This is a genomic window from Clostridium sp. UBA1056, assembly GCA_002316385.1.
Taxonomy (GTDB): Bacteria; Bacillota; Clostridia; order Clostridiales; family Clostridiaceae; genus Clostridium_J.
The window spans coordinates 57672-115342 of record DCDL01000058.1 but is presented as its reverse complement, the minus strand read 5'-3'; the positions used below and the strand labels follow the sequence as shown (position 1 = coordinate 115342).

56 protein-coding genes, 2 pseudogenes and 1 riboswitch (1 of these 59 only partly in view) are annotated in these 57671 nt (G+C 30.7%); of the genes and pseudogenes, 37 read left to right on the top strand and 21 right to left on the bottom strand.

The window, feature by feature from the left end:
- The first annotated feature begins 7 nt into the window (after positions 1–7).
- A riboswitch (cyclic di-GMP riboswitch) is annotated at positions 8–90 on the top strand.
- A 256-nt stretch (positions 91–346) separates the two neighbouring features.
- Positions 347–4078 carry a SpaA isopeptide-forming pilin-related protein gene (locus B3W71_RS15980; RefSeq protein ID WP_346889937.1) on the top strand — a complete coding sequence of 1244 codons (3732 nt, stop codon included), beginning with the start codon at positions 347–349 and terminating at the stop codon, positions 4076–4078.
- Between the two features lie 210 nt (positions 4079–4288).
- Here the strand turns inward: B3W71_RS15980 and B3W71_RS15975 are convergent, their stop codons facing one another.
- The 3 genes from B3W71_RS15975 to B3W71_RS15965 all read right to left on the bottom strand — a co-directional run bounded on the left by B3W71_RS15975 (position 4289) and on the right by B3W71_RS15965 (position 7491).
- Positions 4289–4795, bottom strand: coding sequence for an HIT family protein (locus B3W71_RS15975; RefSeq protein ID WP_346889936.1), 507 nt, complete (start codon positions 4793–4795; stop codon positions 4289–4291).
- Between the two features lie 750 nt (positions 4796–5545).
- Positions 5546–6121 carry a superoxide dismutase gene (locus B3W71_RS15970; RefSeq protein ID WP_346889935.1) on the bottom strand — a complete coding sequence of 192 codons (576 nt, stop codon included), beginning with the start codon at positions 6119–6121 and terminating at the stop codon, positions 5546–5548.
- A gap of 767 nt (positions 6122–6888) precedes the next feature.
- The gene (locus B3W71_RS15965; RefSeq protein WP_346889934.1) at positions 6889–7491 is read right to left on the bottom strand and encodes a carboxypeptidase-like regulatory domain-containing protein; all 603 of its coding nucleotides are present in this window, start codon (positions 7489–7491) and stop codon (positions 6889–6891) included.
- A 262-nt stretch (positions 7492–7753) separates the two neighbouring features.
- On the opposite strand from B3W71_RS15965, the gene B3W71_RS15960 reads away from it, so the two are divergent.
- The 4 genes from B3W71_RS15960 to B3W71_RS15945 all read left to right on the top strand — a co-directional run bounded on the left by B3W71_RS15960 (position 7754) and on the right by B3W71_RS15945 (position 10405).
- Positions 7754–8050: a hypothetical protein gene (locus B3W71_RS15960; RefSeq protein ID WP_346889933.1), complete on the top strand. Its 297-nt coding sequence runs from the start codon at positions 7754–7756 to the stop codon at positions 8048–8050.
- Positions 8051–8107: 57 nt separating this feature from the next.
- The gene (locus B3W71_RS15955) at positions 8108–8302 is read left to right on the top strand and encodes a hypothetical protein (protein ID WP_346889932.1); all 195 of its coding nucleotides are present in this window, start codon (positions 8108–8110) and stop codon (positions 8300–8302) included.
- Between the two features lie 155 nt (positions 8303–8457).
- The gene (locus tag B3W71_RS15950) at positions 8458–9012 is read left to right on the top strand and encodes a sigma-70 family RNA polymerase sigma factor (protein ID WP_346889931.1); all 555 of its coding nucleotides are present in this window, start codon (positions 8458–8460) and stop codon (positions 9010–9012) included.
- Positions 9005–10405, top strand: coding sequence for a DUF4367 domain-containing protein (locus B3W71_RS15945; protein WP_346889930.1), 1401 nt, complete (start codon positions 9005–9007; stop codon positions 10403–10405). The genes B3W71_RS15950 and B3W71_RS15945 overlap by 8 nt, the downstream gene beginning before the upstream one ends.
- Positions 10406–10485: 80 nt before the next feature.
- Here the strand turns inward: B3W71_RS15945 and B3W71_RS15940 are convergent, their stop codons facing one another.
- Both B3W71_RS15940 and B3W71_RS15935 read right to left on the bottom strand, forming a co-directional pair.
- The gene (locus tag B3W71_RS15940) at positions 10486–11274 is read right to left on the bottom strand and encodes a DUF1835 domain-containing protein (RefSeq protein ID WP_346889929.1); all 789 of its coding nucleotides are present in this window, start codon (positions 11272–11274) and stop codon (positions 10486–10488) included.
- A gap of 225 nt (positions 11275–11499) precedes the next feature.
- On the bottom strand, positions 11500–12069 hold the full coding sequence (locus B3W71_RS15935) for a hypothetical protein (RefSeq protein WP_346889928.1): 570 nt from the start codon (positions 12067–12069) through the stop codon (positions 11500–11502).
- Between the two features lie 282 nt (positions 12070–12351).
- Between B3W71_RS15935 and B3W71_RS15930 the strand changes: the two genes are divergently transcribed.
- The 3 genes from B3W71_RS15930 to B3W71_RS15920 all read left to right on the top strand — a co-directional run bounded on the left by B3W71_RS15930 (position 12352) and on the right by B3W71_RS15920 (position 15341).
- On the top strand, positions 12352–12894 hold the full coding sequence (locus B3W71_RS15930) for a GNAT family N-acetyltransferase (RefSeq protein ID WP_346889927.1): 543 nt from the start codon (positions 12352–12354) through the stop codon (positions 12892–12894).
- Positions 12895–13078: 184 nt separating this feature from the next.
- Positions 13079–13873 carry a PIG-L family deacetylase gene (locus B3W71_RS15925; RefSeq protein WP_346889926.1) on the top strand — a complete coding sequence of 265 codons (795 nt, stop codon included), beginning with the start codon at positions 13079–13081 and terminating at the stop codon, positions 13871–13873.
- A 955-nt stretch (positions 13874–14828) separates the two neighbouring features.
- Positions 14829–15341 (top strand): DUF3189 family protein, encoded by a 513-nt coding sequence (locus B3W71_RS15920; RefSeq protein WP_346889925.1) that lies wholly within the window; start codon positions 14829–14831, stop codon positions 15339–15341.
- Positions 15342–15406: 65 nt separating this feature from the next.
- Here the strand turns inward: B3W71_RS15920 and B3W71_RS15915 are convergent, their stop codons facing one another.
- Positions 15407–15826, bottom strand: a complete 420-nt coding sequence (locus B3W71_RS15915) for a MarR family winged helix-turn-helix transcriptional regulator (RefSeq protein ID WP_346889924.1) — start codon at positions 15824–15826, stop codon at positions 15407–15409.
- An 11-nt stretch (positions 15827–15837) separates the two neighbouring features.
- Positions 15838–18078 (bottom strand): excinuclease ABC subunit UvrA, encoded by a 2241-nt coding sequence (locus tag B3W71_RS15910; protein WP_346889951.1) that lies wholly within the window; start codon positions 18076–18078, stop codon positions 15838–15840.
- Between the two features lie 310 nt (positions 18079–18388).
- On the opposite strand from B3W71_RS15910, the gene B3W71_RS15905 reads away from it, so the two are divergent.
- Genes B3W71_RS15905 through B3W71_RS15890 form a run of 4 tightly spaced genes read left to right on the top strand, consistent with a single transcriptional unit; the run spans position 18389 to position 20749 of the window.
- Entirely contained in the window at positions 18389–19045 is a 657-nt protein-coding gene (locus tag B3W71_RS15905; protein ID WP_346889923.1) for a DNA-3-methyladenine glycosylase 2 family protein, read from the top strand.
- Positions 19042–19608 carry a bifunctional transcriptional activator/DNA repair enzyme AdaA gene (locus tag B3W71_RS15900; protein WP_346889922.1) on the top strand — a complete coding sequence of 189 codons (567 nt, stop codon included), beginning with the start codon at positions 19042–19044 and terminating at the stop codon, positions 19606–19608. The genes B3W71_RS15905 and B3W71_RS15900 overlap by 4 nt, the downstream gene beginning before the upstream one ends.
- Positions 19586–20047, top strand: coding sequence for a methylated-DNA--[protein]-cysteine S-methyltransferase (locus B3W71_RS15895; protein WP_346889921.1), 462 nt, complete (start codon positions 19586–19588; stop codon positions 20045–20047). Before B3W71_RS15900 ends, B3W71_RS15895 begins: the two co-directional genes overlap by 23 nt.
- Complete coding sequence (locus tag B3W71_RS15890) at positions 20048–20749, top strand: (Fe-S)-binding protein (RefSeq protein WP_346889920.1); 702 nt, start codon at positions 20048–20050, stop codon at positions 20747–20749.
- 198 nt (positions 20750–20947) lie between these two features.
- Here the strand turns inward: B3W71_RS15890 and B3W71_RS15885 are convergent, their stop codons facing one another.
- Positions 20948–21289: a helix-turn-helix domain-containing protein gene (locus tag B3W71_RS15885; RefSeq protein ID WP_346889919.1), complete on the bottom strand. Its 342-nt coding sequence runs from the start codon at positions 21287–21289 to the stop codon at positions 20948–20950.
- 238 nt (positions 21290–21527) lie between these two features.
- On the opposite strand from B3W71_RS15885, the gene B3W71_RS15880 reads away from it, so the two are divergent.
- The 6 genes from B3W71_RS15880 (at position 21528) to B3W71_RS15855 (ending at position 27708) form a co-directional block, all read left to right on the top strand.
- Positions 21528–22163 (top strand): flavodoxin family protein, encoded by a 636-nt coding sequence (locus tag B3W71_RS15880; protein ID WP_346889918.1) that lies wholly within the window; start codon positions 21528–21530, stop codon positions 22161–22163.
- A 59-nt stretch (positions 22164–22222) separates the two neighbouring features.
- Positions 22223–23056, top strand: a complete 834-nt coding sequence (locus B3W71_RS15875; protein ID WP_346889917.1) for an aldo/keto reductase — start codon at positions 22223–22225, stop codon at positions 23054–23056.
- Between the two features lie 337 nt (positions 23057–23393).
- The gene (locus B3W71_RS15870; RefSeq protein WP_346889916.1) at positions 23394–24560 is read left to right on the top strand and encodes a MerR family transcriptional regulator; all 1167 of its coding nucleotides are present in this window, start codon (positions 23394–23396) and stop codon (positions 24558–24560) included.
- A 643-nt stretch (positions 24561–25203) separates the two neighbouring features.
- Positions 25204–25923, top strand: a complete 720-nt coding sequence (locus tag B3W71_RS15865; protein WP_346889915.1) for a M15 family metallopeptidase — start codon at positions 25204–25206, stop codon at positions 25921–25923.
- Positions 25924–25937: 14 nt separating this feature from the next.
- Positions 25938–26630: a response regulator transcription factor gene (locus tag B3W71_RS15860; protein WP_346889914.1), complete on the top strand. Its 693-nt coding sequence runs from the start codon at positions 25938–25940 to the stop codon at positions 26628–26630.
- Positions 26620–27708, top strand: a complete 1089-nt coding sequence (locus B3W71_RS15855) for a HAMP domain-containing sensor histidine kinase (protein WP_346889913.1) — start codon at positions 26620–26622, stop codon at positions 27706–27708. The genes B3W71_RS15860 and B3W71_RS15855 overlap by 11 nt, the downstream gene beginning before the upstream one ends.
- Positions 27709–27914: 206 nt before the next feature.
- On the opposite strand, the gene B3W71_RS15850 is transcribed toward B3W71_RS15855, so the two are convergent.
- Positions 27915–28766, bottom strand: a complete 852-nt coding sequence (locus B3W71_RS15850) for a DMT family transporter (RefSeq protein ID WP_346889912.1) — start codon at positions 28764–28766, stop codon at positions 27915–27917.
- Between the two features lie 239 nt (positions 28767–29005).
- On the opposite strand from B3W71_RS15850, the pseudogene B3W71_RS15845 reads away from it, so the two are divergent.
- Positions 29006–29107, top strand: a pseudogene (locus tag B3W71_RS15845) (MerR family transcriptional regulator); the annotation flags it as partial.
- 403 nt (positions 29108–29510) lie between these two features.
- Here the strand turns inward: B3W71_RS15845 and B3W71_RS15840 are convergent.
- Genes B3W71_RS15840 through B3W71_RS15820 form a run of 5 tightly spaced genes read right to left on the bottom strand, consistent with a single transcriptional unit; the run spans position 29511 to position 35324 of the window.
- Positions 29511–30737: a HAMP domain-containing sensor histidine kinase gene (locus B3W71_RS15840; protein WP_346889911.1), complete on the bottom strand. Its 1227-nt coding sequence runs from the start codon at positions 30735–30737 to the stop codon at positions 29511–29513.
- 2 nt (positions 30738–30739) lie between these two features.
- Entirely contained in the window at positions 30740–31432 is a 693-nt protein-coding gene (locus B3W71_RS15835) for a response regulator transcription factor (protein ID WP_346889910.1), read from the bottom strand.
- A gap of 20 nt (positions 31433–31452) precedes the next feature.
- Positions 31453–33912, bottom strand: coding sequence for an ABC transporter permease (locus B3W71_RS15830; RefSeq protein ID WP_346889909.1), 2460 nt, complete (start codon positions 33910–33912; stop codon positions 31453–31455).
- A 12-nt stretch (positions 33913–33924) separates the two neighbouring features.
- On the bottom strand, positions 33925–34617 hold the full coding sequence (locus B3W71_RS15825; RefSeq protein ID WP_346889908.1) for an ABC transporter ATP-binding protein: 693 nt from the start codon (positions 34615–34617) through the stop codon (positions 33925–33927).
- A gap of 11 nt (positions 34618–34628) precedes the next feature.
- Positions 34629–35324 (bottom strand): lipoprotein BA_5634 family protein, encoded by a 696-nt coding sequence (locus B3W71_RS15820; protein ID WP_346889907.1) that lies wholly within the window; start codon positions 35322–35324, stop codon positions 34629–34631.
- Between the two features lie 707 nt (positions 35325–36031).
- On the opposite strand from B3W71_RS15820, the gene B3W71_RS15815 reads away from it, so the two are divergent.
- From B3W71_RS15815 to B3W71_RS15795, 5 genes are all read left to right on the top strand, one after another.
- Positions 36032–36634, top strand: coding sequence for an HD domain-containing protein (locus B3W71_RS15815; protein WP_346889906.1), 603 nt, complete (start codon positions 36032–36034; stop codon positions 36632–36634).
- Positions 36621–36788, top strand: coding sequence for a hypothetical protein (locus B3W71_RS15810; RefSeq protein WP_346889905.1), 168 nt, complete (start codon positions 36621–36623; stop codon positions 36786–36788). The genes B3W71_RS15815 and B3W71_RS15810 overlap by 14 nt, the downstream gene beginning before the upstream one ends.
- Positions 36775–37134, top strand: coding sequence for an SdpI family protein (locus B3W71_RS15805; protein ID WP_346889904.1), 360 nt, complete (start codon positions 36775–36777; stop codon positions 37132–37134). Before B3W71_RS15810 ends, B3W71_RS15805 begins: the two co-directional genes overlap by 14 nt.
- Positions 37135–37523: 389 nt before the next feature.
- Positions 37524–37781 (top strand): CD3324 family protein, encoded by a 258-nt coding sequence (locus B3W71_RS15800; protein WP_346889903.1) that lies wholly within the window; start codon positions 37524–37526, stop codon positions 37779–37781.
- Positions 37782–38028: 247 nt separating this feature from the next.
- Positions 38029–38583 (top strand): GNAT family N-acetyltransferase, encoded by a 555-nt coding sequence (locus B3W71_RS15795; protein ID WP_346889902.1) that lies wholly within the window; start codon positions 38029–38031, stop codon positions 38581–38583.
- 51 nt (positions 38584–38634) lie between these two features.
- On the opposite strand, the pseudogene B3W71_RS15790 reads toward B3W71_RS15795, so the two are convergent.
- Positions 38635–38952, bottom strand: a pseudogene (locus B3W71_RS15790) (winged helix-turn-helix transcriptional regulator).
- A 104-nt stretch (positions 38953–39056) separates the two neighbouring features.
- On the opposite strand from B3W71_RS15790, the gene B3W71_RS15785 reads away from it, so the two are divergent.
- The 5 genes from B3W71_RS15785 (at position 39057) to B3W71_RS15765 (ending at position 44375) form a co-directional block, all read left to right on the top strand.
- Entirely contained in the window at positions 39057–39593 is a 537-nt protein-coding gene (locus tag B3W71_RS15785) for a flavin reductase family protein (RefSeq protein WP_346889901.1), read from the top strand.
- A gap of 258 nt (positions 39594–39851) precedes the next feature.
- Positions 39852–40613 (top strand): Nif3-like dinuclear metal center hexameric protein, encoded by a 762-nt coding sequence (locus B3W71_RS15780; RefSeq protein ID WP_346889900.1) that lies wholly within the window; start codon positions 39852–39854, stop codon positions 40611–40613.
- A gap of 672 nt (positions 40614–41285) precedes the next feature.
- On the top strand, positions 41286–41648 hold the full coding sequence (locus tag B3W71_RS15775; RefSeq protein WP_414632042.1) for an ATP-binding cassette domain-containing protein: 363 nt from the start codon (positions 41286–41288) through the stop codon (positions 41646–41648).
- A 248-nt stretch (positions 41649–41896) separates the two neighbouring features.
- The gene (locus B3W71_RS15770; protein ID WP_346889899.1) at positions 41897–42556 is read left to right on the top strand and encodes a hypothetical protein; all 660 of its coding nucleotides are present in this window, start codon (positions 41897–41899) and stop codon (positions 42554–42556) included.
- Between the two features lie 367 nt (positions 42557–42923).
- Positions 42924–44375, top strand: a complete 1452-nt coding sequence (locus B3W71_RS15765) for a leucyl aminopeptidase (protein ID WP_346889898.1) — start codon at positions 42924–42926, stop codon at positions 44373–44375.
- A 227-nt stretch (positions 44376–44602) separates the two neighbouring features.
- Here the strand turns inward: B3W71_RS15765 and B3W71_RS15760 are convergent, their stop codons facing one another.
- A complete protein-coding gene (locus tag B3W71_RS15760) occupies positions 44603–45250 on the bottom strand; it encodes a biliverdin-producing heme oxygenase (RefSeq protein ID WP_346889897.1) in 648 nt (215 codons plus the stop codon).
- Between the two features lie 300 nt (positions 45251–45550).
- Between B3W71_RS15760 and B3W71_RS15755 the strand changes: the two genes are divergently transcribed.
- The 7 genes from B3W71_RS15755 to B3W71_RS15725 all read left to right on the top strand — a co-directional run bounded on the left by B3W71_RS15755 (position 45551) and on the right by B3W71_RS15725 (position 50674).
- Positions 45551–46093, top strand: coding sequence for a PadR family transcriptional regulator (locus B3W71_RS15755; protein ID WP_346889896.1), 543 nt, complete (start codon positions 45551–45553; stop codon positions 46091–46093).
- 602 nt (positions 46094–46695) lie between these two features.
- Positions 46696–47472, top strand: a complete 777-nt coding sequence (locus B3W71_RS15750) for a class I SAM-dependent methyltransferase (RefSeq protein WP_346889949.1) — start codon at positions 46696–46698, stop codon at positions 47470–47472.
- A 127-nt stretch (positions 47473–47599) separates the two neighbouring features.
- Positions 47600–48019: a hypothetical protein gene (locus B3W71_RS15745; RefSeq protein WP_346889895.1), complete on the top strand. Its 420-nt coding sequence runs from the start codon at positions 47600–47602 to the stop codon at positions 48017–48019.
- Positions 48020–48402: 383 nt separating this feature from the next.
- Positions 48403–48984: an ATP-dependent Clp protease proteolytic subunit gene (locus B3W71_RS15740; protein WP_346889894.1), complete on the top strand. Its 582-nt coding sequence runs from the start codon at positions 48403–48405 to the stop codon at positions 48982–48984.
- A 326-nt stretch (positions 48985–49310) separates the two neighbouring features.
- On the top strand, positions 49311–49598 hold the full coding sequence (locus tag B3W71_RS15735; protein ID WP_346889893.1) for a nitroreductase family protein: 288 nt from the start codon (positions 49311–49313) through the stop codon (positions 49596–49598).
- A 50-nt stretch (positions 49599–49648) separates the two neighbouring features.
- On the top strand, positions 49649–49834 hold the full coding sequence (locus B3W71_RS15730; RefSeq protein ID WP_346889892.1) for a MerR family transcriptional regulator: 186 nt from the start codon (positions 49649–49651) through the stop codon (positions 49832–49834).
- Positions 49835–50023: 189 nt separating this feature from the next.
- A complete protein-coding gene (locus B3W71_RS15725; protein ID WP_346889891.1) occupies positions 50024–50674 on the top strand; it encodes a class I SAM-dependent methyltransferase in 651 nt (216 codons plus the stop codon).
- Between the two features lie 150 nt (positions 50675–50824).
- Here the strand turns inward: B3W71_RS15725 and B3W71_RS15720 are convergent, their stop codons facing one another.
- The 3 genes from B3W71_RS15720 to B3W71_RS15710 all read right to left on the bottom strand — a co-directional run bounded on the left by B3W71_RS15720 (position 50825) and on the right by B3W71_RS15710 (position 55040).
- Positions 50825–51862, bottom strand: a complete 1038-nt coding sequence (locus B3W71_RS15720) for a YeiH family protein (RefSeq protein ID WP_346889890.1) — start codon at positions 51860–51862, stop codon at positions 50825–50827.
- A gap of 564 nt (positions 51863–52426) precedes the next feature.
- Complete coding sequence (locus B3W71_RS15715; RefSeq protein WP_414632041.1) at positions 52427–53383, bottom strand: (4Fe-4S)-binding protein; 957 nt, start codon at positions 53381–53383, stop codon at positions 52427–52429.
- 31 nt (positions 53384–53414) lie between these two features.
- The gene (locus B3W71_RS15710; RefSeq protein WP_346889889.1) at positions 53415–55040 is read right to left on the bottom strand and encodes an FAD-dependent oxidoreductase; all 1626 of its coding nucleotides are present in this window, start codon (positions 55038–55040) and stop codon (positions 53415–53417) included.
- Between the two features lie 180 nt (positions 55041–55220).
- On the opposite strand from B3W71_RS15710, the gene B3W71_RS15705 reads away from it, so the two are divergent.
- Entirely contained in the window at positions 55221–56144 is a 924-nt protein-coding gene (locus B3W71_RS15705) for a LysR family transcriptional regulator (protein WP_346889888.1), read from the top strand.
- 148 nt (positions 56145–56292) lie between these two features.
- Here the strand turns inward: B3W71_RS15705 and B3W71_RS15700 are convergent, their stop codons facing one another.
- Together B3W71_RS15700 and rsgA are read right to left on the bottom strand one after the other, a co-directional pair.
- Positions 56293–57276, bottom strand: a complete 984-nt coding sequence (locus tag B3W71_RS15700; RefSeq protein ID WP_346889887.1) for a phosphotransferase enzyme family protein — start codon at positions 57274–57276, stop codon at positions 56293–56295.
- A 5-nt stretch (positions 57277–57281) separates the two neighbouring features.
- Positions 57282–57671 carry the end of a ribosome small subunit-dependent GTPase A gene (gene rsgA / locus B3W71_RS15695; protein ID WP_346889886.1) on the bottom strand. 690 nt of this gene lie beyond the right edge of the window, so only the last 390 of its 1080 coding nucleotides appear in the window; its start codon lies off the right edge, out of view — the gene reads right to left on this strand; the stop codon is at positions 57282–57284.

The following is a 57671-nucleotide window of genomic DNA, read 5'->3' as shown; positions in this document are numbered from 1 at the left end:
AATAAAGATTTTCTTTAGAGCGATGAGATACGTACTTTATTTGGGTACCTGGTGCGTATGGAGTTAGTGGTGCAACCGGCTAAATGTATTTTAAATATATTTAGTCGGTTTTTTTTATTCTATAGGAAATTATAAAATTTCAAATTTGTGGATAACTTAATCATAATCCACGAAGTGGACTTTTTTATTACATAAGCAACAGAACCCTTAGATAGTGCNNGAACCTGTTTCCTTGTCTAACTCAAAATATACTTCACATCTTTGACTTATTATTTATTTTCAGATGCCTAAGATAAATCTTTAACAAGTATTTAATTCTAAAAAATAATGAAATGAGGGATTTTTATTGAAAGATAGTAAAAAGAAAATTGTCAGTGTTGTAACTTTTGTGTTTTATTTTATTGCTAATTTTCTGAGCATATTTACTCCACAAGTAGTTTCAGCTGATAGTTTACCGTTAAACATAACCATAAAGACTTCTGAAACAGAAGTTCAATCTGGAAGATTCGTGGATTTTAATATTAAATATGAGGTGTTAAATCATAACCAAATTAAAGAAGGAGACACCTTAGTAATTGAAATTCCAGAAAGTTTAACAAATGTTACTCCAGTATATAGTAAACAGCATTTTAAAAGCATGGTAAAAACGGGTAATAAATTAACTCTTACTTTTGGTGCTAATGCATCCACTGCTTTAGCTGGTTATATAGGTTTAGGTGCCATCGCCGTAAATGATACAACTAAAACTAAGGATGCCACTGTTAAGGTGAAGTATGGAGAAGTAGAAACTCAGCGTAACATAGCTATTTTACCTTTGAGCACAGGGGTTGCTGGAAAAGAAATCAGATCTATAGTTAAATTTACTCCTAGGCAATCAGAAAATTATGTTCAAGATTCAGCAAGTAGTGGTATTATGTATCCAGGATGCAGTGAACTAGAGTTTTATCTAGAAGTTAACCCTAAATTAGGAAAGCTAAATAATGTTGTAGTTAAGGATTTTTTACCTTATGAAACGGAGCTTATAGAAAATTCTGTAAAAATAAAAATTATAAATGGCGGAAGCTATACAGATGTGCCTGAAAATACATTTCCTATAGTAACTAATAAGAATTATCTTCAAATTAATTTTGGGGATATTAAAGATCAATATAGGGTTTTTTATAAGGTTAAAGTATTAAGAAGCGACCTTAAAATCTCTAATTCTGCAAAAATTGAATATGAGGAAAATGGCGAGAAAAAAATTGAAATGCAAGATTTCTATTTAAAACCTTACAATTATTCAGGGGCAATAAATGGTTATAAAACTGTGGATAAATCAATTATAAGTAATAAAAGTGAAGATCAAACCGTAATATATACTTTAAGATTTGAGAATGATAATGTATTTTCAAAGGATTCGATTAACTTAACAGATAAATTGGATAAAAGAATTAAGTTTGTGGATGCTATTTCTACTGAGGAATTTGCAGTAACTTATGACCAGGATACTCATACTGTTTCTATAAAGAATAGTAATGGAGCAATACCTGCAGGAATGAGAAAAGAAGTAAAAATAATTACTGATTTTTCAGATGTTAAACCTGGTGAAACGGTTAATAATACTGTAGGGGCAAATACCACTGTTACGAGAAAGACGTATGATGTAAGATTTAAAAAGACAGATTCTATTACAGGACAAGGTCTTCCAGGAGCAGTATTTAAGGTTTTAGATAATAAAGGTAATGAAATATTAAACAATATAGTAACAGATGAAAAGGGTGAAGGTATCATTGAACTTTCTTCTGAAGGGAACTACAGCTTGCAAGAAGTTAAGGCCCCGGATGATTATGTATTAGATGACTCTAAGATTCCTTTTACTATAGATAAAAGCAGTGAAGGGATAGTTCTTCAGCTACCTAATGTAAACAATGACCCTGAATTTTCTCAAATAGGAGTTAAAAAAGTTGATGAGGACAATCCTTCAAAAGTTCTTCCAGGAGCAGAGTTCCAACTGATGAATAAAGGGGATAATACCACTTATAATGAAGTAACAGATGTAAATGGTATTGCTCAGTTTCAAAATCTTAAGGTAGGAACCTATATATTAAAGGAGGTTAAAGCGCCTACAGGATATGCTTTATCTCAAGAGGAACAAGAGGTTGTAGTCACTGGAGAACAGAAATTAATAGAGATAACCAAAAGCAATAAATTAATAAATGGCTCAGTTTCCATAAAGAAAGTAGACAGCCAAGATAAAAATAAAGCTTTGCAAGGAGCAAAATTTGAAATTAAAAACTTAGCTGGAGACAAAGTAGCAGAGCTTACTACTGGAGAAGATGGACTTGCTGTCTATGATAATCTACCCTACGGAGAATATAAAATAGTAGAAGTAGAAGCCCCACAAGGATACAAAATTTTAAATGAAGAAAAAGACTTTAAAATAGAGACAGATGGACAAAGTATCCTTTTAGAATTTACTAATGAATTAATTCAAGGTGAAGTTATCATAGAAAAGGTAGATAGTGAAGATGCAGGTATAAAACTAAAAGATGCTCATTTTCAAATAATGGATAAGAACAATAGCCTAGTGAAAAATATAATCACTGGAGAAGATGGCATTGGTAAAGCTAGTTTAATACCAGGAAATTATACTTTAGTAGAAACTAAAGCACCGGCAGGGTATGTTTTAGATAAGACTCCTATTGCTTTTGAAGTTACTTCTGATGTATCAGAACCTATAAAGATCCAAGCTAAAAACAAGCTGGAGAAAGGTGAAGTAACAGTTATTAAAGTGGATATGGATGACAATAATAAAAGGCTAAAGGATGCCGAGTTCCAAATTAAAAATTCAGAGGGTAAAGTAGTAGATACTCTAGTGTCCTCAGATAATGGGGCTGCAAGTTCAACTTTATTACCTGGAAAGTATACCCTACAAGAAACCAAAGCCCCCGAAGGATATATATTATCAGAAGATATAATACCTTTTGAAATTACAGCAGGAGAAAAAACTTCCATTACCCTTACTGTGAAAAATAAACTGGACACAGGAAAGGTTATGGTGAAGAAAGTTGATGATTTAGATTCATCAAAGTTATTACCAGGGGCAGAATTTAATATTAAAGATGCAGCAGGAAATGTAGTTACTACCATAAAGACTGGAGAAGAGGGTTCTGCCAGTGCAACACTAGTACCAGGCAGCTACACTTTAGTAGAAACAAAAGCACCTTTAGGATATGAGTTATCGCAAAAAGAAATTCCTTTCATTATTGAAAAGGGTCAAACTGCTACAAAGGAAATTATAGTAGAAAATTCAGTGATTAAAGGGGGAGTAGAAATCACTAAAGTGGATAAATATGATAATTCTAAAGTTCTACAAGGAGCAGAATTTAATATAAAGGATTCTAATGGAAATGTTGTAACAAAGTTAACTACCGATAAAGAAGGAAAGGCTATAACCCAGTTGATTCCAGGAGAATATACTTTAGAGGAAATCAAGGCACCGGAAAATTATGAGTTATCCAAAGAGGTTAAGAAGTTCTCTGTAGTTCTAGGTGAGACTTCTAAGTTAAACATAGTATTTGAAAACAAGATAAAAGAGGGTACACTAATAATTAATAAAGTGGATGCTCAAAATAAAAATATATTATTAGAGGGAGCCATATTTATTATTAAAGATAAAGACGGAAAACTAGTAACAGAGGTAACCACAGACAAAGATGGAGTATCAAAATTAAATTTACTACCTGGTGAGTATATCATGGTAGAGAAACAAGCTCCAATAGGATATAAATTAAGTACTGAAGAGATAAAATTCAATATAAACCCTGAAGAAACTAAGGTACTATCAGTGGATAATACTAAAATAATTATAGAAGAACCTATAAAGCCTGAAGATCCTGACCCTACAAAGCCTGACAATTCAGGTGGAGAAAAGCCTGGTGCTTCAAAAGATACATCAGTACCTACTAATGTGCAGGGAAATAAACCTAAATCCCCAATAAATGTACTTCCAAAAACAGGTGGTGCAGGCTCCCTTAGCCTTTATGTTTTAGGTACTCTAGCAGTTATTTCAGGATGCTTTATGACCAAAAGAAAATAATAACAAAAAAAGGGGCTAATTAATAAACTAACGACTTCCCATTAAATGTGTAAATTTAATAAATAACATTAGAAAAGACTTGCTTTTTAGTACAAAAATAGCAAGTCTTTTCTCATTAGGTTGAAATATTAGAAGCTATATTAATATATTCGTCTAAAATATGAAGTACTACAGTTGCATTTTACAAATAAACTTCTTGTACTTCATGACCTATAGTATAAATTCTTTCATTTTACACTTATAAAGTTCTACTGTTTCATGGTAATCCATAATAATTCCTTCTTCTCTGACAAAATTTCCATACCCCCTCGGCTCTCCTTTTAATCGAGGGAAAAGTTGAAAATGCAAGTGGTTCCTTTTACCGTCACATATTGTACACATATATACTTTTTCTGCACCAATAATTTCTTTATGAAGTTTAATTATTGCATCTGATATTTTTAATATATATGTTCCTAATTCAAGAGGCATTTCAGAAATATCTTCATAATGTTCCTTTGATACAATAATTGTATGCCCAGTTGCTCTTGGATACTTTTCAAATTGGCACCTTACCTTATCATCTTCGTAAAAAATCAAACCTTCGTCAGTGAATATATCTCCTGTATTAAAGTTATAACATCCGAAGCATATGCCTTTTTCTTGCAATTCTTTTATCTTTTCAAATCTTTGATTTAGTGCTTTTTCTTCGCTTTCTGATAATTGTTTAATGTACAATTTAACCCCACCCTTTTTACATTATTATTATATATTACTACTATAAATGAAATGTTATCTTATAGACCCATAATTTAGATATACAAACATAATATATAATAAGTAATATATTTTACAATTTTATATTAATATTATACAATTAAAGAGGAAAATATATTTTAAATTATACTAGTATCGTAAAAAATATTTCTAAAGGGGGGATTATTATTTTTATAATAGATGGATTAATGTATCTCATTCTACCTATTTTGTTTTTAAATATTATATTTATGAATAAAATGGATAATAAAAACTTAACATTATACAGTAATATTCAAAAAAATGTTATTGTGCTTTCATTTCTATACTTAGTTTGTATATTCATAATATCTATAAGTAATAATAATATCTATATTAAAGCAAAGCATGTAGGTATATCATTGATTATAATTTTAATATTACCAATGATTATATTTAACATAATAAAATTTAAGAATATTAGTGTATTTTTACCAATAATAAAATTAAAACTAATAAAAATATTTAACATTACATATTGTATTATATCAATATTAATAGTTTTATTTTATTTTTTTAATAAAGAAAATTATTTAAACAAGTATTCATTCAATATTATAATATATTTAACTTTTATATATTTTCTAATTAATTATACTAAAAAAGAAGAGTTTTAATAAACTAAAATCATAATATCATAGAGATTTAATATTATGATTTTATATTCATATCATAGATTAAGGAAATATATTTTTAAAACCTGTCATTTAAAACCTTCCAATTTATATTCTTAATAAATGTAGATATATATTTTGCTTTATCAGTTCCAAAGTCCATAAAGTATGCATGCTCATAAAGGTCCATAACTAATATTGGATGAGAAAGCCATACAGCTCCAGTGTCATGTAAATCGCTTCCTATTATATGGAGCTTGTTATCCATGGAATCAATTGTAAGGACTGCCCACCCCCTCATAGATAATCCTACATCTGTAAGATAGGATATAAAATTCTCAAAAGAAGAAAATTCATCTATTATAGCGTCAAGCACTGAACCATAAGGAGTATTATTACCCCCAGTCATATTTTCGAAATAAAGCTGATGAAGTTTTACACCATCTAGAGCATATGTCTCACCAAGTTTCAAGCTACGCATTTTTGAATATGTTGTATTACTTCCAGTAAAATTACTAGGTATATAGGGAGTATTCCAGATTTCATTTAGCTTATTTACATAACCTACATATAATTTGTAGTGTTCATCTAACTGTCTCATAGAAATTCCATTAATTGATTTCAAATCGTAAGTTTTAGGTTTTATATTATACATTAAATCACTCCTATATAATATACTCTTATATACTATGTAGAAAAAAATTTAAATGTGATTTTTATAAAAGTTAAAAGTATATATTAGTGTAAGTATAATATATTTAATACTTAAACTTATTAGATCATATTGAAATTTTAAATATTTTAGAAAATACCAATGTATAATACCTCCAAAAATACATTCACCAAAATATGTTGTATTTATATTACTTTTAATTTAATGATACAAGTCAATATTTATTCAATTCTTAATTTAACTAAAAAAAGAAATGTTTATGTTATTTTTAGTTTTCATATAAATTTTAATTCCCGTGTAATTTTTTATATTTATATAATTTAAAATCTTCATATTATTGTTAATATTAGTATTATTTTAAATTTTAATGCAGTTTATAGCGTTTTTGATATACAGTTTATAAAATACTTTATCATTCAACATAATGATAGTTATATTGAATGATAAAGTATTTAGGTTAATTATACAATTATATGAAAATAAATTGTTGCATAACTATTAACCCATTGAAATAATTTAAGATTACTATTATTACTACTTAATTGAAAATCTTTATTTTACTTGTATGTACAAATAAAGATTTAGTATTTTAGTAAATAAATCCAAAGATCCCCTATACTTTAACTTATATCTAGTAAAGTATCATATATCCAAAAATAGAAATTATTATAATATCGTTATAAAAATAAAAGCTGAGACTTAATCTCAGCTTTTTACAGTAAGAATATTATTATAACTGTAAATGGTAACTATTTACTCAATATAAAATAAGTTGATGCTTGTCCTAAGTTTCCATCCTTATCAATTATTTGTATGGAAAGATAGTTATTAAATTCTTTTAAACCTTCTTCTGGAATTGATATATGCAATAAATAACTTTTTACTTTTTGTCCATTCCCTACAAATTCTTCAACTTGATTTACTACATATACTTCAGATTTTTTATCATTAATTGTTATCTCAAATTTATCTATATCAGGTAATAAGTCTGTTAATCCTTGTAACTTATTTGCTAAACTCATTGGTCTAAAATATATCATAAGAGCAGGATATGCACCATCTATCTTAAATACCTTTAAAGCATATATCTCCAATTTATCAATAATGGCATTGATTTCTATATTCTCTTTCAAATCTATATCTTGACACCAGAATTCTAAATTATTTACAGCATAATCTTTTACAGCATATAAATATGGATATTCCTTATTTTCTACATCTAATTTATAGTTACCTTTTTTATCGGTATATGTTGTATGCAACGGCTCAAAAAATTTATCCATTACACAAATTGTTGCATTTTCAACTGGCTCACCCAATTTATTTATTATTTTTCCCCAAATTACACTCATAAATATTCTCCTTTAATTAGTTCTCTCATAATATTACAATCCTTGTAAATATAACGTTGACGATTATTATATCTCATGTTTCGTAGAATAGAGTACTATTCTGCGATAAATATATATTACTATAAATTTCTGAATATTAAAACTATTACCTGGTAAAGTGCAGAATTTTCAATGTGTAGTTTTCAAAATATTTTAAATATATATTTCTTTACTTAACCCTAAACATCGTAAGATGCAAATTGAACAGGATTATTTAACTCCTTTGATTAGTGCCATCAATCAAATAATTAAAGTTATTATTTTTGGATTAGTTATGTTTTTGGACATTGACTGGCGTATAGCATCTATTGTTTTTATTTCATCAATCATTACAGCAATTTTACCTAAGTACACATGTAAATCCACATCCTTGAAACGATTTACTTTCGTTGAAAATTTAGGAAAGTATACCGATATAATTTATGATCTTTTTACAGGATTCCGTCAAATTAATTCAAGAACTGCAAAACAGATAATAAACAATCATAATGATGAATTAAACAATGTAAGTTCTAGTTGATATAATTATGGAAAATCTAAATCAATATCTTTATCCATAAATAGGGCTGCAAGAACAATGGTTGAAATTTTTGGTTTTATTACAGTTGTTGTATTATTTGATCAAGGTAAAGTTTCAATTGGAACAGGGGTTGCAACTTTGGGCTTTATAAATAGTTTTATTGGTCCGCTTGAAGAAACACTTTATCGCTTTACTACTATGGAAACTGTAAAAGATGTAAAAAATAAAGTTTTTTTAAATTATATTAACTAATCTGCTCACAATTATTTTTAATATCTGTTATAACATTTATAGTAAAATAATGTATATTAAAACAAAATAAAATATTTAAGTATAAAAATGTCGCAAATTTAAGTTTCATTCGTTATATTGGTTGAGAGTACTCTTAAAAGATAAGGAGTGATTAAGTGAAAGCTTCATCAGATGAAAATTTTCAAAATAACATGTTAGAGCAGCTTTATGATGCTTATGAATATAAAATGTATGGCATTGCATATTCAATTTTAAATAACGAAGGTCAAGCAGAGGATGCAGTTCAAGACGCATTTCTAAAGTTAATTCCACACCTTGGAGGTATTAATAGTGTAGAAAGTGTAGATACAAAACGCTTAATAACATACACAATAAAAAATGTTGCAATTGATATATATCGTAGGAATAGAAAAGAATCTGAACTATTTGCTAAAGGTGTGGACGATCCAGCGATAAGTGAAAGTCAACAAGGAAATGCTTATGTAAAAACAGTAGAAGACAGAGAAATCGTCGTACAATTACTTTCTAGTTTACCATCAAAATACCGTGAGATAATTAGGTATCGTTGTTATTACGAACTTAGTTATAAGGAAATATCACTATTATTAGATATCAGTGAAAAAGCAGCAGCTAAAAGATATGAACGTGGAAGAAAGCTATTAAAAGAGCTGATGGAAAAAGAAATGATGGGAGATGAATTGTATGGATAATAAAATTGATATTGATAGAATGGAATATCTTATAGGTGAAGAAGATGCTATGGAAGAACTAGATAAGTTTACAGAACCACATAATTTTTCAAAAAAATATGAAAGTGAGAAGATGAAAATGATTAAAAAGGTAAATGGTATAGATCCTATTCCTATGCCTAATAGAAAAGGTAAAGGAATGACAAGGAAAAAGACTATAGTGCTTATTGCAGCTATTACAGCTACCTTAGCACTATCCATAACAGCTTATGGGATAAATAAAGGAATTATATTTACACCAAGTAGAGATGAAGAAGCAGGAACGGTTACTTATGATGTTCAATCAGAATCTGAAATTACTGAAATACCTCTAATTAATATAACTCCTGGATATCTTCCTGAAGGTTATTCACCTCTTGCAAATGCTCCAGGAAAATATTCCCCTAATGGTGAACCTGGTTCAGAAGCGGGGATATTTATGTATCAAAACGATTATATATATCAAGCTGAAAGTTATAATATAAGTGGTGTAGAGGAAACTACTATTGGAGGTGTAAAGGCATATATCACAACAAGCGAAGGAATGCTTTATAAATATAGCATCGACTTAATCTATGAGGAAGATGGTCAAATTATTACAGTTGGCGGTGCTGTATCTTTAGACGAACTGAAAAAAGTAGCAGAAAATATTAAATACGAAGTAATTCCTGATGAATTCTTGGAGCTTTATGATCCAAAGGTTGAAGATATTAATAAAGGAAAACAGGATGTATATATAGCTCCTGCGGTTCCAGCTGATCACGTGTTTAATCTTGGCGAAGAATTAAGTTATGAAAGTTTGCAAGATAAAGATCTAACCTTTACTTTAAATAAAGTTGAAATTATGGATAAGTTACCTGAAGTGAATCAAAATTATTTCTCGGATTATGGTAGATATCTTGAAGCAATAAATGAAGATGGAACACTGAAGGATTATGAAAGAAGTGTCTCTATTAAATGGGAAAATAATAAAATGAATTATGTTACTGAAACGGCTGGAAGAAAGTTTGCTTATGTAACTTTAACATTGAGAAATTCTTCTGATAAAGAGTTAAAAGATATAGGGGTTTATCCAACTATTGAATATAGAACAAAAGCATCAGATGGTGCTCTTATAGCATTTCCTAGTGATATTAGAGGTGGGAATGAAATTGCGAGCAGTAAAGAGCCAATATATTTTGATCAATCAGATTATCCAGGAGGTCATTTCTTCTTCTGTGATTTTGAACCAAATGAAACTAAAGAAGTACATTTAATGTATTTATTAGATGATGATCATCTTGATGACGCTTACTTTACTCAAAGGGGAATGAGTATTTCTGGTGATGAAAATGGTTTTATCAATATTTTTGGAGATTATGTTAAGATAAAGTAATTAAATGAAAATTTATAGGTCTATCTTGAAATTATTTATTTTAAGATAGACCTTTTTTATTCGAGTTAAATTATCATCTATTATGCTTTTTTTATTTTCAGTTCCCTCATAAGACCTAAATTCCCTCTATAAGAAATTCTTCCATTTCTTATTAGTTCTGTTACTCTCCAAAAAATAAAAGTGTCAGAAATATAACTTTCAGTCCTACCTATAACTTCTCCAATTGTTCTTGCACTATGCATAAACTTCTTATATGTATAACGTAGTATCATATTATCAAAGTAATCTACGTGAGCACTTTTAACTTTATTATCCTCGTAAATACGTAGATTGGAATTCTCTCTCTTCATCTTATCCCATAATGCCATTAAACTAGAGTACCTCTCAAAGTCCATGGATTTTCTTGTTCCTATAAATTCTACTAACTTTTCAGGCATAACCTCTCCTACAACTCGTGGTGTATATTCACTCCTTTTTCCAGTGTTATAGGTAATTTCTGATACATTAATGGTATATACGTTCTGAATTTTCTCTTCAAGCATTGATAAAATATGTAACATTCCACAGATTTCCTTTGCACTATTACCGTACCATAGATAAATATCTTCATCCTTAAGTTTTATTATATCTTTAGTAAATTTTTTATAATAACCCTTGATTATTTCAGAAATTTCATTTCCTTCTTCCATATATATTCTTCTAAACCAATCAATTCTTCTGTTCATATCAGTAATATCATCTATAGGTCCGTTTGATAAATCATCAATAAGTCCTATCACTTTTTCACCTTCTATTACGTCTTTTTTTATAGCATATTTCACACTTTCTATGGAACTATCAGAACAACATATATGTATTATTTTTTTCATCATTAACCATCCTCTATAAACGACAACCGTTTTATCATCAATATTATACTAATACCCAAAGTTTCTCATCAGGATAAATAATCATGTCCACTATTAAAATATTCAAAGTCAACAGTGTATCCTTTTTATATTAGTACATCTTTTAATTTTATATTTGTACCAATCATACCTTCTTTATTCTCAAGAACACCTACATTTAAATAAAAACTAAGAGAGAATGTATAGCTAAAATTTATATTTAAAATGTTCCTTAACAAAATTAGCCATAGGATTTTTTTCATTTTCTTCTCCTATATAATCTAAATCTTCATCATAAAAATACAAATAGGCTATACTTTTTTTCTCTTCAGATATTCCAATCATTCCAAAGAATTTAGGAAATATCGTATTAGGAGTACCATTTTCATCTACAACTCTAAAAGTATAACTCTCTACTGAAAACTCATATTCAGGTATGTAATATTTACTTTCATCATAACCAGCGTTGATTTTTTTATCTAAGAAAGTATATTGTTCATCTAATTTCTCTTTTTCACTCTCAAATGTATTATCATCATAGCTCACAATAAGGGCAACAGAGTGAGATTCAAAAATTAACATGGACTTATTTGTATATTTGTATTCGATATTCTCATATTCGGGCAAATCCTCTATCTCTGGCATAATGTCTTTCACCTTTGAATCAATTCGTGTCCCACTATTAAGATAACTTTCAACATTCGAACTCGAATTACTGCAACCAGTAATACAAAGAATAAAAGTAATTACCATAATAATTAAATATTTTTTTCTCATTTAAAATTACCTCCCTAAAAATAAAGTAACCTTACTTCGTAGTACCTTACCATCGTTCATAAAATTACGTATTAATTATACACTAATAAACGGTAAAACTAAAATAAAGTTTACTATTTGGGAATATATTTCCTCTCTTCTTTTAAAGTCCTTTATTAAAGACTTAGAATTATTGAAAATTACGGTCTTTATATATTATTTATTTTATAAAACTTTATTATTGAAAAGACATAATATATAGTTGTATAATAGTAAAAATATATTTTTGAATTAGGAGGCCAAATGGGGAATATAACAACTGAAAGATTAACATTGAGAAAGATAAAGCGAAGTGATTATGAAGAAATGAAAATCATTTTGCAAGATGAAAAACTAATGCTTGTTGGATGGGGAAAAACTTACTCGGATGAAGAAGTTCAAGTTTGGATAGATAAAATTACAGAACAATATGAGGACTTTGGATACAGTTACTATTTAGCTGTAGAAAAATCAACTAATGTAGTTATTGGAATAATGGGTATATTACCAGTAAGTATAAAGGAAACTGATTATATAGAGATTGCATATATATTAAAGCAAGAATTTTGGGGTAATGGATATGCAATAGAAGGAATTAAAGCGTGTGTAGATTACATATTTAATGTTCTTAATGCTGATAAATATATAGCTCAAGTAATTGCTGAAAATACTAGCTCAAGTAAAATTGCTGAAAGGCTAGGGATGAAAGTTATAGATGATTATATGAGATACCATAATGGAAAAGATATATTTCATCTAATATATGCATTAACTAAAGAAGAGTACATACAACAAGTTAATAAATAAGATTTATTATTAATATCCAATTTTAACTCTTAACTTGTCAATTAAGACAATCTAAATTATGAAGCAAAAAAGAAAGAAAAACAAAAGATTGATAGTGATTTTGAAAAATTTAATAATGGAGTTTACATTTTTTTAATTTTTTCCTTTATATATAGATATAAAGTCATAAAAGGAGGAAAAAAATATGTCAGTAATATTATTTATTTCAGCACATCAAGATGATGAAACACTTTCAATGGGGGCAGCTATAATCAACCACGTTGCTGCAGGTCATAAAGTTTATTCTGGGTGTGTAACAGATGGTTCAGCTTCAGGAGTTAAAGGTACAAATGGTATTCCATCAGATACTAAAAGTTTTATAAATGCTAGAAATACAGAAATGATTAATTCCATAAGAGAATTAGGAGCAAGTTTTATAGAAGGAAGTACTACAAGATTAACAGATGGAACTCTTTCAACAAGGGTTACAAGTACATTTCCTGGTGATGATGGCAATGATTTAAGAACTGTAAACCCGTTAGTTCTTACTAGAGTAAGAGATTTATTAAATCAGGCTTCAATTAATTCAGGAGTAGCAATAAAAGATATAAGAGTTAAAACTCATAGCCATCATGATGCCCACCCAGACCATAGAGCAGTTTGTCAAGCAGTTCTTTATTTATTAAATGTAACTAAAGAAATTAATGATGTAAGACTTTATGTTTCTCCTGGTCAATGGACAGACACACAAGTATATAAAGGTAAGGAATATAAAAATGTTTCTCAATTAGATGCAAATATGGAACTTAATGCAGCTAACGCACAAAGAATAAATACCGCTTCGCTTAATTATGTTAAGAAAGGAACTACTCCAACATGGGGTGGATCTGGAACTTCAACTTACGGAATAGGTTATTTTTCAGTACAAACTTTATTCAATACTGTCAATCAGAAAAAATGTAGTTATTACCATGTTCCACCAGTATGCACGTTACCATAGGAGAGATTAATTTCTCTCCTTTTTTATTATCTTGAATCTTGTTTATAAAGAAGATTCAGACGGGTTAATATACTTTTTAATCTATTTTCTATAGATAAATTATAAGTATAATTTATGTAAAAAACTACATATTATATTGACATAATATTTATTAAAAATAAATGTCTAGATAAAATCTAATATAAACTATATCTATATTAACTGATAATCTTAAAAGTTTGAATCCATTGGCCTTTGCTGGAGCTCAAAACATTTCACAATAAAGTATAACACATGATTTTATTATAAATGTTATTTTAGACAATTCAAATTTTTTATATAGCTCAGATAAGAAGAAGGAAAGGAATTTAATTTCCTACAAATAATCATCTAATTCTATATGTTTTTATATTCTTATGTAGTAATGAATTTATAGACTTCTTATAGGAGAATGCTATAAACAAAATTTACATAGAAGTTGTTTTTGTGTTTTATCCGATGACTACCTGCTATAATAATCTCATCTTCTTCAAAGTGTGAATAAAGAGCAGCTACGTCCCTGGATAACGAGTTCTTTTCTTCAAATCATTGCAGGGAAGTGATGCACATAAATCTGAGGATGTAGTGGATTTGGGTAAAGCATATAATATTGCAGTTGAGGCATGCCTTACATATGATGATATTGTTAATGCTGATGGAAGTGCACATACATTAATGAAATTATTAAGAGATTAGGTTTTGTAGTGGTAACGGATTGTTTTCTAATAATATTCTTTGTTATAAATTACTATTTAATGCTCAACTAATAACTAATATCTGTTTTGTAGATTTCAACATATTAAATTTATTTTATATATAAAGGATTGTAGAAACATTGAAGGCCTTGGATAAAACTTGTTCAAATATTGTTTAACACCAATGTTTAATGTATATACTACAACTATTAAAATAAAAAATAAGAAACTAGGTGATTTTAATGATATACATATATAATTGTTATGGAGGAACCCACTCATCTATTTTAGCAATTGCTTATCACTTAGAATTGCTAGATGAAACTCGAGAACCAACTAAGGATGAAATATTGAGTTTACCTAACTTTAATAAGTTAGTATGTGGAAATCGTGGAGAACTTTTTTATTATGGAAGTGATAAAGATGGAAATGAAGTCTATACTGTAGGTAGAGGACGTTCAAAGGTTTTAATTCCAGGATTATATAATTTAACTTCTATGCTTCATAAGCAAAAACTATTAAATGAGAAAATTATATTTTCTAATACGTCGCCAACTGTTCCATTACCAATGACCTTTGGCGGATTATTTTCTAGGTGGTTAAAAATTGATTTTATAGGAGTACCCTTGCTTGTAAAGGGAGCAAAACAATCATATAAGGACGTTATAAAACTTGTAAATCACACAAAGAAGGCAGCAAAAGAAGATAAGTCAGAGGTTATTATTTTAGATAATAAGGAGTTTAAGAAAAAATAATTAATAATGATAGAAGTTAGCTATTTGAGAGAGCAAAAAAATGCTCTCTATGCTTTCAGTTAATATTATTCCTCAACATATGAATCAGTGATCTTTGTACAAAGCTTAACAAAACAGTCCAATTCTTTTTCCGTTAACGTATTCTCAATTAAATCCATAATTTCATTTCTGAATTTTTCTGATCTTACAAGAAAATCTTTTCCCTCAGGAGTAATCAGGATGTCATAAGCTCTGCGATCTGTTTCACGCCGCTCTTGGATAATATAATTTTTCTCCAAAAGCCTTTTTGTAAGTTTCGATATCCCCGCTTGGGTAATCCCACGGATTTCTGCCAACTCCTTTGTAGTCTTAGAGCCTTGCTTATCTAAGATATCCAATACGTTATATTGAGCCGTTGTCACCCCTTCAATGTTAAAGCGATTGATATTGCTGATAATTATGCATTGAAAGGGAATATACGATTCTTCCAATTCTTTTTTAGCCATAAAAATTCTCCTTACTTTATATATTTATATAAATATTGTCCTGTTAAAGAAGACGCACAATTTACTAAATTTTTCGGTGTTCCTTCAAACATTATATTACCACCGTGTTGTCCAGCAAGAGGACCTAAATCAATAATCCAGTCCGCTTGACTAATCACATCTAAATTGTACTCTATCACAATTACTGTGCTGCCCTGGTCAACAAGGCGGTTTAAAATTTTAAGAAGTTGTGATATATCGGACATATGAAGCCCTGTTGTGGGCTCATCCAACACATAAATATTCCCCCTGTTCTCCAATTCAGAAGCAAGCTTCACTCTTTGCAGTTCGCCACCGGATAAAGTATTTAATGGTTGCCTAAGTGTAATATATGAGATTCCTACATCTGCCAGTCTCTTGAGAACAGCATATATTTCCTTTTCATAGAAGAAAGTCAAGGCTTCGTCGATGGTCATATTTAAAACTTCATTTATGCTTTTGCCGCGCAATTTGCAGTCTAATACTTCATCTGTGAAACGCTTTCCTTGGCATACTTCACACACAGTTTCCACTGTATCCATAAAGGCTAAATCTGTATAAGTTACCCCTAGACCTTTGCAGTTAGAACAGACTCCTTTTGAATTGAAGCTAAAAAAAGAGGGCTTCAAGTGACTTGCTTTTGAAAACAACTCTCTTATATTATCAAATATTCCTGTAAAAGTAGCAATATTTGATCTCTTTGAAGCTTGAATAGATTTTTGGTCAATAAAAATTGTGTCTGGATAAGATTTTGGAAGAACCTGATTGATTAACGTGCTTTTTCCTGAACCTGCAACCCCGGTTACAACTGTCATAACGCCTTTTGGAATATTAACACTAATATTTTTTAGGTTATGCAAATTGGCGTTTTCTAAAAACAAATATTCGGTAGATGTTCTGCAATTCTCTTTTAGCTGTGCATGACTGTATAAATATCTACCCGTCAGTGTATTAGAATGTGCCAAACCCTCTAACCTACCCTGATATATGATTTCACCGCCGTTAATACCAGCTTTTGGTCCTATGTCTATAATATAATCAGCGATTTTGATAACATCTGGATCATGCTCCACAATTAAGACTGTATTTCCTTTGTCTCGCAATTGTTTTAAAAGCACATTAATTTTATTAACATCATGAGGGTGTAAGCCAACACTCGGTTCATCAAAGATATAAGTAAGATCTATTAAACTGCTGCCTAACTGACGAACCATTTTTATCCGCTGTGATTCACCGCCGGAAAGCGTAGAGGTTTCACGGCCTAAACTCAAATAGCCTAGACCGATAGATACTAACTGCTCTAAGCGGTCTGAAATTGCCTCAACCATAGTGGCGGCTTTAGACTCTTGTATGGTATGGATAAAATCAAGCAAGTCCGTTATTTGCATCTCAGCACAATCTGATATATTTTTATTATTTATTTTACACTGTAAAACCGCTTCTGTTAATCTGGAACCTCCGCAGATAGGGCATATTTCCTGACCGATAATTTTAGCTATTTCATTTTTGTATTTGACAGATTCCCCCTCTTCTTTTTTTAGAAAGCTTCTCTCAATGCGGGGAATAAGTCCTTCGTAAAGAGAAGTTTTTGGCCATTCTGGATCGGAAGTGATTACTTTAATATCGAATTTGTATAAAAGCAACTCCAATTCTTCCTCTGTAAAATCTTTAATTTTCTTATCATTATCAAAAAAACCTGAGTGAATATATCTTTTTAATCTCCAGCCTCCCGGTTCAAAGGTGGGAAATAAAATTGCGCCTTCATTAAGTGACTTATTTTTATTAAGTAACCGATCAATACTTATCATATCTATTTTTCCGAGCCCCTCACACTTATCACACATCCCTTGAGGATTATTAAAGGAAAAAACATCGGAATAACCCACAAAGGACTTTCCTATACGGGAAAATAATAATCTTAGCAATGAATATATATCCGTAATCGTTCCAACTGTTGACCTTGAGTTTCCACCAATACGTTTTTGATCAATGATAATTGCTACAGATAAGTTTTCAATGGCATCCACCTTTGGCTGCCCATAATGCGGCAGTCGATGACGTATGAAACTGGAATAAGTCTCATTTAATTGCCTTTGGGATTCTGCAGCTATTGTATCAAAGACCAAAGATGATTTTCCCGAACCTGAAACACCTGTAAAAACAGTTATTTTCTTCTTTGGAATTTTCACGTCTATATTTTTAAGATTTTTCTCTCTTGCTCCAATAACATATATATATTATTCTATATTTTCACCACTCATAAAATCACCTTCTAAAAAATTAGTTTAAGAAATATACATCACCAGGTTAATGTATAACCCAGTTAAGTATATTCTACTTCTTTTCTCATACAAATTCAACTCTTAGTCCTAAATAATTCTAAATGATTGCCTGAGACTGAAATAAGCTTAACATTTAATTCATTCATGAAGCTTTCATTACAAGTATTTTTAATCATATATTAAAAATACGAATTGAATATCCTGAATTGAGAAGAAAATTATCGGATGCTTATGCTATAATTGCAGCATTGGAGGTGATTTTTTGTATTTTGAATATGACAGCAAGGAGATTGAATTCTTAAAAGGCCGTGACAAGCTGCTTGGCGCGGCGATTGATGAGATTGGACATATATATAGGGAGGTTGACAGCGATCTTTTCTCCTCCGTGGTTCATCATATCATCGGGCAGCAAATCTCTACCTCTGCACAGGCGACCATATGGCAAAGGCTTAATGACATGATTAAGATTATTAACGCAGATACGATATATTCTCTTGAACTGACTGAACTCCAAAAACTTGGCATGACCTTCAAGAAAGCCGGATATATCAAAGAATTTGCAGAGAAAGTCAGATGCAAAGAATTTGACATCGATGCACTCCATCATATGTCTGATGCTGAGGTCATAAATGAACTTTCAGCTCTCAGAGGAATCGGCATATGGACTGCTGAAATGATCATGATCTTCTGTATGCAGCGGCCCGATGTTGTAAGCTTCGGGGATCTTGCCATTCACCGCGGAATGCGGATGCTGTATCATCACAGAAGCATCGATCGAAAAAAGTTTGCGAAATACGCAAGACGATACTCGCCCTATGGAACTGTGGCAAGCCTGTATCTTTGGGCGATTGCCGGAGGTGCAATTCCGGAAATGAGGGATTATTCACCAAAAAGAAAAAAGGAGGTGCCGAAGAAATGACACAAGAAGAAATGTGGAAAGCAATATCCGAAAATGATGCGTCTTATGATGGTATCTTTTTCTATGCAGTTAAATCTACTGGCATTTATTGCCGTCCCTCCTGCAAATCAAAGGTACCAAGGCGTGAAAATGTTTGCTTTTTTGATACCGCAGAACAAGCAAAAGATTCCGGCTTTCGTCCCTGCAAGCGATGCAGAAGCGACCTTTTAGACTATCAGCCAATCAAAGAAATCGCAGAAAAGGCAAAGCGACTGCTGGAGGATTCTTTTCACAAGAGATGTGAATTGAATCAGGAGCTGCAGCATCTGGGCATATCCCAGCGCCGCATGTCTGAAATCTTTAAGGACGAATATGGCGTTACGCTGTCTGAATATGTGGGTAATCTGCGCCTGTCTGAAGCAAAACAGCTACTTTCAGACACCAATGACGAGATTATTGACATCGCATATTCCGTAGGATTTGGGGGATTGTCATCGTTTTATCGCTTTTTTAAAAAAAAACAGGATTATCTCCTGTGGCATACAGAAAGGAGCATCAAAAATGAGCAAATACGCTTTCTATGATTTTGAATTTGGAATTTTGAAAATTGGATATACCGATACAGCAATCACTTTTTTGAAACAAGTGGATCAAATCGATGTCGATAACGAACATTCGGCGCTTTCCGATCTGGCTTTTGACCAAGTATGCGAGTATCTCAAAGGACATCGCCGGATCTTCGACTTCCCATACGAGCTTAGCGGTACGGAGTTTCAGAAAAAAGTGTGGAATGCACTTTGTCAGGTTCCATACGGCGAAACCCGTACATACAAGGAAATAGCGTCGGTGGTTGGTAATCCGAAAGCGAGCCGCGCAGTTGGCATGGCAAACAACAAAAATCCATTGATGGTCGTGGTTCCGTGCCATCGAATAGTGGGAACAGACGGAAATCTCATTGGTTATGCAGGTGGTCTTGATATGAAAAAAGCTCTACTGGAGCTTGAAGGAAAGGAGGAACAGTAAATGAATGGAATCCAGATTTCGAGTATTCATATTTCCGACATTGATATGAGAAAATGCTACTTTAACCCCGGATGCGCACTCAGTATTTACAAACCTGAATCCGAGCAAAAAATACTGAATATGCTGGGTAAATATTTCGGGTCAGTGCAGCTACATAACATTTGCTGCCATCATAATCCGCAACTACCTCATGGCGCTACTATCATCAATAACTGTGCAGGCTGCGACAGAAGATTCCGTTCCTTATATGAAGGTATACAGACCATTTCTCTATGGGAAGTGTTGGACAGTATCGAAAATCTGCCTTTGCCGGACCATACCGGACTGACGGTTTCTGTGCATGACTCCTGCTCATACCGAGCAAAACCCCAGGTGCATGCCGCGGTCAGAAGCATTTTACGGAAAATGAATATAGAAATCATCGAGTCCGAATACAGCGGAACAAAGTCCATCTGTTGTGGCGATAATTTCTATCCGCAGCTTCCAATTGAAAAAGTGACAGAGCTGCAAAAAAAGCGAGCTGCCCAGATGCCTTGTCAGGATGTTGTGGTCTATTGTGTTTCCTGCATTAAATCCATGACCATAGGAGGGAAAACTTCACACCATATGGTTGATCTTGTTTTGAACGAAGAAACCGAGCCTCAGGAGACAAGCATCGATGTGTACCACAACACGCTGAATCAGTACATTGATGAGCACTAATCAGAGTATAAGCATAATGAGAACCTGACAAATTCCAATTTATCTGGAAGTTTAAATTTAAAATATAAAAATTGTATACACTTATTTTTTATAAAAATTTGATATAATATAAAGTAAGAAAACTCCCATGTATAATGTGATTACATAGGAGTTTTTAAGTTTTAATGAGAATTCAATGAAGAAGAAATATTAATTATATTATTCACAACTGCCATCTAAATCAGGGTAATATTTAATAGACCAAGCTTCAAATTCTTTAATGAGTTTAGTAATTTCTTTTCCTTTATCAGTTAGATGATACTCAACTTTAGGTGGAACCTCAGCATATATTACCTTACCTATTAATCCATCGCTTTCTAATTCTTTTAAATTTTCATTTAAAATTTTTTGGCTTATGCCTTCAACAATTCTTTGAAGTTCTAAAAATCTTTTAGGGCCATTATATAAATTACATAGTAAAAGAGCCTTCCATTTACCACGTATAAAATCCATTGCAAAATCTAATAAACAAACATATTTTTGGTTATTGAAAGAAATCATTAAATTACCTACTTTCAAATTTTTTTACATAAGACATTATACTAAAATTATTAATATAAATAAAGAATATGGTCTATTTTATTAATAATTTATTTTCCCATGTAAATAAGTTATTCTAATAAATCTTACCTTTAGGTAAGACATCTAACTTAAAAGTGCGTACTTGTTAAGTAGTATAGGTGCTTATATAATGAGGGCATAAGTTGGGAAATAAAAAACAGATATAAGGAGATATAATATGAAGGTAGTTGCTTTTAATGGAAGTCCTAAAAAGAAGGGTAATACATATAAATCAATAGAGATTGTAGCAAAAGAACTAGAAAAAGAAAACATTGAGGTGGAGATTATTCACGTTGGAAATAAGGTAATTCGTGGATGCTTAGCCTGTGGGGGATGTAGTAGAAATAAGAATGAAAAATGTGTCATTGATAATGATGAGGTTAATGAATGGATTGCAAAGATGAATGAGGCTGATGGAATTATATTAGGATCTCCAGTTCATTATTCTGCTATTGCAGGAACCATGAAATCATTCTTAGACCGTGCATTTCTTGTAACATCAGTAAATGACGGTATGCTTAGACATAAAGTTGGAGCAAGTGTTGTTGCAGTTAGAAGATCAGGAGGAATTCCGGTATTTGATCAATTGAATAATTATATTACTTATTCAGAAATGTTAATGCCTACATCAAATTATTGGAATGTAGCTTATGGTAGAACAGAAAATGAGGTTCTTCAAGATAGTGAGGGAATGCAAATAATGAGAGTATTAGGTAAGAATATGACCTGGCTAATGAAACTTGTTGAATTGGGGAAAGATAATATTGAAGCACCAAAAAGAGAAAATAAGAATTTTATGAATTTCATAAGATAAATATATTAATAAAAAATAATTAAAGGTTTGGAAGGAGAAGAATTAATATCATAGATAATATGAATAGTACAATTACTTTAAACAACGGTATTGAAATGCCAAGATTAGGACTTGGGGTTTTCAGAGTAGAGGATAGTTCAGAATTAATAAATGCAGTTAAAGTTGCAATAAAGAATGGATATCGAAGCATTGATGGTGCAGCTATATATGGAAATGAAGAAGCTATGGGAGAAGGAATAAGAGAAGGTATAAAGGAAGCAGGGATTTCAAGGGAAGATTTGTTTATAACTTCTAAGGTTTGGAATGCTGATTTAGGATATGAATCAACCATAGCAGCTTATGAAGCAAGCTTAAATAGATTAGGTGTGGATTATTTAGATTTATACCTTATTCATTGGCCAGTAGAAGGAAAATATAAAGAAGCTTGGAAAGCATTAGAATATCTATATAAAGAAGGCCGTGTTAGAGCTATAGGAGTAAGTAATTTCCAAGTTCATCATCTTCAAGATTTATTAGGTGATGCTGAAATAAAACCTGTTATAAATCAAGTAGAATTACATCCCTACTTAAGTCAAAAAAAGGTTAGAGAATTTTGCAGAGAAAATGCTATTCAAGTTGAAGCATGGTCACCTTTAATGGCCGGTAATGGATTATTAGAAAATGAGATATTTAAAGAAATAGCTAAAAAATACAATAAAACAGTAGCTCAGATAGTACTACGTTGGGATTTACAAAGTCAAGTAATAACTATTCCTAAATCTACAAATGAGAGAAGGCTAATTGAAAATATAGATATATTTGATTTTAATCTAAGTAAGGTTGATATTGATAAGATAGATAGCTTAAACCAAGATTTAAGGGTAGGACCAGATCCAGATAATTTTGATTTTTAATTTATATTTTATTCTTTTTATTTTAGTAAATTTAATTATATAATTAAAACCTCACTTCAAATAGTTGCGGTGAGCTTTACCATAAATAAAGTAGAAGAGGTTGTGACAAAAGTATGAAAATATTTTTGTTACAATCTCTTTTCTCATGAACTTTCTTTGCTTAAACTTGAAAAACAAGAAAACTAAAGAGTCTGTAAATTCTTTTGTAAAGCGTTGACTCTAACACCACGTCATAGTGTAATATAAAAATATAGCTTGAATATATTAACAAAAACTCATAGCTGGCTGAGTATTAGATAATATTGATAGCTGTAAAATCAGACTTGGAGGTGTAGTAATGAGAACAGTAAAACAAGTTTCGGATTTGACAGGAATAAGTGTGCGCGCACTACATTACTATGATGAAATAGGATTATTAAAACCAAGTGAAATTACAGAGGCTGGATATAGACTTTATGATGATGAAGCCCTTAAAACTCTGCAGCAAATTTTATTTTTCAAAGAGCTTGATATACCCTTAAAAGATGTTAAAGAGATAATGTTGAGTCCATATTTTGATAAAATGCAAGCATTAAAAAATCAGAAAAAGCTGCTTATGTTAAAACGTAAAAGATTAAATGGCTTAATAGAGCTTATAAATAAAACCTTAAAAGGAGAAAGCACAATGAATTTTAAAGAATTTGATATGAGTGAATATTATAACGTATTGGAAGAATTTAAAACAGAACACGAAGATAAGGTAATTAAAATTTATGGTAGTGTAGATAAATATAATGACCATATTGAAAAATTTAAATCTAATGAAGATGAAATTGCTAAAATGGCTATAAAGAAATATGGAAGCATTGAGAAATATGCTAACGCTTTAAAGAAAAATCTTAATAATAGTGCTACGTTTACTTTAGCAGAACAATATGATGAATTTAAAAAAGATTGCTTGGAAGATAAGCATCCTAAATTAAAAGAACTATTTAAAAAGCTTGCATCTGACTTAAGTAAAGATCCTTCTTCAAAGGAGATTCAACAAATTGCTGAAGGAATAACAAATACAGCTAAAAAAGATTATGAAATTTTCAAAATGGATAATGGAGATGATCATTGGTACTATATGGTGCGAATTTATTTAGTATATCCCCAATGGATAGAAGAAGTTGATAAGAAATATGGAAATGGTGCATCTAAATTTATCGGAAAAGCTCTAAAAATTTATTTTGGAGATAAGCAACCTAAATTAGAAGAACTATATAAAAAGCTTGCATCTGACTTAAGTAAAGATCCTTATTCAAAAGAGGTTCAACAAATTGTTGATGAAATATCAGATGCAGATAAAAAAAGTCAAGAATTTTATAAAGTGGATGAGGGAGAGAATCATTGGGGCTATACAGCAGAGCTTTATTTATCAAACTCCACATGGATAAAAGCCATTGATAAACAATATGGTAGTGGCGCATCTAAATTTATCGGAGAAGCCCTAAAATTTTATTCTGAAAATAGTAATTCATGAAATAAAAGCTATGAACGATTTGACACACAGAACCAAAGTTATAAGTATTAACCGTAGATACTCAAAAAATAAACTGCAATTAAATAATTAGAAACTAAAAATCGCATAATTCAAGAAAGTGAATTATGCGATTTTTAGTAATACTACTAACGGATATATTAAAATTGTTATTCCGCACCACCGATACAGTGAGCCGTATCATAAGCGATGCTCTAAATCTTTGATTTAGTTAGCAGAACTTAAGTAAGAGTCCAAATCTTTGATTTGGTTACTCGAGCTTACTCATTCGAACGCATGTGAGAAGGAGTTTCCTTTACTAACGCGAATATGAGTGGAGTTTCCTAAATAAATGAGGCTTTTACTAAAATTGGACGTAATATTGCTCCTTCACTTATTTTATTTACTTGTGATTATTTTAAAATTATTCTAACTATGGTATTAAATCCTAAATATGTACACTGGTAAATATGTAATTAAACTTATTATAAGGAATTAAGGATATGTAAAATAACAAAATAATTTAATAAATTTATGTATTTAATTCTATCTTTTATAAACTTAAGATTTCGTAAGGTTTTTTTATAATTATTGTAAAGTCTATCTTCTACAATTAAATTATGATGTTAGGAAGGAAGTAGAAGATATGAGAAAAGCATGTAAAAAAATATTATGGCTTAGTGTAATAATAATTTGTGGATTTTGGTATATGACAGGAAATTCAGACTTAGAATTAGAAAATACAAATATTAAAGGAATTGATATTAGTTTAAATGATAAAGATAAGTTAGTACAAGAAATTGGTAGTAATGGGGATGAAAAATTACTATTAGTAAATGAAAAGTATGGCTTAAATAAAAATTATATACCAGAAGGGTTATGTATACCTAATATACCATTTGCAGATGAATCAGACAAGGAAGAAAAACATGTAGCAGGAGTTATTGTAAAGCCATTAGAAGAATTGATAAATACGGCTAAAGAAGACGGTATAATATTACTTGGTAACTCAGGTTATAGATCTTATAAATCACAGGAAAAAGTTTATATTAGTAGAGTGAAATCAGAAGGCAGGAAACTTGCAGATGCATATGTGGCTAAACCAGGATCAAGTGAACATCAAACAGGACTATGTATTGACATTACTAACGAAGATAGATATTTCGTAGAGGGAACAAAAGAGGCAGATTGGCTTGCAGAGAATTGCTATAAATTTGGTTTTATTATAAGATATCCTTATGGGAGGAAAAATATAACAGGAATTGAATATGAACCTTGGCATATTAGATATATAGGAAAGGAAGCTGCTAAGTATATTTATGATAATAGAATTACATTAGAGGAGTACTTAGAACGACAATTATAAAAATGGAGGCGTAAATGAATATTAATATTCTTGTGGTAGACGATGAAAAAGAAATAAGAAATTTGCTAGAAATAAACCTTAGAAATGAAGGATATAGTATATTTAAATCAAGCTGTGGAGAGGAAGCCTTAGATATATTAGAGAAGGAAGAAATTCATTTGATAGTTTTAGATATAATGATGCCAGGTATTGATGGGCTGGAGGTTTGCAGAAGAGTAAGGGGAAAGTATACCATACCAATTCTTATGCTAAGCGCAAAAGCAGAGGATATAGACAAAATTCAAGGTATTCTGACCGGTGCAGATGACTATGTATGCAAGCCTTTTAATCAATTAGAACTTATAGTTAGAGTAAAAGCATTACTGAGAAGGGCATATTTTTTAAATACTAAAATGCAAGTTTCAGAGGACTTAATAAGAATTGAATCTATGGTTATATATAAGAGTAAACATAAGGTAACTGTAGATGATAAAGAAGTAGATCTAACTGCTAGAGAGTTTGAAATATTATATCTGTTAGCTACAAATAGAGGAAGAGTTTTTAGTGCAGAGGAAATTTTTGAAAAGGTATGGAAGGAAAAATATTATCAATCTAATAATACTGTTATGGTGCATATGAGTAGACTAAGGGATAAGATAGAACATCATATGGAAGGAAATAAGGTAATTCACACTGTATGGGGAGTTGGATATAAAATTGAAAAATAAAAGATTCTATAAATATTGGTTATCATCATTAGCTGAAGTAGCAGCTGCTGGATTATTAACTTATATAATTTGGGTTCCTTGTAATGAAATATTAAATTATTTGTATATAAACACTAAAATTCGACTTATTAATTATATTTGGAGAATTATTGAATATAAAATGTTCGGAGATGTAGCCTATATTGAAGTATTATTATTTGTGGGGTTATATTTGCTCATAACCTATAGAAAAGCTAAAAGTTTGGCAGCTATTATAGATCAAAGTGAAATAATAGCTAATGGTGACTTGGACAGACCAATAGAAGTTAATGCAAAAAGAGATATTAAAAATTTAGCTGAAAATATCAATAATATTTCAAAGCAGCTTAAAGAGATAACAGTAGAAGAAAGAAAAACGCAACAAACTAAAAATGATTTAATAACTAATGTTTCCCATGACTTAAGAACTCCATTAACTTCTATAATGGGCTATTTGGAAATTATTGATACTGATAAGTATGAAGATGAAGTGAAATTAAGATATTACGCTAATATAGCATTCGAAAAAGCAAAAGCATTGAATTTACTTATTAATGACTTGTTTGAGCTTACTAAAATGCAAAATAACACTATTAATTTAGATAAAAACGATATTAATTTAGTAGAATTGCTAGGTCAGGTAGTTGCATATTTTGAATATCAATTTAAAAATGCAAACATGCAATCAAGAATCAACTTTTCTGAGGATAAGCTAATAGTAAATGCAGATGCAGGTAAGCTGGTTAGGGCATTTGAAAATTTGCTGTCCAATGCAATTAAGTATGGCCGAGATGGTTTTTATATTGATGTAATGACAAAATTTGAAGAGAATATGGCAGTAGTTCAAGTTGTAAACTATGGTCAATCAATATCATCAATAGACTTGCCATATATATTTGATAGATTCTATAGAGTAGAAAAATCAAGAAATAGTAATATAGGTGGATCTGGGTTAGGGCTAGCTATTACAAAAAATATTATAGAATTACACCAAGGAACGATAGTAGCCTATAGTGATGAGAAGAGAACTATCTTCGAAGTAAGATTACCAGTTAAATAACTATAGCGATATTAAATGTAAAACCTCACTTGGGGTAGTTACGGTGAACCGTATCATAAATGACGTATACTTTTTTGTGTGCAAGCATTAAAGGACATGGATTTCAATTCAGTATTAATATTGCTATCACCATCGTAAAAACTTGATAAAAGAGGACTTACCGCAAAGCAGTAAGTCCTTAATTCATCTAATAAGAATAATTAGAGTTATTTGGATTTAATAGTTGAGTAAAGAACAGTACCTAAAATAATAATCCCACCTAAGATTTCTCTTAATGTTGGTATTTCTCCTAATAAAAAAGTAGCAAAAAGGATACCATAAACTGGCTCAAGGCTTGATATAATACCTGCTGTTTGTGTTTTGATATTCTTTAAACCATTTATGAAGAATGAATGAGAAATTCCAGTAAAAACCGTACCTAATAGGATAAGTAATAATATATCATTAAGTTGAAAAACAGGTTTTTGTAAAAATAGAAAAGGAATTAATACAATTGTTGCCACAGCTTGTTCGTAAAAAGCAATTACCAAGCTTGAATATTCTTTTACATATTTTCTGTTAAGCAGTGAAAGAATTGCATAAGTAAAGCCAGATAATATCCCCCACAAAACTCCTTGAGTTAGACTATTTCCTAATTCAAACTTTGGAATAACAAGCACTACGCCCAAGAACGTAACAATTGCAATTATAATATCGGACAACTTAATTTGCTCTTTGAAAAAATATGGCTCAAGAAAAGTAACGAAAACAGGGAACGTAGAAAATGTAAGCAATCCTATTGCTACTGTTGACATCTGAATGGACTTAAAAAAAGTGCTCCAGTGAATTGCTAAAATTACCCCCAATATTACCAAATAAAAATAATGCTTTTGTTGTTTTAGTTTTATATCTTTCTTGAGATAAAGCATTATAATGAATAAAAAGACACTTGAAAAGAAAACTCTCCCAAGGACAATTATCATAGTTGGCAATGATAACAACTTTCCAAATAAGCCTGATAAGCCGAATAAAAAAACAGCTATATGGATCTCAAGTAAACTTTTATTTTTTAAATTCATATATTTACCTCCCAATACAACCTAATGGTTACTTTTAAAATTATTGTTATTTATTATGGATCAATTTAGTTAGTTCATTAATTATGGAAGGTAAAGAAATAGATGTCTTTTCATATACGACACCTCCTAAATTCATAAGATAAATAAAATTCTATATAGTCAAGGGAGGTAAATGCCCTTAATTCGTAATAATTTAAACTATGTCTTAATCAGTATAAAAATTATATTTATAATATTAACATAAAACAGCAGAAGTAGCTAAAAGAGTTGAGGTACATTCCAACACTGTACGTTTGTACGAAAATCTTGAATTAATACCAAAGGTGAATAAATTGCCAAATAATAATTTGAAACTTATAAATAAACATTAAGAGCTTAAACAGCTTTATAATATTGTTTTCAATACAAGAAATTGAGTAAATAAAAAAATACTATTTAACATAGTGTTATAGAAAGTTTATATGACAGTAGATAAATTTGTTTTTATACAAAATTATCTACTGTACGGATTATAATATCAGGGTATTGATTTTTATATAAAAAAGAGATAAACGGTACTGCTTATCTCACTAATACTCAATATTATATTTTAATATGATTTCCTAATAACATATAGCTTAGGTTAGGCATCTGAAAATAAANNGATAGTAGCACTATCTAAGGGTTCTGTTGATGCAGTATGACACAAAATAGACAAGCATTCTGACTTATTTATTTTTTGAAAGTGCCTTAAATATAACGGAATTAATACTTCATAAAGGCTATAGAAAAACTAGTGCCTTCCCCTTTTTCACTTTTAACATCAATATATCCATCATGAGCTTCAATGATAGATTTTGAAATTGCTAATCCAATGCCCACAGAATCTTTTTTGCTTGAATTTTTACCCTTATAAAATCTTTTGAAAATATTAGGAATATCTTCTCTTGCAATGCCTTCTCCTGTATCTTCAATTGTAACTCGAAAATATACAGGATTATCATTTAAACTAATTTTGATGGTTCCCTTTGGCGGTGTATGGTCAATGCAGTTTTTTATAATATTAGTAAAAGCCTCCTGCATCCAAAACTTATCATGCAATAAATTAATCTGTTCATTACAGTTTATACTCAAATCAATATCATCATCCTTAGCCAGCCGCTTAAGGTCATATACAACTTCTTCAATAGTTTTGTTTAGATTATTCTCCTTTTTATAAAATTCTATTGTGCTTGCATCCAACTTTGCTAATTTTAGTATATTTTTTATCATAATATTCATTTTATCAAGCTGATTCCGGTTATCTTCTAGAAAATGTATCCTTTGTTCTTCTGTTAATTTTCTATGTAATAATATATCATTATGTAATATCATAGTAGTAAGCTTCGTCCTTAACTGATGGGATATATTTTGTAAAAGCTCCACAAGATACTCCTTTTCGTTTTGAATAGAGCTAAGGTTATTTCTTATAATACTGCGTATATTAGCGAATGCTATAGCCAATTTGGAAAAATCGCCTTCCTCATCTTCATTAATTAGAATACTATACTCATTATCTAATATTTTGTTGGCTGCTAAAGTTATTTTTCTTACCTTTTTAAAGAAATAGTTAAACTGTAGATAATTCAATATTAATATGAGTAATGCAAAAACTACACTGGCCGCTAATATTCCATAGTTATTTCTTAAGTTGGGAAATAAGCGGTTATCAAGTTTAGTTGTTATCCCATATTCTTTTAAGAGTGCATTGCCAGCCTCTTTATCTGCATCATTAATATCATTAGCAATCAGTGGAATTAATTCTTTTTCCAATTCCGGATTGAGGATTTTGGCTTTATATATAAAACAACCCATTATATCAATATAATCTTGCTTTTGATTATTAGTATATACTACATACATTATCCCTTGAATAATTATAAAAAAAGTAAGAAGTGATATTAAAATAAAAGTACTTTTTTTCACTTCATAATTAACAAAAATCTTATTCACTTCTATTCACTCCTTACCTTAACATTCCACCTATAGCCTATTCCACGCTGAGTCACAATATATTCTGGTTTTTTAGGGTCATCTTCAATTTTTTCCCTAAGACGTCTTATATACACAGACAAAGTATTATCATCAAAGAAGGCATCTTCCTCACTGGTGACATTTCCCAAAATATCATCTCGTTTCATTGTTTTTAGTGGGTTATGCATAAATAATATTAACAGCTTATATTCTAACGCCGTTAGATTTAATAATTCATCATTCTTAAATGCCTGGGTTGTGACAATATTAACAGTTATATCTCCGCTTATTAACTTCTCCTTTTTTAATTCTTCTAACTTAGAACGCAACTGCACCTTAATCCTTGCCAATAGTTCTCTAAAGCCAAAAGGCTTAGTCAAATAGTCGTTTCCTCCTATTTGTAAGCCCATAACAATATTTACTTCATCATCTAGTGCAGTAAGAAATATGATAGGTATCTTGGATTTCTCTCTTACATATTTGCAGAAATCATACCCATTACCATCAGGTAAATTCACATCAAGAAGTATTAAATCAAAGTTACCTTTGCTTAACTTACTCTTTGCCTCCTGTATAGTACCAACCCGCTCTACTTCAAACCCTTCATCAATTAATGAAAAGTCTAAGGCATATCCTAAAGCTATATCATCTTCTACAAATAGTATTCTACTCATAAAAATCCACCCTCATTTTCTTATTCTTCTCTAATAGTTTCAATTACATTATCTTTCTCAATTTTTTTCATAGGAATAAGTGTAGATAAGTAACTTATTGTCATTGCTACTAAAATTGTAATTACACTTAGCCCTAAAGGAAGCTTCCACTGCATTGCAACAACATCTGATAAAACATTAGATATACTGTAGGATAAAAAACATCCAGCTATGGCACCCAAAGTACCTCCAATTATTCCGTAAAACATACCTTCATATCTTATAATTGTTTTCAAATCCTTCTGTGACATTCCAATTGACTTTAACATAGCACTTTCTTTTCGCCTTAGGGTTATATTCATAGTAATTGTATTTATAATATTTATACTGCTGATTAATGTAATTACAGCTATAAAACCATATACAAGTACCTGAATCATAAGCATTGAATTTCTTTGGCTTTTATTCATATCTGCATAGTTAATAACAGTATAGGAAGGATAGTCCTTTAGAATATTATTTACCTCTGTAGCTGTTTCTAAATCCAATGACTCATCCTTTAAAGCAATACTCAAATTTTTAATCTTCGGTGACTCTCCTGTAAGATTTTTAAGAACCTGTTCTCCGGTAATAAGTGTTAAAACATTAGTTGAATCATCCCTCTCAAAGATATCGTCTTTAATGATTGCTATTATTTTAACTTTAAATTCTTTGTTATCCTTAAGTATGATAATTTCATCATTTACCTTATAGTCAGTAAGCTTACCAATATAAAGCTTACTAGTGTTATAGTCTCGTACTTTTCCGTTATCTACTAGAATCACTCCATCTTCAGAGTTCATCCTATTGACATCTATATTTCCGCTTAATAGGTATTTACTAAGGTCCTCTAAGGCCACTTTGTCATAGCCCTTAATTTTTGTACCAATGACTTCTTTGTAGCCATCTTCAAACTTTCGTTTTTGTAAAATACCTTCTGCTTCCTTAATCCTTTTATTTAATGGAACCTCTGCCATACCAAATACATCAGGATATTGTATATAAACCTTATCTACATTGCTTAAGGTGCTGAGCTGTGCTGCTAAATTATCAACTTCTCCACTACTATTATCAACTATTTGATTATTATCACCTGCTGTACCCTCCTTATCAGATGATCTACTAACATCTAAATCAATGGTTTCATAAGCCTCATTAGGACTTTTCATGGTGAATACCTCATCCATGAAAGATGTGAAGGTAATAAATAAAGCCGAACTTATAACAATTGATAAAATCATGGTCCGGCATCTGCCTGGATTACGTCTTATATTCTTCACTGCCATTACAACCTTATAATTAAAGATCTTTTTAAGCAATGGATACTTTCTTCTTTTAACAACATCTTTCTTTATTATAACACGACTACTTATGGCAGCTAAAGGAGAAATATTTCCTACAAAACTTGCAGGGACTAAGCTTGAAATATACACTGCTAAAATTGTTATTATAATACTAATAATTAAAACACCGACGTCAATGCGTACTAGTGACAGATACTTATCCCCTTTTAAGATTAGTTTAAAAACAAAATTTAACCCATATATAGCACCAATGCTTATAGAAAGCCCTATGGGTATAGCAATAATAAGAAGAATAGTTGCTTCTCTAAAAACTATCCTTTTAATCTGCTTTTTAGTAGCACCAATACTTCTAAGGAGACCGAACTGTTTCAATCTTTCTGCTACATTAATTTGAAATGAATTATGTATAACAACGATTGATGCACTGACTACTACGGCAACAGCAATACAAGCAACTATAATTAGCACCTTGTTTGAACTCATTTCATTTAATCTAATAAGAGACTGATTTAGTATTAAATTCTCATTAGTAGTCAGTTTTGAAAGATTTTTTAAAGTTTCATTGAAATCAGCCTTAGGGCTTATTTCTACCATCAATTGCCCATTTTTAGGAGCATTGCTGAAGGAAATTGCTCTACAGCTTTTTGTACGCTGGAAATATTCATCATTTTTCAAAAATCCTACCACAGTATAGGGTTTTTCTTTAATAACAATTTTATCTCCAAGTTTCAGATTTTCTTTAATGGAGTTCTTTGCCCACTGATCTATAGAAATTTCATTATCATTTTTAGGCATTCTACCTTCTTTAACACTATACTTAAATAATTCAGTAGCCCCTTTATCCATATAATATCTATCAATGTAAATGTCACTATAAGCAACTGTATCACCCTGCTCCATGATACCGTAAAGCTGCACATTAGGATTATTTGATACCTTTAATAATATATCTTCTGTGTAGGTTTCATACCCCAAATGAAATGAAAATCCCGCCATATATTTAGCGTTTTCAATTTGGGACTTTTCAGCACTCTTAACAAATAATCCAATAGTTGCTACTAGGGAAAGTGATAAAATAATCCCTATAAGTGTCAAGAGAGTACGCTTTTTATTTTGCTTCAAATATTTTGTACTTAGAGCTTTATAATTATTTATCAAAATACTCCCTCCTTACTTCTCCTGATTATTGAAATAACTATCTTCTATTATCCGCCCATCCTCTATGGTAATTACACGGTCAGCCATAGAAGCAATATTGGAATCATGAGTTATTAGTATAAGAGTCTGATTAAACTTACGAGCGGTAAGCTTGAGCAGCTCAATAACCTCCCTGGTATTTTTTGAATCCAGATTTCCTGTAGGTTCATCTGCCAGTATAATACTTGGCTTATTAATAAGAGCACGTCCTATTGATACCCTCTGCTGCTGTCCTCCTGACAATTCTGATGGAAGATGTGTTCTTCTATTCTGCAGATTAAGTATTGTTATAATTTCATCTAAATAGTCTTTATCTACCTTTTCATTATCTAATATAACCGGTAGCTCAATATTTTCTTCCACATCAAGAACTGGAATCAGATTAAAAAATTGAAATATAAAGCCTACCTTTCTTCTTCTGAATATGGATAACTCCGCATCCTTATAATCATAAATGTTCTTTTCCTCAATTATAACCTTACCTGAAGTAGCTCTATCCAATCCTCCTAAAAGATGTAGCAGAGTACTCTTTCCTGACCCTGATGCCCCTATAATAGCAACGAATTCCCCCTTATTTATACAAAGGTTTATATCCTTTAATGCTTCAACTTTATTATCTCCTTCCCCATAAGTCTTTGTTAAATTTTCTACTCTTAAGATTTCCATGTTTTTCTCTCCTAATCCTCTATAATTGAATAATTTATCTCTATGTTATCTGCCACACCGGATAGTGTATTTCTAACCTTTGCCATATCAGATGTCTCTCTTAAATCAAGAGTCCCTTTTTTAAATCTTATAAGAGTCATGTCAAGCTCAGAACCTTTTAAAGCATCGTAGATTTTATCATCAGTTATAATTATTGTTCCTTCTGGTGGAAGGTATCCCATCCATGAATAATTACCATATTTCATAGACAACTCTACTCCTTGAATGTTTAATTTTGATATATCTTTATAGTAATCACTCCCTAACATCAAGATTTCATTTCCATCAATATTAGGCATCTCTTTAAGCAACTGTGTATCTAAATTTGACGTTTCATCAATCTTCTCACGAAATATTTGGTCCTTTATCATAGCTTTTACTGTATCTTTAGTTATTACTATATAAGTTTGAGTGTCCTTAACCTCCTTTCCCTCCTCAACAACAGTTTTATCCTCAGTTACTATCTTATATGTATAATCCTTTGTATAGTTAGTATTATCCTTATAAATTTCCTTTGCTTCCTTAACATCTTCACTTTTCCCACTAACTAAAATTGCATTAAAAGGCTTTTTAGGTCCTTTTAAAACATACTGTAATCCTTGTGATGCTAATGCAAAAATTCCAACGGCAATAACCCCACCTAAAATCCATTTGTTTATTTTTTTCATTAATATTCTCTCCCTTAATTTATTGCTTTCTATGTACTTATATTATTATACTGACTTCTTTAAAGCCATAACGGTAATCTTACAATATGTAACTCAGTCTTACTGTTTAGTAAGTATAGTATCCTATATTTAGAAATATTACTTGTTGAGTCTACACTTACCCTGGGTGGTTAAGTAGTTATACATAATTTCAAAACTATTTAATGATTTTAAATTTAAGCAAATTGTAAGGAGTAAAGATTAGGTCATATGCGTATTAGTAGTTAATTCTATGTAAACTCTAATAGAATTTAGAGTATGATACGGAGAACTTACTCAGCGAACGAATGTAGGTCGAGTTTCCTAAACAAATGCAAAAAATAGTCTTAGGTGTTGATATAACTTGCCTAAGGCTATTTTTATACGTAAAAATATCGCATAATAAGTAATAAAATATAATAAGTTTAGCAGTGAGGTATTCCAAAATATGTTATAATTTAAAGAACTCAAATAAACAGAGTTCTTCTTCGGAGGGGGTTTTTACGCCCACTTTGAAGAAGATGGGGTATTAGATCGGGTAGTCATCGGATAAATGATAATCAAACTTTTAAGTATAAGGTAAATAGTAATTTATAATACAGTTAAATAGGTAGATAACCTTGAACTTGCGGAGAAATGAAAATTTAATATATTAAAAAGTTAGTTTGTGAAGGGGGATATATGTTATTATGTTAAGTCCAAAAGAAGCAGAAATAGAACTATCAACAGCTGCACAACGAAATCCGGGACCGTGGATAAACCATAGCATGTCTGTTGGATTGAATGCTAAATTGATTGCAGATAAAATTGACATATTAGATAGCAATCAGGCTTATGTTATGGGATTATTACATGATATAGGTCGTAGAGAAGGTATAAAATCAATTATGCATACAATTGATGGGTATGATTATATGATGAGTTTAAATCAAAAAGAGATTGCTAAAATATGTTTAACACATTCATATCCAATACAAGATGTAAATACTTTTTTTGGAGAATTTGATTGTACAGAAGAACAAAAGATTTTCTTGTCACGCTTTATAAAGAATACTGTATATGATGATTATGACCGATTAATACAATTATGTGATGCAATATCATTGCCAAATGGTGCTTGTATAATGGAGAAAAGATTAATTGATGTGGCATTAAGGCATGGCTTACCAGATTTCACTATTGATAAATGGAAATCATTTTTAGAGTTGAAAAAGTATTTTGATAAACTGTGTGGTTGCAATTTATACACACTGTTGCCAAATGTAACAGAAAATTCTTATGAGAGTTTGTGATAAGTTTTTATTGAATCACATGTCTTTTGCTGTATCTGTAGCTTTATCACCAATAGCATACATTTTAATGGCTATTGTACCTGCAATTTATAGTAAAAATGAGTTAAGTAAATTAATTTTAATTGGTTGGGGTAATATACGTGGGTATATTTAGTATTGTATTTTCAATATTTTTGTCAGTAATCCTTATTGGAGGAGGATATTTATGTAAAAGTGCAGCTAATGGAGGTATAAATGACTATGTTGGATATAGAACTAAACTTTCAAAGAAAAATGCTGACACGTGGAAAGAAGGCAATACTTATGGTGGAAGGGTATTAATCATCTGCGGATTGGCATATGCTATAATATCCACAGTGTGCAGCATGATATTCTATAATCAAGCATTAATTATACTAATAGGAGTTTCTCTTGGTGTAATACCAGTTATACTAATAGGAGTTTATATTTCGGAAAAACACTTAAAGAATATTTTTGATAGTGAAGGAAATAGAAAATAAAGCAGTGAGAGTATGCTAATTTGTATGGAAAAAGCATATGATAAGTAAATAACATCTATTTACTTCTGAAATAATATAAGGAAAACTACAAATAAAAAAGTCTACGTTATACCCGTTACGGTGAACCGTACCTATGGAGAACCAAAATTAAAAGAAGTACTTGAAATATTAGACATTGACATGGATACAAGCTATGATATACTCATACTTATTAATTCAGAAATTTTGGAGGTGGTAGGTATGCTTATAAATCTGAAGTCTGGAAATAATTTTAGTAGTGTTTATACCCATGCAGAATAGTAGAAATGCAACAAACTGTGTGGGATAAAAAGTTGCATTAGCTGCTGATTCTGTACTTTATTTAATTAATTAAGTAAAGGAGTATGAATATGAAATATATTAATGCAGCAGATGTACTTCCAAAGAAATTATTGAAGGAAATTTTGAATTATGTAGATGGAGAACTATTATATATTCCCGCATCAGGTGAGAGGCAAAAATGGGGGGAATGTAGTGGTTCAAGAGAATATTACAAGAAACGTAATAGAGATATAATCAATCAATATAAAAATGGAGCAACAATAAGCAATATTGCTAATGCTTATTGTTTATCATATGATTCAGTAAGAAAAATAGTAAATAAATAAATTTAAAGAGATTTTACCATTTCGGTAGAATCTCTTTTTTAGATAGGAAAAAACAATTATAGCTATTCTTAAGGATATGATTATAGTATTTAAAATTATAAAATAAAAGCATAATCTTAAATAACTTTAAAAACACTGCTAAATACTAAGATTAATTGTTTGTGATTTTAATGGGAAAATATATTCTGCAATCTTGAAGTATCGTGTAGTGGAAATTTGAAAAATAAGAATTTCTAGGAGGATTAAAATGAAAATTAAAATGGAATTAGAAACAGAACGTCTCCTATTGAGACCATGGAGAATTGAAGATGCACCTGCTCTATATAAGTATGCCAGCGATCCTAAAGTTGGTCCAATAGCTGGGTGGCCGGTTCATACCAGCATTGAGAATAGCCGAGAAACCATCAGGGACGTGTTTTCTAACGAAGGGATCTATGCAATTGTTCTGAAAGGACAAGAAGAACCTGTTGGATGTATAGGACTTTTAATAGGAGAAGCAAGCGATTTCGGCATCGGACCAGATGAAGGAGAAATCGCATATTGGATTGGTGTCCCTTACTGGGGGAGAGGACTTATACCAGAGGCTATTAGAGAATTGATGCGCTATTGTTTTGAAGACCTTGGACTTAATACACTTTGGTGCGGGTACTTTGAGGGAAATGAGAAATCGGTTCGTGCTCAAGAGAAATGTGGGTTTAAGTATCACCGTACCAATCATGAGAAGCCTTGGCCTTTGATGGGTGATGTAAGAACAGAAATTATTACCTGTCTCACCAAGGCACAGTGGTTGAATAATAGATAAATAGGAAGATTTTTAGTGAAGATTATTTATATATTCTTCACTAAAACACTATTAATCATCAATATGATTATTACCCCATTCACATAAACATTGCAAAACAGGCATAATTGTTAATCCTTTTTCTGATAGAGAATATTCTACCTTTGGAGGAACTTGAGGATATTCTTTGCGTATAATTAAATTATCTGCTTCTAATTCTTTCAATTGCGTACTAAGCATTTTATGAGCAATTGTTCCAAGTGAACGTTTTAACTCACCATATCTAAGAACCTACTTTTTCCAAAGCCAAAATAATATGTGCATTTTCCATTTACCGTCAATCAAAGACATTGCGTAAGCAAATGGTTTAACATTTACGTCATTGTCCATCTTTACTCTCCTTTTTGATAGTATCTAACTAAAAAGTGCATACTTGCTACTAATTATATACTAATTTATCATAGATATATCAAGTTTACAAGGAGAATGATATTATGAAAAAAGAGATACAAGTATTCGATTATGCCAATGAGATTATGAAAGCTATTAAAACAGGTGTTTTATTAACAACAAAAACAGATGATAAAGTTAACTCTATGACTATTTCATGGGGAACTCTGGGGATTGAATGGGGAAAGCCGATTTTTACAGTTTTCGTAAGAGAGAATCGTTTCACGAAACAACAACTTGAAAAAAATCCTGAATTCACTATAAACATACCAATTGGTGAGTTTAATAGAAAAATATTATCTATCTGTGGTACAAAGTCTGGTCATGTAACTGATAAGATTAGTGAACTTAACTTGTCACTTGAATCACCTAATATAATTTCAGTTCCAGCTATCAAAGAACTTCCACTAACACTTGAATGCAAAGTTGTATATAAACAAAAACAAAATAAGAATGAGATTACAGAAGAGAATAAGATGAAATTTTACCCACAAGACGTAGAAAGCTCATTTCATGGAGCAAACAAGGATTTTCACACAGCTTACTATGGTGAAATTGTTAGTGCATATATTATAGAATAGTATATTTTGAAGTTTTAATACATTGTTGAGTTATGGTAATAACACGGAAGTAGTCAAATTCCAATTTATATAAAAGATTAAATGTAAAATAAGCCAATGATATTAAAAGTATCATTGGCTTATGCTATAATTATATAGGAAATATTTTGAAAAATATAGCTAGATAAATAGGGATTAAACCTACTGATTATTATACTAAGAAAGTTTGTACTTATAAAATGTAATTAATAAATTAACGTAAATTATGGAGGTAAGTATATGGATGTTTCACATATTGTTGAAAGAATTAATGAACTTTTTAATGTAACAAATAAGGAAATCTATTTTAGTGAATCTGGGATTACATACCATGCAGATAAAAAAGTTAAAAAATTAGGATACTGTGTTAACCTGACGCTTGAAACTGTAGAGGAAGCAAGAATTCATGGAGTTGATATGATGATGACACACCACGATGCATGGGATGAAATATATGGATTAAAAGAGGCATGCATAGAAAAACTAGCAGAGTACGGTATAAGTCACTACTATAATCACTTACCACTTGATGACTGTAACTTTGGAACAAATGATAGTTTATTAAAAAAATTGAATTTAGAAAATGTTAAAAGAACCCACGAATGGGAAGGATTATATTTTGGTAGAATCGCAGAATATGATGAAGAAATTGAATTTAATGAATTGGTAAAAAATATTGAAAATCTACTTGAAGAACCAGTTAAATCTTGGCGATTTAATGACAAAAAGGTGAAGCGAGTGGGCTTAGTCTGTGGTAATGGAGGGCCAACAACTTGCCTTAAGGAAGCAGTTGAAAATAAGTGTGATGTATACATTACAGGTGAATGTAATTTGTATACGATTCAATATGCTAAGTTTAAGGGGATAAATCTTATCATTGGGAGTCATACTTTCACAGAATTCTTTGGAATTCAAAGTTTAGCATTGAAATTGAGCGAGAATAAAAAAGAACTTGAAGTAGTGAGACTTAATGAAAAGCATTATGAAGCGAATATAAAATAAGACATAATACCAAGTCTTGTTGGGCGATTTTGGAATGAATGGTTGCCATCATCTGGATATAGATGAGCCAATGAAAATTACCCAGATATTGAGGTATATCCAGATGAATATTTTCTCAAAGACAATTTCAAATATGAACTTTGGTTTCCTGTTGAAAGGGAATAAGTGAGCCTAATAAGCATTATTTAAAGTTAAGTTGCTTCACAGTTTTCATTTAACGTTATAACAGCCATAAATCAGTAACCCTATTCTTGATTTATATATAATCATAATAGAAAATACTATTTTATGGCTGTTTTTTTGCACGAATTGCTGTCGTATCCAAATTTCTTCATGAACTGCATATAAAAATTTTGTAGCTAGTTTATATCCTATCCGTCACATAAGTTCCATTATTACTTTTGTGATATTATAAAATGTAAATAAAATCAATTTAGTGGCCTAATTTTACACGCATCTCTGTGACCCCTTTATTTATTATAGATAACAAATAACAAATAAAAAGTAATATATTTGAAAAAATAATAAACTGATATACACTTACAGAGACAAGCTTGGTTAAAATAGTGAGTCTTTAGATTAGCTAAATAGTTACTGTGTTTTGAAAAAATAGAATATTAATGATATGAAAAGGAGACAACTTGATATAAAAAAAAGATTTTAACCAATGATATGACAATCTATCAGAACCTTTTTCTGGCAATGAATTTCCTTAATATCACTACCAAGGAAAAGGATACAAGAATAGAGGAAATATTAAAAAAGATTCATTTAGAAGAATTTAAAGATGAAAAGGTTAATACACTCTCAGGTGGTGAACAGCAAAGAGTAGCACTGGCAAGAACAATACTCAAGCCAGGTGATATCATTCTTGCAGATGAGCCAACTGGATCTTTAGATTCTACGGCTGCTGAAATAGCATTTAATCTAATTAAGGATTTAAGCAAACAGTATAGAAAGACTGTAATGATGGTTACGCATAGTAAAGATTTAGCAAATCAAGCGGATAGAATAATTAACATTTTGGAGTGTTAGGCATCTGAAAATAAATAATAAATCAAAGATGGGTTTTAGGATATAGCTTGGGTAGCGTCAGCAAAATTCTATAGATTTATACTCTTAATTAAATTCATTAAGGAAGTTGGAAACTATTAGAGCAAGTTAAAAGATTGTAAAATTAGCATAAACAAATTCAAAATGGTTCTTATAGAAAATTATACCATGTAGTATTTCAATTATTTTTCGATATATAAAGTATATTCAATAAATTGGAGGTAATTATTATGAGCTCAATTAAAATTAATGAAACAATCTTCTACCCAATAAACTCAGCTGTTAATGAATATAAAACTAAAGACAATAATAAGAATATAGAAAAAAATTATGATGGTGAAGCTTATAATGATACAAATGATTCAGTTATATCAAAGAATGCCTTAATAGGGTATGAGTTTTTGAATCGTATTGAATCTTCATTTGGAGATAGTAACAAGATCCATTTAATAGAAAAATATACTATAGAATACGAAAAAATTAAAGATGAGATTGCTTCTGGTAAGTATGGAAATGATACAAAAAAATATATGACATTACTAGATAATACATTTAAAGACTCATTGGAGAATGCTGCTAATATCCTAGGAGAAACACTAGAAAAAATAAATGTCAAAGATAATAGAATCAAGTTTTCAGGAAGAAATTTAATTAAGTATCAAAAACAGCATGATACAGCTACACTAATTGCTTGGACACTTAGAGCAGAGAATAAAAGAATTTCACAGGAAATAGAGGTGCATAGGAAGAAAAAAAATCGTGGAAAGGTAGCCTCCCTAACTGAATTAAGAAGTACTTATAACCGTATAATAAACAATGTTTCTGATATAGCAACTAAGATAAGAAGTGATATTGATGATAATTATAGTAAAGATAAAATTAAAGAATGATTTATTTTGGATTATATAGAATTTATATGTAGCGTATCAATCTATATACTTAAAAAACACCTAATAGTGCTATCAAGAATAATCTACCTTGAAATAGTAACATTAAAACGTGGTTACTCCACTTCAACAGGGATGAGTGATACCAGTAGCCACATGCAACATACAAAATCTATGCAGGTTTAAAACTTGCATAGGTTTTGTTCATAAAATAATTATTTAATAAATTCTTCTGCCTAAGTCATGTTATCTTTACTTTTCTGATTTATTTTACCTATATATTTAGAAAAAAATCCTTTAATAAGTTTTACGAAGTGTGATATAATGTTAGATAATAATAATTATTAATTAATAAAGGAGGTATCATAAGATGATACAAGTAAAAGATTTAAGTGTTGATAGCTTACAATGTACTGTTACTTTTGTATATGAAGATCAACAAACAGATAATGAGATTTTAGAGAGATTGAAAGCAAAAAAAGCATTTGAAGGAAAAAGTGAACAAATATTTTATAGAACTACTAATGATTTAAATTATGAGATTTTTGTAGGGTTAGGTAAATATGAAGAGGTAGAAAGAGAGGACTTTGTAAATGCAATTGCTAAAGCTATGAAACAAGCTGAAAAGTTAAATGTAGATAACCTTGGTATTTACTTTATAAATGTCAAAGGATTATGTACAGGCCGTATTACGAAAGCTATAGTAGAAGGTGTGAAATTAGCAGGCTATAAATTCAGTAAGTATAATAAAGGGAAAGAAATCTATAATCCACATGTAACTATATTAGGTGCACCAAAGGAAAAGACCGTAAAAATGGCAGAGAAAATAGTAGAAGCTACCAATGTTATTGATGGTGTGATTTTAGCTCGTGACCTTGTAAATGAACCTGCTAACATATTGTATCCAGAAACTTTAGCAGAACGTGCAGCCTTAGTTGGAAAAGAAAGTGGCTTTGAAGTAGAAATATTTGATGAAAATAAAATAGAAGAATTAGGAATGAAGGCATTTTTAGAGGTTGCAAAAGGATCTATTTATAAGCCAAGACTAATAGTTATGAGATATATGGGTAATCCTAAGAGTAATGAAAAATTTGGACTTGTAGGTAAAGGTCTTACTTTTGATACAGGTGGATATTCTCTTAAACCATCAACATCTATGGACACTATGAAAAGTGACATGGGTGGAGCAGCCGCTGTTATTGGCACAATGCAAGCATTAGCAAAGAATAAAGTACAAAAGAATGTAATAGCAGTAGTAGCAGCTTGTGAAAATGCTATTTCAGGTGGAAGCTATAAACCAGGAGATATTATTGGGTCTATGGCAGGTAAGACTATAGAAGTATTAAATACAGATGCAGAGGGTAGATTAACATTAGTTGATGCTATTACTTATATTATTGAAAAAGAAAATGTAGCAAAATTAGTAGATGTAGCAACCCTTACAGGAGCAGTATTAGTAGCACTTGGTACTGAAGTAACAGGAGTAATAAGTAATGATGATGCTTTTTATGATGAGTTATTAGTAGCATCAAAGAGAAGTGGAGAAAAATTCTGGAGACTTCCAAATGATAAATGCTTTAAAAAATTATATAATGGTAGCTTTGCAGAACTTAAAAATATTGGCGGACGTAATGCTGGAACAATTACAGCTGGTATGTTTATAGAAGAGTTTGTGCAAGATAAGCCATGGTTACATCTAGATATTGCAGGAACTGCTTGGACAGATGATGGAAATGATTGTACACCTAAGGGAGGAACAGGAGCCCCTGTTAAAACATTATATGAACTTGTTGTAAAACATGTATGTGAACATTCTAAATAAATAAGGTTTTTATTGTATTGATTAGTGTTAATAGTGCTATCAAGAATAATCTACCTTGAAATAGTAACATTAAAACGTGGTTACTCATATGTATCACCTCCCTTCAACAGGGATGAGTGATACCAGTAGCCCACATGCAATATACAAAACCTATGCAGGTTTAAAACTTGCATAGGTTTTATTCATAAAATAACTATTTAATAAATTCTTCTGTCTAAGTGTTATCTTTACTTTTCTGATTTATTTAACTTAAACTCCATTTCCTCAGATACATTTACATTAAATAAATAAGTTAAATTCACCTCATTTAAAAATTTATCCTGAAGTTCTTCCGGTAAGTCAATCTCATTAAGCTTATTGTGGTATACCCCAACAAAAGATTTTATGTCTTTTATTCCTTCAAAAACATGATAGTTTAAGGCTTCTCTATCAATCTTATAGTAGTCTTCCATAAGAGAAAACATTTGTCTTCCTCCAAATAAGTCCGCTAAATATCTTGTATAAGCATGGGCTACTAATAGCTCTGGTTGCATTTTAGACACTTCTTTTAATCTATTAACAAAAACTTCAGTAGATTTTAATGGAATTATTTCTTTCATCTTTTCACCAAAAAGTAACTCTAAGTCCTTTTCTATAGCCTTACCTCTTTTTAATTTCTCATAAATAAAAGGTTTTATTACTTCATTATCTTTATTCTTGTCCATCTCCTCTTCTATAGTTTTATAAATAAAACATAAGTTAAATAGATATTCTGCATAACTATCTTTTGATGCCTTTTCAGCAAATAATCTCTTAATAAAACCAGTAGATTCAGCCATAGCATGTAGATCTTTTGTATTTTCACGTATATTTAACATTAATTTTTCTTTACTCATATTATTATCTCCTTTTTAAATAATATCAATTATTATTAACTAGTCATTCTTGACTAGTTTCATTATAGCACTTTTGACATTATAGTCAAGTATGACTATAATAAATATTAAATCATTTACTCAATAGATATGCCTTGGATAAATTTTTCTAAGACTCATATGTAGTAAGCTTTTACTCATATTCACTCCATCTAAGTCTTAGAATCACCTTACGTAAAAAAGTTAGACAATATGGAAAGGAGTTGAACTTTAATGAGGTTTTATACTTATCAATAACAGTATCCCTCATTAAATATAATTATGAGTGATAGACGTCTTTTATTATTAGGATTATTAAAATTTCAAAGTCAACACGGTTATCAAATAAACGAATTTATTGAAAATAATATGAGTTGCATACTTCCTTTAAAGAAACCCACTGCCTATGCTATACTAAACAAGCTTCAAGAAGAAGGATATATTCAAATGAAGGAAGAACAAACAGAAAACCGTCCCACAAAAAAAGTTTTTTCTATAACAGAAAAAGGTGAGACCTTATTTTTAGAGTTAATGGAAAGCAGTTTAAAAAATGTAGATGAAATCAACTTTTCTGGCGATGTTGCATTTCTATTTTTAGATAAGCTACCAAAAGAAAAAGTAATATATTGTTTAGATAAAAGAATAGAAAAACTAGAAGAAATCATTGAAGAATATAAAGCTATAATCCAAACCACCCCTAAAGGTCACAAGGATCATAATGGTATAGCTTTTGCCATAAAAAGGAGATCCGCTTTACTAAAAGAAGACCTGTCCTGTGTGAAAGACCTTAGGGAAAGTTTCCTTCTTAACACCCAAGAATTATAAATCTTCTAAATTATAAAGGAAGCCCTTCTGAGCTTCCTTTAACTTATATCTTTTTCATATTTCAAATTAAACTATAGTAATTATTAGTAGTTACTCTTGACTGCTTTCTACTCTGCAATTAATTATTTTTAAAAATTAAATATATATTTATAAAATATAGTTTTGCTCTAGGATGCTTAACTCTAGTTATATCAAAGGTTTAAATGGGGTGGAATATCGGAAGTGTGGAAGTTAAGAAGTTAGGAATATTGGAAGGAGCATTGAGAAAAAACGCAAGATAAATAGTTGATAACCACTCATTAGATTATGGATTAGGTGACATCTATGAACAAGATGAATGAGGAAGGAATAGTAGTTCTATATAAAATATAATAGAATTTAGAATATGATACAGAGAACTATACCATAAGTAAATGCAGTTTTTAGCCTTAACCATTGATATAACTTAGCTAAGGATGTTTTTATAAATGAAAATACCGTATTGTAAGTAATGACATATTTTCAAAATATGTTAAAATAAAATTAGTAACAAATCTGAGTAATAGACAAATAGGAATTTGTTAAGGAGATTATTTATATAATGGGAGGGGTAAAAAGTGTCAATGATTAAAGGTTTAGAAACCACATTTAACTCTGTTTACGCTGAATACGACAGGTGGCGTCCTGCTTATGTTAAAGAGCTATATGATGATATTTTTGATGTAAAAGAAATAACTCCGTCAAGCAATGTGCTTGAGGTTGGAATAGGAACTGGACAAGCAACATTGCCAATACTTGAAACTGGTTGTAGTTTAACTGCAATTGAATTAGGTGACCAGTTAGCGGAATTTTCAAAATATAAGTTTAAAAATTATGAGAAATTTAATATTGAAAATTTGGCATTTCAAGATTTTGAGTGTCCTCCTAATTCATTTGACCTCATCTTTTCAGCATCAGCCTTTCACTGGATTCCTGAAGATATAGGATATACCAAAGTATTTGATATGTTAAAAAGCGGTGGTGTTTTTGCACGATTTGCTAATCGCCCATATAAAGACAAGAAACGCAATAATATTCATATTGCATTTGAAAATATATATGCAAAGTATATGCCTGGTTCATTAGGTGGAGATGAATATAGTGAGGAAAATGCTAAAAATATAGCGAACATAGCTTACAAATATGGATTTATAGATATAAGTTATAGGCTTTATCATAGAACAAGAACCTTTACAGCCGATGAATATACATCATTATTAGGCACCTATTCAGACCACATTGCTATTGAAGAAACGACAAGAATGAAATTCTTTGATGAAATAAGAGAAGCAATTAATGATAACGGTGGCATTATTACTATATACGATACAATAGATTTACAACTTGCAATAAAACCATAACTTCCTGTTATGAACATAACACACAGTTCGCTAAATCCCGATTTATATTATTGAGATTAATATTTTTAAATAGAAAAAATTATATAGGTTTATTTTTTAGTGCAAGATAAATTAAGGGGCTATAAAAATGGATTGGTTAAATACATATGGATTAATCATTATAATACCTAATGTTATATTTGCAATGAAAGAGAAAAATTTTGAAAGTAAATATAATAATAAAGTAGTTGAACTTATTGAGCAAATAGGAAAGTTTGGGTCAATAGCTTTAATGATTTTTAATATACCATTATTAGACTATGGTTATTGGTTTACTAATGGGAAGGTTTTATATATGTTCTTAATTTGTGTGCTATCAATATTATATTGTTTTGTATGGTCTTTATATTTTAAAAAGTCATCAATCGAAAAAGCAATGTTACTTGCTATTATTACAACAATAATATTTTTATCAAGTGGCATAATACAAGAAAAAATATTATTGATGATAACATCAGTATTTTTTGGTATAGGACATATTATTATTACTTATTATAACAATAGATAATTTCAATCTATATGCTACTAAGATATACGTTTTTATATATAGCAATGCTGGATATTATACCAAAATTATGTAGAGTAAACATAGAGGTAGTATATGGGCAATTCTAAGCTCTTTCACTTAGGGAAAGGTGAACCATAGTACCATAAGTGATGATTTAGTTAGCAGAACTTACTCAGCGAGCGAATGTGCGTCGGGTTTCCTAAATAAATGATGTTTTTAATAAAACTGTATAATTAAGTAAAATATAGTATAGAGAGTGTAAAGTTCTTAAATCATAAGTTTTAATATGATTGAGGTGTTTATAATACGATAGTTTTATGTTACAATGTTAAAAAATGGATATAATGTTGTAGAATACATTTTATTGAGAGGAGATTGTTAGTATGAATAATGAAGAGAAAAATCAAGAAAAAGAAACTTCAAGTTTAGTTATAGAAAAACAATTGAAATCAAGGTCTATAATAATTTCAGGAGAAATTAATCAAGCTTTAGCTGAAAAGGTAACAGCACAACTTTTAATTCTTCAAGAAATGGGAGATGAGCCTATAAAGATATTTATTAATAGTCAAGGTGGTCATGTTGAGGCTGGTGATACAATTCATGATATGATTAAATTTGTAAAACCACGAGTTATTGTAATTGGTACTGGTTGGGTTGCAAGCGCAGGAATTACAATTTATCTTGGAGCAGATAAGGAAAATAGATACTCTTTACCAAATACTAGATATATGATACATCAACCATTAGGTGGATTTAACGGACCTGCAACAGATATAGGAATTGAAGCAAAAGAAATTATAAGAGTTCGTAAGAGAATTAATACGATTATTAGCGATGCTACATGTCAAACATTAGAAAAAATAGAACAAGATACAGATAGGAATTATTGGCTAAATTCTAACGAAGCAGTTGAATATGGAATAGTAGGTAAGATTATTTCTAGATATGATGATATAGAGAAGTAAGTATTTATTTTAATTATCAATGATAAAATTATATATTTACTTATTTAGTGTGAAAGCCGTAGAGTAAATCTGCGACTTTTTTATTTTACCGTGAATCATACTATTATATTTATCCGATGACTACCCACTCTAATACTCCCATCTTCTTCAAAGTGGGAGTAAAGAGTGGCTACGACCCTGGATAACGATTTCTCCTAAAGGACAACGAGTTCTAAGTATCGAAAATACTGATACTAAGAACTCTGTTAGTAAGCTTCAGTTGGAGTAAAAACACCCTCTGAAGCAAAGAACTCTGTTTATTTCAGAAAAAAGAAAGGATGTTAAATATGTTATTAGATTTATTAAGAAATAGAACAAGCATTAGAGACTTTACAGGTGAAGATATATCTATGGAGGTAATTAAGTATATTCTTGAAGCAGGAAGACTATCTCCCTCAGGCGGGAATGAGCAATCATGGAAATTTGGTGTAATTATTGATAAAGACATGATAAAGAAGGTTTCAGAAATAGCCTACAACCAAAAGTGGATAGAATCAGCAAGCATTCTAATAGTTCTTTACACCTGTATAGTGGTAAAGAATACATTAATTAACTTTCATAAGCTACAGTATTGACTCTAACCCAAGGTTGGGATTTATAATAGCTTTGAGAGGGGGGTTAAATCTTGAAAATTGGAGAGTTCGCTAGGAAATCAGGGGTAACTGTAAAAACATTGCTTCATTATGATAAGATTGGACTATTACACCCATCTTCGAAAACGGAAGCAGGTTATAGAATTTATTGTGATAAAGATTTTATCAAGTTACAGCAGATTACTACACTAAAATTTATTGGGTTATCACTTGAATAAATAAGACAACTTATAAATAAAGAAGGTCAAAATGTAGAAAGTATAATCAGTATTCAAACAAAAGCATTAGATGAAAAGAAGAAGCATATTGAGACAGTTATTACTGCCCTAAATAAAGCCGAAAGACAAATACAAAATAATAGTTTTTTGGATGTTCAGCAACTTATAGATATTATCAAGATTACAAATATGGAAACAAGAGCAAAACAAAGATTTGATGATGCAAGCAACCAGTATGTTACTGATAGCTATTACTGGAGGTCTAAGACGGCAGAATTAATAAATGAATTAGTTGAACCTAATATTAATGATGTCTTACTTGATTTAGGATGCGGCACTGGTAAACAAATAATTGAGCTATCTCCAAAAGTAAAATTAGCAATTGGTGTAGATATTAGTGATGGAATGCTTGGACAAGCTAGGGAAAATATACAGAGTGAAAAAGTAAATAATATTGAACTTTATATAGGAACCTTTGAAGAACCTAACTTGAATGTAGATTTACAGAAAAAATGTATTACAAAAATTATTTCCAATTATGCTCTACATCATTTAACTACTATATATAAACAAAAAGCAATAGAAAAAATGATTAATATAGGCGGAGAGAATTTACAAAGTATCATCATTTGCGATTTAATGTTTTTTGAAAATCCTAACGATTATGAACAAGAATTTGCTATAGTAGGATATGGACCAGAAGTAGATTTTCCATCGGGTGTTGAAGAGTTAGTAAATTGCTTCTCTAACTTTGATTTTACAGTTGAAGTGCATAAATTACATCCACTTGTAGGTGTTTTAGTTGCTAATAGAAAAAAATCAACAGCTCACAATGAATAAGTTTTACGATATATAACTCTATGATAGGACAAAAGAAACTATTAGTCTTATTAGTTGCCACAAATACATTAAATGATATACTTGTAAAAAAAGAACGGGGCTTTCGCAAAACATATTCTGCGACAGCCCCACTCCTAAATAACTAGTATATTATCCTACATATCCTGCAAATAAGTGAATGAATAACATGGAGGAAGCTGCAACTGCTAACCAAGTACATCCACCAAGAATAATAGGTTTAACCCCTTTGGTAAATAGGTCTTTGAATTGGATTTTGAAACCTACACCAGCAAGAGCGATTGTAATAAAAAATTTGTAACCAACTTTAAATAATTTAGATAATCCATTAATGTGACTAAATAAACCAACTGTGTTTAATACAGCCATTAATAAGAATCCAAGGATAAACCATGGAAATACTTTTAATACTGTTTGACCTACGCTTGCTTGTTCAGTAGCAGCAGTAGTGTTATCTTTTGCTTGTTTACGAATTGCAAGTACTGTAAAAATTACAGCAAGAGCTATAAGCATAGTTGTTCTAGTTAATTTTACGGTAATTGCTAAGTTAAGATCAACTCCGCATAAAGCATTATAGGTAGCTTCAGATGCAGCAACACTGGAAGTATCATTGATTGCAGTGCCAGCTAAGAAACCAAATTGGTTGGCAGTTAAATTAAGAGCACATGCAATGTATGGATAAGTTAAGGCTCCTAAAATATCAAATAAAAAGATTGCTGTCATTGCATATGCAATTTCAGTTTCTTTTGCCTTAATAATTGATGCAAGAGTTGCAATAGCAGTTCCACCGCAGATGGAAGTACCTCCACCAACTAGGGTACATGTATTACTAGAAAGATTTAATTTCCTTCCAACAAAAAAGGCAACAGAAAAAGCAAGACAGATATTAAAAATGATTAATGGAAGTGCTTTTGCACCATACCCAAGAATTTGAGTAAAGTTTAGTGTAGCACCAGCTAGTATAATACCAATGTTCAAACATTTTTTTCCTGCAAAAGTAGTTCCTTTTTTAAAATCTTTATCTACGGTTGGAAGAAAATTGACAATTAACATACCGATGAATAGACCAATCATCGGTGCACCTATAACATTTTGTAATCCCCCTAAATACGTAGCAATAATTGCAATGATAACACAAACCACAATGGCAAGATAGGATTTTTTGTTCATTAGCTCATCTCCTCATATTTGACTATGTTTTGTTAAAAAATAAACAAATAAAGATATAAATAAACGGAGTTCTTTGCTTCATGGGTGGTTTTTACTCCCACTAAAGCTTAGAAAACGTTATCATGAGTCGCAGCCACTCTTTACTCCCACTTTGAAGAAAAGCAGAGAACCAAAATTTCTGATTTTGTGTGAATCGCTTTCACAGAGTGCGATGGAGTATTAGAGCTTGTAGTCATCGGATAAAGTGAGCAAGTAAGGCATCTGAAAATAAATAGGGAGTATTAGAGCGGGTACACAAAACAGACGAACATTCTGACTTATTTATTTTTTGAAGATGCCTAAACTTTATTACTACCTTAAAAGGGTTTCATATGCATTGGATAGAACCCTTTTAAGGTGGTTTTTAAGATTATAACCAGTTGATTTATTTTAGTCACTATCAAATAAATAATAGATNNACTATGACAGGATTTTAACTCCTTGTCTCGTGACAAATATACTTCGAATCTTTGGTCTATTATTTATTTTCACGTGCCTTAGTGCTATGGATCTAGATGCTTTGAATTAGCAAGTAGCGCCGCCAACTAAGTGAAGTTTTGAATCTAAAATCTCTTGTTTACGTGCCCAAATATCATCTGAAAGTAATTCTTTTTCAATTGCTTCAAAGCCAATACGTTCGATTGTTTGAGATAAACGTTCTCCAGTTTGTCCTTGTTCTCTGTAAAGTAAGATTAATTTTTCCACTACTCCTAATGCTTCTTCTTTTGTTGTAAATACCTTGCTTAGTGGAACTCCCTGAGCAATACTTTTACCCCATCTACCCCCAATGTAGATTTTGTATCCCGTAGTACCATCTTCAATACAGTCGAAGTGACATTTACCAATACAACGTCCGCAGTTGTTGCAAAGATCTTTATTGATTTCTAAGATACCATCTTCAAGTTTAGCAACTTTTATTGGACATGCTTCTTCAACACTACATTTTTTACATCCATTACAACTATCTTCATCATAGTTAGGGATTCTTTGGCCAATAATACCGATGTCATTTAAGTCTGGTTTTACACAGTTATTTGGACATCCACCTACTGCGATTTTAAATTTGTGTGGTAATTTAACCTTTGCATATCCGTTGTAGAATCTTTCATGAATTTCTTCTGAAAGACCAAATGTATCGATTAAACCATATTGGCAAGTAGTACCTTTACAACTTACAACTGGACGAACTTTAGAACCAGTACCACCAGTTACTAAGCCTTCTTTTGCAATGTATTCTTGGAATTTTTCGATGTTATCATAGTGAATTCCTTGACATTCAACTGTAAGACGAGTTGTGAAAGTTACAACACCGTTTCCATATAAATCTGTTGCTTCTGATAAGCATATGTTTTGAGCAGCAGTTATTTTACCATTTACAGTTATAATTCTGGCAGAGAAGCAATCAGTCCCCCTGTTCCTTAAAAAGCCCATTCCTTTAACTCTTTTTTCATCTTCAGCAGTTATTTTAAGTTGAGTTATCATAGTTAATTCCTCCATTTATATAAAATTTGTATTATAATTCCACTTCAGAAAAAGTAGAACCACCTTCAAGTACAAGAGTATTTGTGTAACCATAATGTTTCAAACGATTTTGTAATAGATACGCACGTTTACCTTTGGCACAAACTAAGAGTAATTTGTCATCTAAGCCATAGCCTTCTACAGGGCCTGTCACTTTTGTAAGGTCAATATAAGGAGCCCCAGTAATAGAAGGAGTAATTGAAGCATCAATTACTTGATAACCTTCTGGCTTGTTAGTTTTATATTCAAATGGAGTAATTGTTGAAAATGCTCCACTGATTTTGTTAAGTAATACATTTACTGTATGAGAGAATGGATGGATTGCTGTAGAGAATGGTGGAGCATAAGCTAAGTCCATATTCTCAATATCTTCTAATGAAGCATTGGTGGTAATAGCTGTTACTGCGATATCAACCATTTTATCAACGGCACCTTTACCAAGTACTTGAAGACCTAATAATTTCTTAGTCTCTTTATCAGCAATCATTTTTACGATAAATGATGATGCGCCTGGATAGTAGTGTGCTTTATCGTCTACTACAGTTACAACAGAAGCAACATCAAAACCAGCATCTTTTGCTTGTTGTTCAGTTAAACCAGTACGGCCTACATTTAATTCTGGTAATTTACAAACACCGGTACCTAATACACCATTATATTTTAAGTTGCCACCAACAATATTTCTTGCTGCAACACGACCTTCGATATTTGCAGAAGATCCCATAGGAGACCAAGCAGGAACTTTTGTAATGGAATTTGTTACGCAAGCACAGTCACCAACTGCATAGATATCTTTATCATTTGTTTGTAAATATTCATCTACCTTAATTGTTTTATTAGGCATAAGTTCAATTGATGTGCCTTCTAAGAAAGCAGTATTAGCACGAATACCCATTGCAAGAATTACTGCATCACATTTCATCGCACGTTTTTGTGTCTTAACTTTTTCAACTTTCTCTTCTCCAAGAATACCTTCAAGGCGAGTGTTAGTAAAAGTCATAATACCGTGATCAGCAAGATGGTTTTCTACATACTCACAAAATTCAGGATCGAAACCTGGAAGTACGTGATCTGCCATATCAAGAACAGATACTTTAACGCCTTGTAATGCTAAATTTTCAGCAACTTCAAGTCCTATGAAGCCACCACCAACAACGATAGCTCGTTTAATTTCTCCTGCTTCTACAGAATCTCTTAATGAAATTGCATCTTCTGGAGTTCTCATAAAGTAAACACCTTTTAAATCCACACCATCAAGGCTTGGCTTGATTGGATTTGCACCGGAAGCAATTACTAATTTGTCATATGTAAATGTAGAGGCCTCATTCGTAGATAAATTTAAAGCATCCACAGATTTTTCTACTTGATTTACTTTAGTTACTTCCATTTGCGTTAAAACCTTAACACCTGTAAGTGAAGAAAAACTTTCTGGTGTGTTCACAATGAGACCAGAACGTTCATGAATTAAATCTCCAACATAGTATGGTAAACCGCAGCCCGCGTATGAAATATCACTGCTTTTTGCTAAGATGGTAATCTCTAAATCACGATTTTCTCTTTTTAATTTAGCAGCTACTTTTGTACCAGCAGCGACACCACCAACAATAAGTATTTTCACAAAATCACTTCCTTTGTCATTTATTTAACATATCCTTACTCTAAATATAGCATTTGAGTTAATATTATGAAAGTGGTAATATCTTATTAGTATCATAGGAAAAGCTGATGAACTTTTTTGTTAATATATGTCGAAAATGTAAACCGGATATGGTATATATCAGAAGAAGGGTGAGATTACATGACTATTAAACATTTACGTGTATTTATTGAGGTAGCAGAAAGCGGGAAAATGAGCATTGCAGCAGCAAAGTTTTATTTATCACAACCAACAGTAAGCCAAATAATAAAGGAATTAGAAGAACATTATGGTTTTTTATTATTTGAACGTTTATCTAAGAAACTGTTTATTACTGAGGAAGGAAAAAAATTACTCTATTATTCAAAGCAGGTTGTACAGCAATTTGATGAATTAGAAAGTAAAATGTTAGAGTTATCAAAGGTACAAGCATTCCGCATTGGTTCAACAATTACAATAGGAAGCTGCTTAATCAACGATATTATTAAAGAATTTGAGCGCATTGATGATACTGTTGAAATCTATTCTTATGTGAATAATACACAAGCAATTGAAGAAGAACTGTTAAAAGCTAACATAGATATCGCCCTAGTAGAAGGTGTTGTTAAAAGTCAGGATTTAGTAAGCATTCCAGTGGTTGATGATTATTTAGTATTGGTGTGTAATAAGAATCATCCATTAGCTGAAAATCGCCACTTTACAGTGGAAACACTGAATGATCAACGATTTGCAATGAGAGAAAAAGGAAGTGGAACAAGAGAACAGTTTGAGGATTATATAAATAAAAGGGGTATTACAATTAAAGAAAGTGTGGTAGCAAATTGCCCAACAGCTATGATTAATGCTGTGATTGAGCAAGGCTGCTTAGCGGTTTTATCTGTGAGATTAGTCCAAGAACAGATTAAGGATGGAAGTATCGTAGTTTTAAAAAATGAAGATTGTACATGGAATCGTTCCTTTTCTATTGTATATCATAAGAATAAATTTCTATCACATAGCATTGTAAACTTTATTCAAGTTGCATCAAGCTTTAAACGTCCAGAAATTATGGATTTGATTGATAATATATCAAGTAAATATTCATAGTTATTTCCAATGATATACTTAGGTAAAACTTAATTTAATTCAATATATAATTATGGTATGTTAAAAAGTTAATATATTCGGGGATTACCTCAAAGGAGTGTAATAGGAAAATAACTAAAAAATCCTATAACACTCCTTCTATAATTAATTAAATAGGCATTGCAAAATTATCTTTTCTACAATCTAATAAATTCTTTAGCTTAATTCTCAAATTAATCATCCAATCAGGTTCGTTGTCCCATTTTTCTTCCATGGAGCGAAGTATACGGACATATCCATATAAATTAGCATATCTTCTGAAAATAGGCAATAATTTAAGCATTTCATCAGAAATATCATACTCTAAGCGGTAACCCTTAATAAACTCATTTATCGAAGGTTCTACTTGTTCTTCTGGCATATTTCTTCTTATACTATCTAATGATTGCTCGATATCCAATGCATACCAATGATACATCACATCATCAAAATCTATTGGATTATAGGTTTTTGTGATTTCATTATAAAATATGTTATCAGGCTCAAAGTCATAATGGATAAGTCCAAAGTTTTCTTTTGTAGTTGGTATTTTTGAAAAATAAGCTTTAAGTATAGATAGCTCATTTTTAGTAGCAATTTCATCTGGAAAAGTTAATAATACATTTTCCATCCAATCCATCGTCTCTTTCCAATCACTTCGTTTGTCTCTTATTGGGTTAAAAGCACTGCTTAGTTTATGCAATTTTCCTAAAGCTTTACCTAAGCCAGAGATTAAATCCTTCGTCAAAGGCATTTCTGATATTTGTTTGCCAGATGCTTTTTTAAATGCAACAGCACAGAATGTTCCCCAAGGTGTGTCTACTACTTCAAGTTCATTGCCGGACTTAGATAGTATAGTTTCTACTGCAGGATAGCCATTACTTCTCAGATAACTCAGGAATTCAAGTTCAGCAAGTATCTTTTCCTTGGCTTTTTCCTCGGTAGGTGTAAATCTAAGAAAAAAAGTATTACCTTGATTCTTACACAAATAAACTGCATTTGCAGATATCCTATAATATTCTAATAGATTAGGATCATTATAATCGTACTCCCAATTCTTGAGTATCATATGAGCTAAGTCTTTATTATCAAACAAATACTTTAATTTTAACATTCAATTTAACCTCTTTTCATATTTCTTTTATTAAATTTATTTGTCCTGTTATTATAATATGATTCTTTGCTGCCCTTTAGAGCTTTAAGTTCTTTCAATTGACTTTTGTAGCTGTTAAATCTTTCAATGCTTAATGTTCCATCTTCAATAGCTTTTTTAACTGCACAACCAACTTCTTTCTCATGTTTGCAATCTCTATATTTACATTGATCTACCAAGGTGTAGATATCTTGAAAGCTTTCTGAAAGTATATCTTCATCAGCCCATAATTGCAGCTCCCTAACACCTGGAGTATCAATAACTGAGCAGCCTGAACTATGCTGTAAAAGCTGGCTACTTGTGGTAGTGTGTGTGCCTTTACCATTAGAACTGCTTATAGTATTTGTTTTTTGTAT

Coding starts and splice junctions, on each gene's coding strand:
- B3W71_RS15970 (WP_346889935.1), bottom strand. CDS start 6,121: ATGTATAATATAAAACCTAAAACTTACGATTTGAAATCAATTAATGGA.
- B3W71_RS15965 (WP_346889934.1), bottom strand. CDS start 7,491: ATGAGTGTAATTTGGGGAAAAATAATAAATAAATTGGGTGAGCCAGTT.
- B3W71_RS15955 (WP_346889932.1), top strand. CDS start 8,108: ATGGTTGAAATTTTTGGTTTTATTACAGTTGTTGTATTATTTGATCAA.
- B3W71_RS15945 (WP_346889930.1), top strand. CDS start 9,005: ATGGATAATAAAATTGATATTGATAGAATGGAATATCTTATAGGTGAA.
- B3W71_RS15940 (WP_346889929.1), bottom strand. CDS start 11,274: ATGAAAAAAATAATACATATATGTTGTTCTGATAGTTCCATAGAAAGT.
- B3W71_RS15935 (WP_346889928.1), bottom strand. CDS start 12,069: ATGAGAAAAAAATATTTAATTATTATGGTAATTACTTTTATTCTTTGT.
- B3W71_RS15930 (WP_346889927.1), top strand. CDS start 12,352: ATGGGGAATATAACAACTGAAAGATTAACATTGAGAAAGATAAAGCGA.
- B3W71_RS15925 (WP_346889926.1), top strand. CDS start 13,079: ATGTCAGTAATATTATTTATTTCAGCACATCAAGATGATGAAACACTT.
- B3W71_RS15920 (WP_346889925.1), top strand. CDS start 14,829: ATGATATACATATATAATTGTTATGGAGGAACCCACTCATCTATTTTA.
- B3W71_RS15915 (WP_346889924.1), bottom strand. CDS start 15,826: ATGGCTAAAAAAGAATTGGAAGAATCGTATATTCCCTTTCAATGCATA.
- B3W71_RS15900 (WP_346889922.1), top strand. CDS start 19,042: ATGACACAAGAAGAAATGTGGAAAGCAATATCCGAAAATGATGCGTCT.
- B3W71_RS15895 (WP_346889921.1), top strand. CDS start 19,586: ATGAGCAAATACGCTTTCTATGATTTTGAATTTGGAATTTTGAAAATT.
- B3W71_RS15890 (WP_346889920.1), top strand. CDS start 20,048: ATGAATGGAATCCAGATTTCGAGTATTCATATTTCCGACATTGATATG.
- B3W71_RS15885 (WP_346889919.1), bottom strand. CDS start 21,289: ATGATTTCTTTCAATAACCAAAAATATGTTTGTTTATTAGATTTTGCA.
- B3W71_RS15880 (WP_346889918.1), top strand. CDS start 21,528: ATGAAGGTAGTTGCTTTTAATGGAAGTCCTAAAAAGAAGGGTAATACA.
- B3W71_RS15875 (WP_346889917.1), top strand. CDS start 22,223: ATGAATAGTACAATTACTTTAAACAACGGTATTGAAATGCCAAGATTA.
- B3W71_RS15870 (WP_346889916.1), top strand. CDS start 23,394: ATGAGAACAGTAAAACAAGTTTCGGATTTGACAGGAATAAGTGTGCGC.
- B3W71_RS15865 (WP_346889915.1), top strand. CDS start 25,204: ATGAGAAAAGCATGTAAAAAAATATTATGGCTTAGTGTAATAATAATT.
- B3W71_RS15860 (WP_346889914.1), top strand. CDS start 25,938: ATGAATATTAATATTCTTGTGGTAGACGATGAAAAAGAAATAAGAAAT.
- B3W71_RS15850 (WP_346889912.1), bottom strand. CDS start 28,766: ATGAATTTAAAAAATAAAAGTTTACTTGAGATCCATATAGCTGTTTTT.
- B3W71_RS15835 (WP_346889910.1), bottom strand. CDS start 31,432: ATGAGTAGAATACTATTTGTAGAAGATGATATAGCTTTAGGATATGCC.
- B3W71_RS15825 (WP_346889908.1), bottom strand. CDS start 34,617: ATGGAAATCTTAAGAGTAGAAAATTTAACAAAGACTTATGGGGAAGGA.
- B3W71_RS15820 (WP_346889907.1), bottom strand. CDS start 35,324: ATGAAAAAAATAAACAAATGGATTTTAGGTGGGGTTATTGCCGTTGGA.
- B3W71_RS15815 (WP_346889906.1), top strand. CDS start 36,032: ATGTTAAGTCCAAAAGAAGCAGAAATAGAACTATCAACAGCTGCACAA.
- B3W71_RS15810 (WP_346889905.1), top strand. CDS start 36,621: ATGAGAGTTTGTGATAAGTTTTTATTGAATCACATGTCTTTTGCTGTA.
- B3W71_RS15800 (WP_346889903.1), top strand. CDS start 37,524: ATGAAATATATTAATGCAGCAGATGTACTTCCAAAGAAATTATTGAAG.
- B3W71_RS15795 (WP_346889902.1), top strand. CDS start 38,029: ATGAAAATTAAAATGGAATTAGAAACAGAACGTCTCCTATTGAGACCA.
- B3W71_RS15785 (WP_346889901.1), top strand. CDS start 39,057: ATGAAAAAAGAGATACAAGTATTCGATTATGCCAATGAGATTATGAAA.
- B3W71_RS15780 (WP_346889900.1), top strand. CDS start 39,852: ATGGATGTTTCACATATTGTTGAAAGAATTAATGAACTTTTTAATGTA.
- B3W71_RS15775 (WP_414632042.1), top strand. CDS start 41,286: ATGACAATCTATCAGAACCTTTTTCTGGCAATGAATTTCCTTAATATC.
- B3W71_RS15770 (WP_346889899.1), top strand. CDS start 41,897: ATGAGCTCAATTAAAATTAATGAAACAATCTTCTACCCAATAAACTCA.
- B3W71_RS15765 (WP_346889898.1), top strand. CDS start 42,924: ATGATACAAGTAAAAGATTTAAGTGTTGATAGCTTACAATGTACTGTT.
- B3W71_RS15760 (WP_346889897.1), bottom strand. CDS start 45,250: ATGAGTAAAGAAAAATTAATGTTAAATATACGTGAAAATACAAAAGAT.
- B3W71_RS15755 (WP_346889896.1), top strand. CDS start 45,551: ATGAGTGATAGACGTCTTTTATTATTAGGATTATTAAAATTTCAAAGT.
- B3W71_RS15750 (WP_346889949.1), top strand. CDS start 46,696: ATGATTAAAGGTTTAGAAACCACATTTAACTCTGTTTACGCTGAATAC.
- B3W71_RS15745 (WP_346889895.1), top strand. CDS start 47,600: ATGGATTGGTTAAATACATATGGATTAATCATTATAATACCTAATGTT.
- B3W71_RS15740 (WP_346889894.1), top strand. CDS start 48,403: ATGAATAATGAAGAGAAAAATCAAGAAAAAGAAACTTCAAGTTTAGTT.
- B3W71_RS15735 (WP_346889893.1), top strand. CDS start 49,311: ATGTTATTAGATTTATTAAGAAATAGAACAAGCATTAGAGACTTTACA.
- B3W71_RS15725 (WP_346889891.1), top strand. CDS start 50,024: ATGGAAACAAGAGCAAAACAAAGATTTGATGATGCAAGCAACCAGTAT.
- B3W71_RS15720 (WP_346889890.1), bottom strand. CDS start 51,862: ATGAACAAAAAATCCTATCTTGCCATTGTGGTTTGTGTTATCATTGCA.
- B3W71_RS15715 (WP_414632041.1), bottom strand. CDS start 53,383: ATGATAACTCAACTTAAAATAACTGCTGAAGATGAAAAAAGAGTTAAA.
- B3W71_RS15705 (WP_346889888.1), top strand. CDS start 55,221: ATGACTATTAAACATTTACGTGTATTTATTGAGGTAGCAGAAAGCGGG.
- B3W71_RS15700 (WP_346889887.1), bottom strand. CDS start 57,276: ATGTTAAAATTAAAGTATTTGTTTGATAATAAAGACTTAGCTCATATG.